Genomic DNA, 48,493 nt, shown 5'->3' with positions numbered 1-48,493 from the left:
GCCCGCCCCGGCGGCCAGTCCGGCCAGGCCCGCGATGGCGGAGGCGCCGAACAGTCGGCGGCGGCTCACGCCGCGGTCGGCGCCGGGGGACTTGACGATAGGCGCGTCGGGGTTGTCCGGCGTGGAATCGGGGTTGTGGGAATCCTCACGATCGGTCATGGGTGTCAGTCAACAACCAGTGGGTACGAGGGAGGTCACAGTGCGACGAACGCCAAATGAAAAGAACGGGTCGGTCGGTGAGAGCGCCCTCGGTCCGGCGTTCGGTGCGCTCCCGCCGTCCTCGCCCCTTAGGCTCTCGGGGATATCGAGGCGGCCACGAGCCACTCTCGGGCATATGACGGATGGATAGGGTGAAATTCATGACAGCTACTGGCGGCGGAACCGAGTCGTGCTTCCGCACCGCGGTGGTCCCCGCGGCCGGGCTCGGCACCAGGTTCCTGCCCGCGACCAAGACGGTTCCCAAGGAGTTGCTGCCGGTGGTCGACACCCCGGGCATCGAATTGGTCGCCGCCGAGGCCGCGGAGTCCGGCGCCAATCGGCTGGTGATCGTGACCTCGCCCGGAAAAGACGGCGTGGTCGCGCATTTCGTCGAGGACCTGGTACTGGAGAGCACCCTCGCCGAGCGCGGCAAGTTCCATCTGCTGGAGAAGGTGCGCAAGGCCCCCGCCCTGCTCGACGTCACCTCGGTGGTGCAGGAGGAGCCGCTGGGCCTGGGTCACGCGGTGGCGCAGGCGGAATCGGCGCTCGACGCCGACGAGACCGCCATCGCGGTGCTGCTGCCCGATGACCTCGTGCTGCCCGGCGGCGTGCTGGAGCTGATGGCGAACGTGCGCGACACCTACGGCGGTTCGGTGCTGTGCGCCATCGACGTGCCGAAGGAAGAGGTCAGCGCCTACGGCGTCTTCGACGTGGAGGAACTGCCCGGCGGCCCGTGCGACGTGCTCAAGGTCAACGGCATGGTGGAGAAGCCGGCGGTGCACGAGGCGCCGTCCACCTTCACCGCGGCCGGGCGATACCTGTTGGACCGCGCCATCTTCGACGCGCTGCGTCGCATCACCCCCGGCGCGGGCGGCGAACTGCAGCTGACCGACGCCATCGCGCTGCTGATCGCCGAGGGCCACCCGGTTCATGTCGTAGTGCATCGTGGGTCGCGGCACGATCTGGGCAACCCGGGCGGTTATCTTCGTGCTGCGGTCGATTTCGCTCTGGAACGCGAGGAATACGGTCCCGCCCTGCGCGAGTGGCTCGAGCAGCGGCTCGGTCCGGACTGGAATCCGCAGCTGACCGCATGCGAATGAGGCGAGGAGCAGGCGCGACAACGGAAGGGCGGCATGCGCTCGGTTGAGGATCAGCAGATCAAGGTGACCGCCGCGGCCGTGGCCCCACGGCCGGTCCGGGTCGCGATCAGCGAGGCACAGGGTTTGCTGTGCGCCGAGGATGTGGTCACCGAGCGCCCGCTGCCGGGCTTCGATCAGGCCGCCATCGACGGATACGCCGTGCGCAGTGTGGATGTGGCCGGCGCGGGCGCGAATATCCGTGACGAGGATGGCAATTCGGTGCTCCTGAGCCTGCCGGTGGTGGGTGAGGTGGCGGCGGGTTCGCGCCAGCCGATCCGCCTGCAGCCCCGCCAGACCGTGCGGGTGGACACCGGCGCGCCGCTGCCCACCCTCGCCGACGCCGTGCTGCCGCTGGAGAACACCGACGGCGGCCGCGCCCGGGTGAAGGTCTACGAGGCGGTCCGCTCCGGCGACTACGTGCGCCGCATCGGCGACGACGTGCAGCCCGGCGATCTGGCCGTGCGCGCGGGCACCATCATCGGCCCGGCCCAGGTGGGCCTGCTGGCCGCGGTCGGCAAGGACAAGGTGCTGGTGCATCCGCGGCCTCGACTGTCGGTGCTGTCGGTGGGCGGCGAGCTGGTCGACATCGACCGCACGCCCGGTCCCGGCCAGGTCTACGACGTGAACTCCTACGCCCTGGCCGCCGCCGCGCGCGACGCGGGCGCGGACGTGAACCGGGTGGGCATCGTGAGCGCCGATCCGAAGCGACTGCGGGACGTGGTGGAGGGCCAGCTGGTCCGCTCCGAGGTGGTGGTGATCGCGGGCGCGGTCGGCGGCTGGGCGTCGGAGCAGGTGCGCGAGGCGCTCGAGGGGCTCGGCGAGCTGGAGATCACCCGGGTCGGCATGCATCCCGGTTCGGTGCAGGGTTTCGGCCTGCTGGGCCGCGACGAGGTGCCGACCTTCCTGCTACCCGCGAATCCGGTTGGCGCGCTGGTGGTTTTCGAGGTCATGGTGCGGCCGCTGATCCGGATCGCGCTGGGCCGCCGCCACCCCATGCGGCGCATGGTGCGGGCGCGCACCATCCTGCCGATCGCCTCGATTCCGGGCCGCCGCGGCTATCTGCGCGCGCAGCTCATGCGCGACGAGCAGACCGGCGACTACCTGGTGCAGCCGCTGGGCGGCCCGAACGGGGCGTCCTCGCATCTGCTGGCCACCATGGCCGAGGCCAACAGTCTCATCGTGATCGACCCCGAGACCACCGAGGTACGTACCGGGGACGAGGTCCAGGTCGCGTTCCTGGCTCAGCGTGGGTGAGGCGTGGAGATGAACGTCTTTCGTTCGGTTCAGCATCCGGGCTGGCCGGCGCATCTGGGGCCGGTGCGGGTCGCGGCGGGCACGGTCACATTGCGGCCGATCCGCCTGCGGGACGCGTCCGCCTGGGGCCGGATCCGGGTCCGGGACAAGGACTATCTGGAGAAGTGGGAGCCCACCGGCCGCGGTCCGTGGGAGGCGCGTAACCATTCCAGCAATTGGCCCGCGCTGTGGTCGGCGTTGAAGGCCGAGGCGCGGCGCGGCGCGATGATTCCGTTCGTCATCGAGGTGGACGGCCAGTTCAGCGGTCAGCTCACGGTGGGCAATATCGTGCGCGGCGCGTTGCGTTCGGCGTGGATCGGCTACTGGGTGTCGAGCGAGCTGGCCGGGCAGGGCGTGGCCACCGCGGCGCTGGCGCTGGGCCTGGACCACTGCTTCGGGGAGGTGGGCCTGCACCGGGTGGAGGCCACGGTGCGGCCGGAAAACCTTGCCAGTCAGGCGGTTCTGCGCAATGTCGGTTTCCGCGAGGAGGGCATGCTGCAGCGCTATCTCGACGTGGACGGCGCGTGGCGGGATCACCTGCTGGTCGGTATGACGGTCGAGGAGGTCTCGGGGACCGTGGTGGACAGGCTGATTCGCGCGGGGCGCGCCAGCAAAGCCTGATAACTCGCTGAGCGCGGCGTGTGAGAGTTTTCGCGACCGAATTCGTGTGACTAGTGTTGCGTGTGTGGTCGGCGCGCCTGAGGGGAATACCCACGGTGTGGAATTAACCTACGCACGTCGGTGGTGCGTCTGTTTTCCGATCAGAAGGGACAGACAACAGGGCGGGACGGAGGTGTAAGGGCCAATGCCGAATTCGATCTTGTGGATCGGCTTGGTGGTGCTCTGGGTCTTCGTGCTCTTCCCGATGCTGGCCAATCGCCATCCCCGCATCCGGCAGCACACCGACGCCGCCCTCTCGACACGAGTGTTGCATCGCGGTGGTGCCAAGCGAAGCACCAGGAAAGGTCCGGCGACCGGACATGACACCGACCCGGACTACGTGCCGGTTCGCAGAAAGCTTCACCCGAGCGAGGATCCGGAGGATCGGATGACCAGATCGGACGACAGCCCCGCCGAACCGGAAGCCATCACCGCCGCGTCCGCGGCCGCGACGGCAGCAACCGTAGCCGACAAGGCCGAGGTCGTCACCGCGATGAGCGCCGAACTGCCGGAGCCCGAGACGGATTCGGCCGAGGCGGAGGACACCGACGACGCGGCCGCCGCCGAATCCGAGCCCACCGCGGCGGAATCGGAGACCGACCCCGAAACCGCCACGGATGAGACAGAATCCGAGACCGTGGATGCCGCGGCCGAGACCGACGACACTGAGCCGGAAGTCGACGCGACGGCGGCCGAACCCCGCAAGCGGGTCTCCCGCGCCCCCGCCCTGCGCGAACCCGAACCGGAGCCGGAACTCGAATCCGACGACGAGGACGAGGATTTCGTGCCGTCCCGGCGCGGTCGGGGCGGATTCGACCCCGAGGCCGACGCCGTCGCCCGCGCGGCCCGCTACACCTTCCGCCAGCGCGCGGTCCTGGGCCTGGTGCTCGCGGTCCTGCTGTTCGCCGCCTCCGGCCTGGCCATCTCCTCGATCCTGTGGTGGCTCGCGGCGCTGTCGGGCACCGTGCTGATCGCCTACCTGGCCTACCTACGCAAGCAGGTTCGCCTCGAGGAGGACATCCGCCGCCGCCGCGCCGCCCGCGCGGCCCGCAAGCCCACCGACGCCGAGGCCGAGGACCAGCGCCGCACCCGCGAACGTCCCCGCCCCGACCGCGACGAGACCCGCACCCAGCTGCGCCGTTCCGTCCTGGTCGAACCCGACGACGAGGACCCGTTCTTCGAACACCTCGACCTCTTCGACGCCGCCGAGGCCCGCGCCACCCGTCAGCGCGCCACCGGCGCCCGCGAACGCCGCGCGGTAGGCGAATAACCCGAACCGCACCGAGAAGGGCTCCCCGGCCAACGGGGAGCCCTTCTCGCATATCCGGGCCGTCATCGGAGTCGTCGCCAGCGATATTGAATAGGTTTTCGCTATTACAGTGAAAGGGCCCGGCTTTCGGCCGGGCCCTTTCGGCGGGTGCTGTCGCGAGCTATTCCGCGTCCGGCATTCGACCGGTCACCGGGATCTGGCGCTCGATGAGTTCGGCAAGCGTCCGGAGTTTGGCCGCGAATTCGCGGGCCGCCACCGGATGGTCACCGGAGCCCTTCACCACCTTCTGGGTGAGGGCGGTGAGCCGGGACTCGACCGCGCTGAACACGTCGGCGGTGGCCGGCTGCTCCTCGGTCAGGTCGCCGCGCAGCCACGCGCGCAGCCGCTGCACGACCGCGCCCTCGTCGTAGTCGTCGGGCAGTACCGCGACCGCTTCGCGGAGTTTGCCCGCGGTGACCTTCACGTCGGCGGCCAGCGTGGTGTACACGGTGACCGCCGCGTCCTCGCCGTAGGCCGCGGCCACCGGCAGCAGCTCGCGGATCTGGCCCTCGTTGAGGGCGGGCGCGACCGGGTGCAGGCGCGCGGCGAGCGGCCAGGCCCGGATCAGCTTGTGCGCGTAGGACCGTTGCATGTCCCACCGCTTCTCCACGTACTCGTCGAAGGTGGCGTGGTCGGCGCGGTAGAGCCGGCCGTCGCGCACGATCTGCAGGGCGCGCCCCGCGGTCCAGAAGGCCACCCGCAGCGCGTCGATGGAGGATTCGCACACCTCGAGCTGATCGGACTCGCTGCGGCTGAGCGGCCCCTCGCCGCCCGCGGTGGGCAGCGGCAGATCCAGCACGCTGGGCGCGGCCGCTGCCGGAGTGACCTCGCGGGACATCGGCTCCGGTGCGGCGGCCGGGACTTCCGGCGCCGTCAGGACTTTCGGCCCCGCTGGAACCTGTGGTGCGGCCGGGCTCTTCGGCGTGGGTGCGACCGGTCGAGCCGGCGCGGGCTCGGCCACCGTCTCGGGTGCCAGGATGGCGGTCGCCGCGGCGGCGGGTGTCACCGGTTCCGCCGAGGACGCCGCGGGCGCGGCCGGCGCCATGAGGACGGTGGTGGCGGCCGCCGAGAGTTTCGGTGTGCGCGGCCATTTGGCGTCACGCAGCGGGGACACCGGGGGAGTGTGCTCGGCCTCGTCGGAGAGCGGGTTGCGACCGAGGCCGCCGCCGATGGAGGTCTTTCTGCGCTGGGGCGGCATCAGGCCGACACCTCCGCCGGGACGCGGGCCTCGATGTAGTCGCGCACCAGTTCGTCGCCGACGGCCCGGTATTCGCCGAGATCCTCGATCGGGTTCTCGGCGCCGTCGCCGACTTCGCCGTCGGCGGCCTCCCGATACCACTTCCAGGCGCTGACGTAGGAGTCGAAGACGTCATAGCCCGCGTCCTCGAGATTGCCGCGCTGCGTGCGGTATTCGGTGGACACATTGACGCCGTTCTTCATGGTGACCGGAACCTTGGTCATGAGTACGCGCACGCGAATGGCCTTCTCGTATTCGGCGGCCGCTTCCTCGGCGGCGCGGTAGGTACTGGGCACGCGTTTGACCTCGGACGGGCTGACGCTGGTGACGAGGACGAGTTCGTCGCTGACGGGAACGGCGGCCTTGAAGATGTCGGCCGATTCACCGCCGGCGTCGACGATGATCACGTCGTAGTTCGCGGAATTGTCGGTGATGCAGTCATTCACGTGCCGCGACGGGAAGGCGAGCAATTCGAAGGGAATGTCGACCTCGGCCTTCTGTAGTCGCCGATACCAGGAGTATCCGGTCTGGCTCAGCGGGTCGGCGTCGATCACCAGCACTCGAAGTTCGTGTGCGGTAGCGAAATACGAGGCGAGGAAGAAAGCGGAGGTCGTCTTGCCCACGCCTCCTTTGAGATTCCCGAGCGTGACCACCAGTGGCTCGGGAAGGTTGCCTAGCGCAGGGGATTTGGTCATCGATCAACCTCCTGTTGATGGGGAGGGCAGCTTCCGTGGATCAGTTTCACACGCGCGCGCGACGCGCCCGCGCAGGCTCGCGTGGGGGAGTCGAATTGGTTGAAACCGGCTGTGTCCAATTGGACACAGCCGTCAATGGTTACCGTTTCGTAATGAATAACACGCATGTCATTCGTTGCCACCCCTGACCTTCCGGCGAAATATGCATTCTCGGATCTGCTGGCAAGACCGAAATTGCGCGTGATGGACGGAAACCGGATAGCTCTCACGGCTGATCGGAGGACGACCGCTCATGGAAAGCAACGGTGACAGACAGAAGGTTCGATTACTTCCGCGGCTGAGCCTGCGGACCCTGGTGACAGGAGTCCTCGGTGCGGCAGCCGTGGGAGTCGCCCTCTTCTTCGCGGCGGGCCAGGCGCAGGCGGCGCCGGTGACGATCCCCGGTATCGGGGCGATCGATATCCCGGATGAGATCGCCGCCCCGCTCGGCCGGGTGACCCCCGCGATCGGAATCCTGCCCCCCGCGGCCGGAACCGCTACCCCCGCGCCGGAATCGGCGAACGATGAGCCGGACGCGACCCGCATGACGGTGGCGCCCCAGCACATCATCATCGCCCCGGCCGACACGATGCCCGCCCCGGCGTCGGTGGAGTCACTGGTCCCGGAGCCGCTGCGCCCGGCGATCGTGGCCCCGGCCGTGGCGCCTCCGGCCGTCGCCACCCCGACCGCCGCCCAGACCCCCGCGCCGGAATCGCGCACGGTGTCGATCGCCGGCCTCGGTACTTTCGTGGTGCCCGCCGCCCTGCCCCCGCTGACCGGCATCCCCGGCGTGACCGATTCCGTCGTCACCCGCACCCCGGTGCCCGCGGCGATGCCGAAGACGGCGGGCGAGCGCGCGATCGAGGCGGCCCGCACCAAGCTCGGCGCGAACTACCGCATGGGCGGCAATGGCCCGGACTCCTTCGACTGCTCCGGTCTCGTGCAGTGGTCGTATCGGGAGGCGGGCGTGGAACTGCCGCGCACGAGCTATTCGCAGCTCGCCGCCGGAACCCCGGTCACGGTCGACGAATTGGAGCCGGGCGATCTGGTCTCTTACTACGGCGGCGGCCACTCGGCGATGTACCTCGGTGACGGAAAGATCATTCACGCCAGCGACTACGGTTCCGGTGTGAAGGTCTCGCCGCTGTCGAACATGCCGGTGACCGGAGCGCGGCGCTTCCAGTGAACCGCCCGAGACTACGAGGTGCCGGGTGGTTCGGATCCGGACGCCGGGACGCCGGCCTCCTGACCGCCGTGGTCCACCGGTTCGCTGAGTAGTCCGACGATCATGGCGATGATGCTGTTACGGACGTCGTCGCGCTCGACCTCGGTGGGCAGCACGTAGCGCTCGTAGTCGGCGAGCAGGGCGAACATGACCGTGGTCATGGCCTGCAATCGGTACCGGCGTTGCGCCGGAGTCAGTTCCGCCAGTGCGTGATACAGCCTGGCGACGAGCACTCTTGTTGTCTGCCAACGCTTTTCGTTGAGATTGGGTCCGGTGACCGCGGGATGGGCGCGGGCCTGCTCCAGGAACCGCGCGTAGTGCGTCGAGCCCTCGGCGTACGGCACGTCGAACATGGGCCGCACCAGAATGGCGACCAGCGCCGCGACGCTGTCCGGGGCTCCCGAGGCCTCGTGTTCGGCGAGCAGTTCGGTTCGCCGGGATTCCAATGCCGGCTGATGGCGTTCGATAATGGCGGCGATGAGTCCGTCCCGGGAACCGAAGTGATAGTGGACCGCGGAGTTGTTGCGTTGTCCCGCCGCCACCGCGATATCGCGCAGGGCCACGTCCGGCCCGCGTTCGGCGATGGTGCGCTCACCGGCGAGCAGCATGAGCTCGCGCGCGTCAGGACTGTTCACGGTGCTATCGTGCCCCTTCGTCTCGCACCGCGCGGTCCCGGGTGGACGGGCGGGCGGATCCGTGGGCATTCGGACGGCGGTGAGGATCGATGAACCCACGTGAGTTCGGGTCGCGCCGGACGACGGTGGACCTGGCCCTGGTCGTCCCGATGAGCGGTTCGGCCGGCATCTTCGGGCCCTCCTGTGAGGCGTGCGCGACGCTGGCGGTCGAGGACATCAACGCGATGGGCGGGATCCTGGGCCGCCCGGTCCGGTTGCATCCGGTGGACGCGGGCGCGCCGCCGCCGGTGCTGGCCGCGCGGATCGACCGGATGGTGAGCCGCGGCATGATCGATGGCGTGGTCGGCTGGCACCTGTCGAACGCGCGTAAGGCCATCACCCCGTACACCGCGGGCCGGGTGCCCTACATCTACACCACCTTCTACGAGGGCGGCGAGGACTCCGACGGCGTCTACATGGTCGGGGAGACCCCGGATCAGCAGTTGTTCCCCGCGCTGCGCTGGTTCCGGTCCGAACTGGGCGTGCGCCGCTGGTGCATCGTCGGCAACGACTATGTCTGGCCGCGTGAAACAGCCCGGGTCACGTGGGAATTCGCGAATTCGAGCGATATCGACGTGGTCGGGGAGGTCTTCCTGCCGCTGGGCGGCCGGGATTTCACCGCCGCCCTGGACCTGATCCGCACCTCGCCCGCCGAGGGCGTGCTGCTGTTCATGGTCGGCGCGGACTGCGCGGCCTTCAATCAGGCCTTCGCGGCGGCCGGACTGGACGAGAGTCGCCTGCGGCTGAGCATGATGATCGGCGAGGACGTGCTCTACGCGGGTGGTCCGGACAGCGCGCGCGGATTGTTCACCGCCAGTGGCTATTTCGAGAGCCTGGTGTCGCGGGCGGGGATGGCGTTCGGCAGCCGGTACACCGCCCGGTTCGGTCAGCTGGCTCCGGCGCTGAACAATATCGGCGAATCCTGTTACGAGGGCTTGTTGTTGTTCGCCTCGCTGGCGGAGGCGGCGCACAGTCTGGATGTGCGGCTGATCGAGCGCGGGGCGGCGACGGTGAGTTACGGCGGCCCGCGCGGTGAGGTGCGGGTGCGCGGGGCGCACACCACGCAGCCGGTGTTTCTGGCGGGCGCGGACATCATGGACTTCACGGTGCTGGCGGATCTGACCGGATGGTGAGGCGCGGGCTGTTCGACCGATGGCGAACGCTACGTTGCGTTCCCAATCGGGTTGACGACCGAATGCCGTATCGAATCGGATAACGCAAGTGTGCCAAGGGTTTTCGAAGGTCACGATGATCATGGGCGGCGCCCGCCCGGGCGGTTTTCGTGTTGCAATAGGGTGGTGCCGCGCCGCCTCGGCGGCCTCTGATGAAGGAGCCGCTCCGTGCCCGGAGGAAGACTCAGCCCCGATGACCGCCGCCTCATCGCCGCCGGTCTGGCCCGGGGCCTCGGTTACGCCGAGATCGCCCGCCGCCTGTCCCGGCCGACCTCCACCGTGAGCCGCGAGGTGACCCGCAACGGCGGTCCGGGCCGCTACCGCGCGGAACTGGCGCAGGCCGCCACCGCGGTGCGTTCGCGCCGCCGCACGCCGCGACCCAAACCCGCCGAGAAGCCCTCCGGCGTCGACGAATACGGCCGCGATCCCGTGCTGCTGGCCGAGCTGAGCGACCGTTTCGCGCTACTGTTCGCGCAATTCGGGATGCCGCGTATGGCCGCGGCGGTGCTGGCCCGGCTGTATGCCGCGGACTCGGGCAGTCTGACCGCGGCCGAGCTGGCGGCCCAGTTGCGGGTGAGCCCGGCCACGGTGTCCGCGGCGGTGGGCCGGCTCGAGGAGCGGGCGCTGATCCGCCGCGACCGGGATCCGGGGACCCGCCGCGACCGCTACGTGCTCGACGAATCCGCTTGGTACCGAACCACTCTCGCCGGTGCACAGGTCAACGAGCGGCTGGCGGCCCAGGCCCGGCACGGCGCGGACGCGCTCGGTAAGGCCACGCCCGCCGGGCTGCGGTTGCTGGGCATGGGCGACTATCTCGAACGGGTGGGCCTGGACATGGTCCGCTCCGCCGAACGCTGGCGGCCGCGCCTCGATCACTGAGGGACGGCGATGCCGGGAAATCTGCGGTGAATGCGATCGACATACTTGCGCACCGTGGAAAGTTCGGCCGAGATCGTTTGCCGGGCTTCCGCGGTGGGCGCGGTTTGTAATCGCCGCGTCAGTTTGACTACATGCCTTTCCAATTCGTCCAGGAAGATGCGGGCCTGAGCTAACTCGGGATCCTCGCCGACATCGGGATTGCCGAATCCCCTGTACTGCATATCGCCGAAGTATTCCACGCGGCCGGACGCCGCGCCGCGCAATTCGATTGGTTCCGGTAGCCTCGCCAGGCGAGCTGCCCCGGCGCCATCGGGGGGTTCGGATCCCCGCACCGCCGCCCGACAGGAATTCGAATGGCCATCAGCTACCTGGAATCGATCGTCGTCGGCGCGCTGCAAGGGGTGAGCGAGCTGTTCCCGGTCTCCAGTCTGGGCCACAGCATCCTGCTCCCGGCCTGGGTCGGCGGGCAGTGGGCCGAGGATCTGAGCATGTCCGCCAAGGATTCCCCGTACCTGGCGCTGCTGGTGGCCATGCACGTCGCCACCGCGCTGGCCCTGGTCATCTTCTTCTGGCGGGACTGGGTGCGCATCCTGCGCGGTCTCTGGGACGTGGCGCTGACCCGCGAGATCCGTACTCCCGAAGCGCGATTGGGCGTGCTGCTCATGGTCGCGACGGTCCCGGTGGGCCTCGCCGGCCTGCTGCTGGAGAAGATCGTGCGCCACTATCTCGGCACGCCCATACCCACCTCGATCTTCCTGGCGATCAACGGTTTCGTGCTGCTGTCCGCGGAGATCATGCGCAAGCGTGAGCCCGAAACCGATTTCGTGTTCTCCAGCCCCACCGGCCGCACCCGGGACCTGTCCATGGAGGACACCATCGTGCTGCCGACGACCGACCCGGACCGCGCCTCGGATGTGCGCCTGTCCCGTCTGACCCTGCGTGACGCCACCCTGATCGGATCGGCCCAGATCGCCGCGCTCTTCCCGGGCATCAGCCGCTCCGGCAGCACCATCGTGGCGGGCCTGTTCCGGGGCATGCGCCACGAGGACGCCGCCCGCTTCGCGTTCCTGCTGGCCACCCCGGTCATCCTGGCGGCCGGGGTGCTGAAGACGCCGGAGCTGTTCAAGCCCGAGAACCACGCCATCCTCGGTCCCGCCCTGGCGGGCAGCGTGGTCGCGGGCGTGCTGTCCTACATCTCGGTCAAGTTCCTGACCGCGTATTTCGAGACCAAGACCCTGACCCCGTTCGCCGTCTACTGCTTGATCGCCGGGCTGGGCAGCTTGGTGTGGTTCACCATTCGCTGACCCGCCTCCCCGGGCCTTCAGCGGGCGGCTGGGAGCCGTCGCTGGCCGCGCACCCGTGCCGACGGTGGGTGCCGAACCGATTGCGGACGTACCCGACGAGTTACCCCGACCGTTACGAAACCAGTGCGCGCCCTGGCATACGTAGATGCCAGGGCGCGCATGGGTTGTTCTCAGTTCGTGGGCGTGGTGGTCGGCGCCGCCGTGGTGGTGGTGACGACCGGGGTGGTGGCCGGAACCGTCGTGGTGGTGGTCACCGGGGGAGTGGTGGTGACCGGCGCGGTGGCGGTGTCCGGGGCGACCGTCGTGGTGGCCGGGGGTGTCGTGGTGGTGGCGGCCGGGGCCTGGGCGGTGGTCGTCGTGGTTCCGGTCGCGGGAGTGGTGGTGGGCTCGCCGGACTTGGGGGCGGCGGCCAGCGCGGCCGGGGCCTTCGACGTGGTGGTCGGGGCCGGGGTGGAGGTCAGCGTCTTCGGGTCGAGCTGGTGGGCCTGGGCCTGCTTGGCCAGTTCGGTGAGCCAGGCGGCGGCGTACTCGGCGGAGCTGACGGGCTTGCCGTTGTCCGGGTTGGAGTCGTGCCAGTAGTCGAAGTGGTGGCCGGTGCCGTTCGGGCCCAGGGTCAGGTTGTACGGGTCGTTCATGATCACCGGGATGGTGTTCTGGTTGGTGGTGATCAGCCCGATGACCTCGTTGAAGACCTTCTGCGGCAGGTACGCCAGCGGCGACATGTTCTCGGCGGCGATATTGTCCGCGGCCACCGGCGTCGCGTTCTGCTGGTTCGGCTTGTAGCCCGGCTGCGACACCTTGAGCAGCACGTCGAGGAAGGTCTCCTTGCTGGTCCACCAGCCCGGGTTGTGCGCGATGTCGCCGAAGGCGTCGCCCGCGATCTTGCCCAGCACGACCGCGACGTCGATGCCGGTGGTCGGGTTGAGGCCCTCGTTCTGCATCTGGTCGGCGTTGATCTGGCGGCCGACATTGATGGCGAGCTGCAGCAGGGAGATGTTCTTCGGCGCGGCGCAGGTGAGGTCGCCGTCGGAGCAGAAGGAGGCGATGCGGCCGTTCAGCGCGCCGAAGTCACCGGCCTGGTCGGGCAGCGCGCCCTGTCCGCCCGCGACCTGCTTGCCGGTCTGGTAGCTCTGGTCGAAGTTGTCCGGGCGGCTCGGGTCCTTCGCGCCCGGGAACGGTCCCTCCCCGGCGGTGCGGCCCGCGTCGGCGAGGATGACGACGCCCGCGACATTGCCGGGATCCACGATCCCGTACTTGCCGTCCGCACCGGCGGTCTGGTGGCCGATCTGCATGGCCACCCGCCGCACCACGTCCGCGCCCTCGGAATAGCCGACGATCGCGTACTTGGTGTTGGGGCAGGCCGCGGAGATATCCCGCATGACCTGCTCGGTATTGGCGACACCGGTATTGACGGCGTCCTCGTAGCTGTTCAGGTTCGCGGGATAGGAGATATAGACGGCCGAATACGAATTGGAGTCGACCGAGCCGCCGGGGGCGTTCACCACCGGGTCCACCCAGTGGCTCTGGTAATCGTCGGACAGGGCCGCGGGCAGTTCGTTGCCGTTCGCGTCGACCAGCATCTTGGTGGTGCCGGACTGCGGCGAATCGTTGCGCCCGGCCACCGAGATGGTCACCATGTCATGGCATTCGGTGACCGACGAGGTCAGCGCCGGATCGGCCTGCCTCGAATCCGGTGACGTCAGCGCATAAGTGGCCGCCACCGCGGCCGCCACACCCAATACCGCGGGCGCGGCGACCGCCGATGCGATCCTATGTCGTTTCACGAACCCGCGAATATCCATACCCGAATCCCCATTTCACCCCGACAAGTGAACCGTCAGGCCCAGCGACTGAGCGGGCCGTCTACAAACGGAGACGTCGTAACCGGAGATCCGAGTGTTACTTATGCGAATTTTTCGTTACCGCACCATGACCCGAATCGGCCGGTCAGGATCCGATGGGTTTGCCGAAGAATGAGGCGAAGGTCTCACCCAGCGTCTCGCCCAGGGTCTGCAGCTCGCCCGGGGTGCCGAGCATGGACGGCATATCGGTGGTGGAGCAGCCCGGTTGCGCGCCAATACCGTTCAAGCGATCGAACAGCCACAGCAGCGCGGCCGGTCCGCCGGAGACCTCGCCGATGACATGCTCGCCGGCCCAGTCCCGGGTGTAGGTGACCTGGGCTCCGGGTTGCGCGCAGTAGGTGTCGACCAGCTTGTCGGCCGCGGGCAACGGCAGGATCTCGTCCCACCGCGAGTGCCAGACGAACAGCGGCATATCCGGCAGGCTCTTGCCCAGGCGGGTGTCCTCGAGCATCGCCGCGACCGCGGGTTCAGCGAGCGGATCGGGGGAGTTGATCATGCCGGTGATGTTGAGGAACGGCAGCAGCGCGGTCTGGTACTGCACGCAGAACGGCGCTTTCACCGTGCGCAGCAGCTGGCCCAGCGGATTGAGCTTCTGGTCCAGCAGCGCGCTGAAGTCCGGGTACTCCCGGGACAGCCCGAGGACCGCTCCGAGCACCAGGCCCGCGGTGGCCTGATTGTTGGCCATCAGCAGCGCCGCGCCCAGATCCGCGCCCGTGCCGCCGGAGGCCGCGCCCACGATATTCAGTTCCGGCGCATAGGTTTTGCGCAGCTCGGCGGCGTGCATGGTGGGCATCGACCCGCCCGAGTAGCCGTACAGCGCGGTCGGCGCGCCCGCGCCCACGCCGAGCGGCGCGAAGGAGGTGGCGGCGCGAATGCCGTCGAGGGTGATCCGCCCGGCCAGCGGCCCGGCGGCGTACGCCGAATTCGGGCCCTCGTGATCGGGGATCACCACCGCGAACCCCTTCTGCAGCGCGGCCTGCGCGAAGAGGAATTCGGCGGGCGCGACGATCTGACCCAGGAACGGCGCGGCCGAAAGGTGTTGCAGCGCATAGGAGGGACTGCAGTAGCCCTGCGTGGAGTCCTCGGCGATCTGGACCGAGAGCAGCTTGCGCGGCGCGGGTGCGGTACCGCGCGGCTTGATCAGGGTGGCGACCGCTCCGATGGCCTCATCGCGACTGTTGTTGGAGCGGTAGGAGACCTGCCAGGCGTCCACGTTCAGCGGGATGAGCCCGAAGTTGCCGAGGTTGACCTGCCGGGCCGCGATGATCTCGCCGGGCGCGGCGGCGGCGATCACGTCGGCGGGCGGGTTGTAGAAGCCGGGATCGAGTTCCGGCGGCAGTGGCAGTACCCGCGCCGGCGCGATCGACGGCAGTGCCGGTGTTTCGGGATCGGCGTGTCCCGGCCCCACCGTGAATGCCGCCGCCACCAGCGTCGCGATGGACACCGTCCCGAAGCGTACGAACCGCCCGGTCAGTCGCCTGGTCTTCATCGACCCACTTCCTCACCCTGAATCCCCGAGTTGTGAGACTACTCAGTCTCAATATTGCCGGGATCACTCTGCCACAGCTGTGACCGGCCTCGCAATATCCGCGAACGACGGAATCGGGGATCGGGCGGATTCGGCCTATCGGGCCCGCTGAGGTGGCCGAACGCGCCGGATCGCCCGCGCCGCGGGCGAATTCGGCAAGACCCTTCCTGGTGGCGGGGATCACTGCTACCTTCTCACTTACTGAACGCTCAACAAATAAGTTGCGAGGTCGCGATGCGCGTTGCCGTCAACCCCAGGCTCTATGACCCGTTGCCGGACGATCCGGTGCTGCTCGGCTGCGAATGCGAGGTGTGCGGCCGGGTGTACTTCCCGCCGATCGGGCTCGGCTGTGAGACGTGCGGCGTGGGGGAGGGCCGGCTGCGGGCGCGAACCCTGCGCGCGGAAGGCGTGGTGTTCGCGGTCGCCGAGGTGGGGGTCGACCCGCTGGGCGCGGCGCCGTTCACCGTCGCGGAGATCGTGCTCGACGCGGGGCCGCTGATCCGCGCGCTGACCGACCCGGAATCGCCCGTGCCGCGGATCGGCGATCGGGTCGCCGCGCGCTGGCGGGTGGTGCGACGCGATGACGCCGAGCTGGTCGAGCCCGCCTTCGCCGCCGTCCCGGCCGGGAGCGAGGTGCGCGCATGAGCGCTGACCTGCGCCCGGTATGGGTCATCGGAGTCGGGCTGCATCCCTACCGGAAGCCCAGTCGCGCACCGTATCCGGAGCTCGGCGTCACCGCGGTCCGCGCGGCCCTCGCCGACGCGGGCCTGCGCTGGGACCAGGTGCAAACCGCCTATACCGGCACCGCCACCACCTCGATGGCGTTGTCGCGCTTGATGTATCGGCACCTGGGTGCGACCGGCATCCCGATGACGCAGGTGGAGAACGCGTCCGCCTCGGGCTCGAGCGCCTTCCGGCAGGCCTACCGTGAGGTCGCCGCCGGCCTGCACGACGTGGCCATCGCGGTCGGCGTCGACAAGCCGCTCAACCTCACCATGCCCGCCCGAGCGGCCGGGATCGAAGACCTGGTCGGTCATCGGTTGCCGCCGGTCTCGCACTTCGCGCTGCTGGCCTCGCGCTACATGTACGAGACGGGCGCGACGCCGGAACAGATCGCGCGGGTGGCGGTGAAGAACAGCCGCAACGCGGCGCTCAATCCGAACGCGCAGCGCACCACGGCCAGAACGCTCGAGGAGGTACTGGCCCCGCCGGCCCTCAGCGGCGCACTCACCCGCCTGCAGTGCTGCCCGATCGGGGAGGGCGCGGCCGCGGCCATCGTCGTCTCCGAACGGGCCATCGTGGACCTCGGCCTGGACCGGGATCGTGCGGTGCGGGTGCGATCCTCGGCACTGCGATCGGAAACCTATTACGGCACCGAGAATTTCGACGCCGCGCTGACTGCCGAGACCACGGCCGAGGCGTTGCGGGCGGCCGGCGTGAGCATCGACGACGTGGATCTGATCGAGCTGCACGACGCCTTCACGGTGGAGGAGCTCGTCTATCTCGAGGCGATGGGGGCGTGCGAGCCCGGCCGGGCCGCGGCCGCTCTGGCCCAGGGCGATTTCGATATCGGCGGCAAGATCGCGGTCAACACCTCCGGCGGGTTGCTGTCCATGGGGCATCCGATCGGGCCGACCGGTGTCGGGCAGATCGCGGAACTGACCGTCCAGCTGCGCGGCGAGGCCGGGGCGCGGCAACACCCCGGCGCCCGAATCGGCTTGGCGCACATGGTCGGAGTCGGCGCCGTCTGCGCCGTGCACGTGCTCGCCCGCGAGGAGGAATGGTGAATCAGCCCGACCAGGGATCCCCCGAGTTCTGGGCCGTCCATCGACCGGACGCGCCCGCGGTGGTCAGCGGCGGCGCCGTGCTGACCTATCGGGAATGGAACGACGCGGCCGACCGGGTCGCGGAAGGCCTGGCCCGGCGCGGGCTGACCGGCGGTGATCGGATCGGCACCCGGTTCCGGCTCGCGCCGGAGTACTTCGTCATCCAGCGTGCCCTGCAGAAGCTCGGCATTGCCCAGGTGGCCGTGAACTGGCGGCTGACCCCCGCGGAGGCGCTGTACATTCTGAGCGACAGCGGCGCGAAAGGGCTGGCGTGCAATGACATCGACGCCACCGGATGGGATCCGGATGCGCTCGGTGTGCTGATCACTGTCGGCCAAACCCCCGACGCGCCCGGGGTGCGCTACGAGGACCTGCTCGAAACCGCCGCCGCCCCTGCGCGTTTCGGCGCGGCGCGACCCGAGCTGGTGCTGTACACCTCCGGAACCACCGGCCGCCCACGCGGGGTCCCGCCGACCGATCCCGCCACCATCACCGACCGGGAGCGCCTGCAGCGGTATCTGCACTCGGTGGCGTCCGTCCCGCCATTGCCCGACGCGGTGCGCTCCCTGCTGACGATGCCGATCCATCACGGTGCCGGACCGGCGGTCGCGATGCGGGCCTGCGGCGGTGGCGGAACCGTGGTGACGCTGGACCCGTTCGACGCGGAGGCGGCGCTGCGACTCATCGACGAGCATCGCATCCAGTCCTGGATCGCGGTTCCCACCATGCTGCTGCGCATCCAGAAGCTGCCCGCCGACGTGCTCGACCGCTACGACCTGTCCTCGGTGCGGCACATCGGAACCGGTGCCGCGCCGGTCCCGCAGTCGCTGAAGGAATGGGTGGTCGAGCGTTTCGGCGACGACGTGCTGTGGGAGAGCTACGGCGCCAGCGAACCCGGCATGATCAGCTACACCGCGCCGGAACATCAGCTGGCCAGGCCGGGCACCAGCGGCCTGCCGTTCGACGGGGTCGAGATCGCCATCGTCGACGCGGACTGGAATCGGCTGTCCGCCGGGGAACCCGGGGAGATCGCGGTCAATACGCCGATCGTGCTGCGCAACTATCTCGGCGGTCCGCCGCTGGGCGAGGACGTGGTCAAGGACGGCTTCTACCGCACCGGCGATGTCGGCTACCTCGACGCCGAGGGCTTCCTGTTCATCACCGACCGGATCAAGGACATGATCGTCGCGGGCGGGGTCAACATCTATCCGGCCGAGATCGAGAAGGCTCTGGTCACACACCCGCGGGTGCTCGATGCCGCCGTGATCGGCATCCCCGACGCCGATTTCGGTGAGAAGCCGCTGGCCTACATCGTCGCGACGCCGGATTCCGCGCCGACCGAGGCCGAACTGCTGGCCCATCTGGAAGGACGGCTGGCCGGGTACAAACGGCCCCGCCGCTTCGACTTCGTCACCGACCTGCCCCGCAACCCGGTGGGCAAGGTCATGAAAAACGAACTGCGCCAACCATATTGGGAAGGACGTGAACGCAATGTCTGACCGGCCCGATCTCATCGGGACCGAGGTGATCGACGAGCGGATCCTGCTCATCCGGATCAACCGGCCCGAACGCCGCAATGCCTTCGACGGCGCGGCCGCCCGCGCTTTGGAAGCGGTCATCGACCGGTACGAAGCCGACGACGCGCTGCGCTGCGCGGTGCTCACCGGTTCCGATTCGGTGTTCTCCGCCGGACAGGATCTGATCGCCGCCGCCACCGGCGATATGGGTGTCACCGAACGCCGCGGCGGTTTCGGCATCATGGCCCGGCCGCCGGTCAAACCCATCATCGCCGCGGTGGAGGGGCACGCGCTCGCGGGTGGCCTGGAACTGTGCCTGGCCTGCGATCTGATCGTGTCCTCGCGTACCGCCACCCTGGGCCTGCCGGAGGCCGCGCGGTCCCTGGTGGCCATGGGCGGCGGATGTTTCCGGCTCCCCAAGCGGATTCCCTATCACCTGGCCATGGAGTTGATCCTGACCGGAAAGCCCTGGCACGCCACGCTGTTCGCCGAACTCGGACTGATCAACCGGCTCACCGAGCCCGGTGGGGCGGTCGACGGCGCACTGGACCTGGCCCGCGACATCTGCGCCGCCGGGCCGCTGGCCGTGCGGGCGAGCAAGCGGATCGTCGTCGACTCCCAGAACTGGACCGACGACGAAGCCTGGACGAAGCAACTGATCTACCTGACCGAGTTGCACCAATCCGAGGACCTGCGCGAAGGCCTGCGCGCCTTCGCCGAGAAGCGGCCGCCGGTCTGGAAGGGACGCTGACCATGATCAAGCCGAGTTTCGCGAGCGGCCTGCTGGCCGGGCAGGTCGCGATCGTCACCGGTGGTTCGCGCGGAATCGGCGGCGCCACGTCGACATTGCTGGCCGCCAATGGCGCCAAGGTCGTCGTCGCCGATGTCGACCGGGACAAGGCGGACGAGGCGGTGGCCGCCATCAACGACGCCTATGGTCCGGGCACCGCCGCAGCCTTCGTCGCCGACCTGGTGGCGCCCGGCGCGTGCGACGACCTCGTCGCCTACACGACAGCCGAGTACGGTGGCCTCGACATCGTGGTCAACAACGCGGGTTACGCGTGGGACTCGCGTGTCCACGCCATGACCGACGACCAGTTCCAGGCCATGCTCGACATCCACCTGGTGGTGCCGTTCCGCCTGGCCCGGGCCTGCGCACCGGTGTTCCGCGCGGCCGACCGGGCCGACGCCGCCGAGGGGATCACGCGGCACCGCAAGACGGTGATGGTCTCCTCCATGGCCGGTCTGCTCGGGCTCGACGGCGCGGCCAACTACGCCTCGGCCAAGGCGGGCGTACTCGGGCTGGCGCGCACCCTGGCCCAGGAGTGGGGTCCGATGCACGTGAACGTCAACGCGGTCGCGTTCGGGATCATCCAAACCCGTTTCGGGCAGCCACAATCCGATCGCGAGGTGATCCGCACCGGCGGCCGCGAGATCCGGGTCGGGATGCCCGCCAAGCAGGCTCAGCGGTTGGGCATCACGGTGGACCCGGAGGTCCCGCCCACCGAGGCCGAGATCTACGCGGCGCGGCCGATGCCGTTCGTCTCGCTGGGGCGCACCGGCACCATCGGCGAGGCGGCCGACGTCATCTTCTGGCTGTGCTCACCGCTGTCGAACTATGTGACCGGGCAAGTGGTGCCCGTCAACGGCGGTACCCGACTGGGCTAGTTAGGGTGGCGCCATGGCGGGTCGCACGGAGAGGTCACTGGCGCAGGCCACCGGGAAACCGGTGGCGCGGATGGCGCAGGGGGGCGACGCGGCCCCGCCCCCGCGCCGCACCCAGCGCGAACGCGCGGCCCAGGCCGGTCAGGCGCTGCTGGACGCGGCCGAGTCGCTGTTCGCCGAACGTGGCGTCGACCAGACCTCACTGGCCGATGTGGGGCAACTCGCGGGTTACAGCCGCGGATTGGCCAACCACCATTTCGGCACCAAGGCGGCGCTGGTCGATCAACTCGCCCAGCGCATCCAGGCGCAGTTCGTCGGCGACTCGGGCGCCGCCGAACCGGCAGCGCCCGGACTCGACCTCATCGCGGTGCTGTCGCGGCTGGCGGAGGACTATCTGATGGCCATGATCGGACATCCCCGGACCAGCCGCGCCTTCTTCGTGATGTGGGGCGCGGCAATGCCTTCCGAGGCAGCGCTGCGTCCGGTCTTCGCCACCGACGACGAGCGCTTCCGCCGCGGCGTCGCGCAGATCCTGCGGGCCGGGCAGGCCAACGGGACGGTGGCCGCCGACCTCGATCCGGTGGCCGACGCGGTCGTGCTGACCGGCATGATGCGCGGTATCGCGGCCCAGTATCAGATCGCGCCCGAGGCCGTGGACCTGCCCGCGGCCGTCCGATCCTGCCAGCGATTCCTTGAGCGTGGTCTTGCCCCCGGATAGCTAGAGTGGGCCGGATGACAGGTAAAGAGATGACGAAGAAGATCGCGACTCTTGCCGTGGCCCTCGCGGCGGTCGGTGCGCTCGGAGCGTGCAGCAGCAACGACAATTCCAGCTCCAGCACCACCTCCGCCCAGCCGACCACCTCCGCGGCCGCCACCATGGCCGTCCCGCCCGGTTCCCCCGCCGCCGTGCTGGCCGCGACCGCCTGGGAGACCACCTCCGCCACCGACGCCCACGGCAACCAGGTGCCGCTGACCGACGACAATGTCAAGAACTACGTCGGCTTCGCCTACTTCAAGCCCGACGGCACCTTCACCATGTACAACCTCGACGACACCCCGAAGATGCACGGTGACTGGTCGGTCCCCGCCGACGGCAAGACCCGCACCATCGTCGCGAAAGACGATGCGGGACAGGAGAAGTTCCGTCGCGTCACCGACATCATCACCTTGAACGACAAGGAATTCACCTACCGCGTCTACCCGGACGCCAACGACAAGACCGTGTACTTCGACATCATCCACACCCCCACCACCCACCCGGAACCGAAGTAGCCGTGCGTGGCCACCGCCCGCGTCATCTCCGGATGGCGCGGGCGCTGTCGTCCGGGGCCGTGGCCCACCTCACAGGATCGATGCTGTCACGCGCGCGCGGTTTCCGGCGTCTTGTGGTCGTCCAATGCACAACCGCACGTGAGGATCACATGATGGAACCCCGAATCGACCTGAACACCAACGCGGTCGGCGCCAAGCTCAACAAGCGGTTCGCCGGTGTCGGTCTGGCGATCACCCAGTCGGGCCTGCCGAAGTCACTGATGGAGCTGATGGAACTGCGGGCCAGCCAGATCAACGGCTGCGGCTTCTGCGTCGACGCCCACACCAAGGAGCTCGACGCCGCCGGCGAATCGGCCACCCGGATCAACCTGGTCGCCGTCTGGCGCGAAACCACCGTATTCACCGAGCCCGAGCAGGCCGCCCTCGCCCTCACCGAGGAGGGCACCCGGCTCGCCGACGCGAATCACGGTGTCTCCGACGAGACGTGGGCCCTGGTCCGCAAACACTACGACGAGGACCAGGCCGCCGCGCTCGTGTACGTCATCGCCCTGATCAACGCCGCCAACCGGCTCGCGGTGATCACCCGGACCAAGGGCGGCTCCTACCAGGCGGGCGCCTTCGAGGCGATCGCCGCCGACTGACGCCCGGACCGAGCCGTCAGCGCTCGCCCGGCTCCACCCACCGGCGCAGTGCGTCGATGGTGGTCTCCGGTGACGTGTTGAAACAGAACCGAATTCCGGGCACCTCGTCGGCCAGCGTATTGATCAGCCGCTCGAACAGCAGCGTGTGCTCGCCCGCCATGCGGACCCCCGCACCGATCATCGCCGCCCGGAAGCTCCGCCCCGCAACGTGTTCGCGCAGCGCCGCTTCCGCCGCATCGGGATCCGCGGGCAGCTGACACGACACCAGATCGAACCCGGCCGCGCGCAACGCCGCCTCGCCGGCCGCGATACGCGCGGTCAGAATTTCCTCGGTCAACTGCGGATACCTGCTGTAATCCACAGCGCTGGGATGCAATCCGACCGACAGTACGGTCGAGCCATTCGAGTTCTGCTGGTTCACATGGTCCTCCGACCCGGTTGCCGTCATGGACGATACAAGCGCGCAGCACCGCCTCGATCTTCCCGAAGCGGCGAACTGGATCCGGGCCGGCTGATGTCGAGCCGCCGATCAGCGAACCGCCCGCGACCTCGTTCGAGGCCGCGGGCGGGCCGGCCCACGGTACGTGTCGTGATCAATCGCGAAAACCATTGCGCTCGAACTGATTGCATCACCCGTTGCCGGAACAGTCGTTCGCGCGGCGGGGTTGCCCATGGCATGACTCTCGGAATAGCGCTCGCCGCGACGAACGCGGACAACTACGTCGACGCCGTGGTGGCCCAGGCCCGGTCGGCCCACGAGCTGGGTATCGGGTCGGTGTGGTTCGGCCAGCGAATGGACTACGACTCGCCCACGCTGGCCGCGATCGTGGGCCGTGAGCTGCCCGGCTTGCAGGTCGGCACCTCCGCCATCCCCGTGGTCGGCCGCCACCCGCTCCTCGTCTCCGCGCAGGCGCAAACCGCCCAGGCCGCGACCCACGGCCGCTACCACCTGGGATTGGCCGTCGGCTCGACGCTCGCCGCCGGCGCCTTCGGCGTCCCGTTCGACCGCCCCATCGCTCGTCTCCGCGAATTCCTCACCGCGATAAACCAATTGCTCGACACCGGCACCGCCGACTTCCACGGCGAACTACTGACCGCCACCCCATCCCTGCCGACCGCCGTCCCGGGCGCCCACCCGCGAATCCCCGTTCTGGTGGCCGCGATGGGTCCCCAGGCCCTCCGCGTCACCGGCGAACTGGCCGACGGCACCCTGCCCTACCTGGCGGGCCCGAAAACCCTGAGCTCCCACATCGTCCCGGCCATCACCCGCGCATCCTCCACCACGCCGCGGATCATCGCCTTCGTCCCCGCCGTCGTCACCGCCGACGTCGAATCCACCCGAGCCCGAGCGATCGACAAACTGTCCTTCTACGAACACATCCCGTCCTACCGCCGAGTCATCGACCAGGAGGGCGCCTCCCGCGCGGCCGACCTGGCCCTCATCGGCGACGAGGAAGCCGTAGCCGCCGGCATCCACCGCTACTACGAAGCCGGCGCCACCGAAGTGGTCCTCACCAGCACCGACCTCTCCACCCCAGCCGACGAACGCCGCACCTGGGCCCTGGCCGGTCAACTCGGCCCCGCTCCGGCATCCACCCAGCCCCACGGCTGACGGAGTGGCGAGGACTCAGGCGGCGACGGTGCGCGATTCGTCCGCGGCCCGCTTGCGGCTGTCGATCTTGGCGATCATGCGGTGGCCGAGGTTGTGGCACGGCTTCTCGATGCAGCGGTAGGTCACCGCCGCGATCGCGATCGCCGCGCCCACCCAGGTCACCAGCGTCAGCCAGGTCGCGGGAATGCCGAGGACCGGCTTCGTCCAGCGCGGCCCGTCGAGGATGAGCGCGTGCGCCAGATAGAGCGAGTAGCTGATCCGGCCCAGGAACAGCAGCGGCCGCGGGAACGCGTACTTCCGCAGCATCAGCGCGGCTACGAAGAACAGGTAGGCGGTGATGATGGTGGTCGGCTGCTTCACCCAGGTGACCCACGCGCCGCTGCCCGGATCCAGCGCGGGCCGCGCGAAGGTGCTGATGCCGAGGATCACCGCGATCGCGAGCCCGAACACCGCCCACCCGCGCGTGGCGCTGATCTCACCCGAGGTGATCCGGTAGAGCACGGTCCCGACGAACATGGTCGCGAAATACCCGAACGTCAGCACCGACACCCCGGGCTGATTGAGAACCAGTGGCACGGTGATGAATACGAGCCCGACCGCGGTGACGGCCGCCCGCCGGTCGGTCGCCATGCAGGCGAACACCACCGCCACCACGACGGTCGCGACCGCGGCTGCGACCCGCGTCAGACTCGTCGCACCCGGCCCGTTGATCAGGAAGGGCGGCAGCAGCGCACCCGGGACGACCAGCACGATCGCCAGCACCGCCAGCGGCACCGATCGCCGGTTCAGTCCCGCGGTCAGCAGCAGGGACAGGAACAGATAGAACGCCAGCTCGTACGACAGCGACCAGGACGCTGTGACGATCTGAATGGCCGGTCCGCCGATGAAGTAGTGCACCATCGTCAGGTTCATGACGAAGTTGGTCACCGGGTGTTCCAGAAATGCCGGCGGCAGCTTGTATTGCTGGATCGAGTACAACAGCACCGCCGCGGTCAGACAGGCCCAGTACAGCGGATACAGCCGGAAGAACCGCCCCACCCAGAACGCGCCGAGTGACCGCCCCCGCTCCATGGACGCCGGAATGATGAACCCGCTGACCAAGAAGAAGACGAAAACCCCGAACTCCCCGAGCCCGAAATGCGCTGCCGAGAACCGGAAATACGCCGGCCAGATTCGCTCCGACACGTGCTGCACCACGACCGCCAGCGCCGCCAGCCCGCGCAGCGCGTCGAGAAACTCGTACCGCCCGCCCCGCCCCCGCACCACTCGGTCCACCGGCGCAACCGGAGTCGCCACTACATCATCAACAGTCACGACAGGTTACCGCCAAAGTACTCGAACGCTTTCGATCATCGGCCCTCGAGCCGCGCCTGAGATTAACAGCAGATCGCCCCGGCCCCAGCGATACCCGCGCAATGAAAGAGGCTGGTCCCGATAGGAAACCAGCCCCTTCGTCAGACGACTGCTCAGCAGTCCGGCCCGTACCGCCTACGGGTTGTAGATCTCCACATAGGCATTCGTCGCCACCGCGAAGACGCCCGGTCCCATCCCCGTACAGCCCGCCGAGACGGTCTGCCCGCCCGGCGTGAAGGGATAACTGAGCACCTTGTACGGCCCGATCGCGTACATCGGGAACGGCCCACTGGCATAGAGTCCGACACAATCGAGATGCAGCACATAGTTGGTCCCGCCGTCATTCCCACACACGGCGGACGCGTCGAACACCCCCTTCGTGACACTGCAATCCTGCGGCGCCGCCTGCGCGGTCCCCGCGCCCGCGAATCCCAATCCCGAAACACCCACTGCCGCAACCGCAGCGGCGATACCCCATGCCCTACTCATGAATCCCCTAAACTCGCGTCGCGTGATCAAGATCTTCCGATCGGAAGTATCGCCCACACGCCCACTCCCGTTTCAACCCCGAGCTCAGGCGGGTCGAGGAAAAAGAAAAAGGCCCGGTCTGTATCGACCGGGCCTTTGCTGTGGAGCTAAGGGGAATCGAACCCCTGACCTTCTCGATGCGAACGAGACGCGCTACCAACTGCGCTATAGCCCCGCGCCGGATCTTCCGATCCGCGCTCGGAGAACATTAGCAGGTGCGGTGGGGAGACGGCGAATCGGCTGGTTAGGTGGGGTTTCTCGAGGCCGGTTCGCTGTAGGAGTCGAGGACCCGCAGGAACAGGTCTACCCGGTACTCGCGGATCGCGGGGTTGTCGGGCTCCAGCAGGCACTGGGCCAGGGTGCCGTCGTGCACGGCGACCAGCGCCCGGCCCAGCGCGGCCGGATCGGGCACCCGCCGCCCATTGCGCCGCATAAGCGCCACCACCACCGGGGTGAGCGCCGCCGCGATCGCCTCCTCCCGCGCCACCATCACCTGCCGCAGGCCGGGATTGCGCAGCGCGTGCGCGGTGAACTCGGAGGTGATCCGAAACCACTTGTCGTCCACCGGAACCGCGGTGAGCACCTGCTCCACCGCGCGCCGCGGATCGTTCGCCACCGAGCCGGGCGCGTCCAGCACGGCCGCCGCTTCGGCCAGCAGCAGCGCCGACCGCTGCTCCCACATGGCGAGGAACAACTCCTCCAGCGAGGTGAAATTCGAGTAGAAGGCGCCCCGCGTGAACCCGGCCCGCTCACACACCTGCTCGACCGAGCACCGCCCGAACCCCTCCTCCGCGAACGCCTCGAACGCCGCGTCCAGCAGCCGCTGCCGGGTCTCGGCCCGCCGCGGCCGGACGCCGTTCCCACCACCCCGGACACCGCCACCGCCCACCCCGGATTCATCATCGCCCCTGCTCACGCCCGTATCCTAGCCGGTCCGCCCACCCCGCCCCGTTCGCCGAGTGGCACCTCCTGGAGGCGATTCCGGACAAAACCCCTCCAGGGTGTGCCGGTCGGCGGTCAAGGGAGGCCGGCGGCTCGGGCGGCGTCGTGGAGGACTTGCTCGAGCATGGCGGGGGTTAGGCGGCCGGTGAAGGTGTTTTGCTGGGAGGGGTGGTAGGTGCCGAACAGGTGGATCGGGGAGCGGCCGGGGGTGGCGGCCTCCAGGGTGATGTGTGCGCCGTGGGCGAATCGGGGCTTGGGTTTGGGTATGGCCCAGCCGGATTCGGATAGGGCGGGGAGGAGGGCTTGCCAGCCCCAGGCGCCGAGCACGACGATCGCGCGCAAGGTGGGTGCGAGCAGTGTCAGTTCGGTGGTGAGCCAGTGGCGGCAGGTGTCGCGTTCCAGCGGGGCGGGCTTGTTGTCGGGTGGTGCGCAGTGCACCGGCGCGGTCACGCGAGTTCCCAGCAAACGCAGGCCGTCGTCCGCGGAGACGCTGGTCGGCTGATTGGTCAGGCCGACCGCGTGCATGGCCGCGATGAGCACGTCGCCGCTGCGGTCGCCGGTGAACATGCGGCCGGTGCGATTGCCGCCGTGCGCCGCGGGTGCCAGGCCGACGAGCAGCAGCCGGGCATCGGCCGGACCGAACCCGGGAACCGGCTTGCCCCAGTAATTCTCGTCACTGAACGCGGCCCGTTTCTCGTGTGCGACCTGTTCGCGCCACGCCACCAGTCGCGGGCAGGCGCGACAGGCGGTCAGTTCCGCGTCGAGCTGGGCAATTGTGCGGCACACCAGGTGACTCAACCACATTCCGGCCCGCACCGTGCGGCTGCGCGTCGGCATGGCGGACCGGGCATACTGGGCGCCGTTAGCCGGGAGTTAGCGACCCAGGAAGGGAACCGGGCGTGCAATGAGTGATCTCGTCGAACTCGGCACCGCTGCCGATGCGGCGCAGAGCGCGGGAAACCTGATGGGAGTGTTCGCATTCGGAGTGTCGGGCGCGCTGCTCGCGGTGCGCCGCCGCTTCGATGTGGTCGGCATCGCGGCCCTGTCGGTGGCGACCGCCACCGGCGGCGGTGTGATCCGCGATCTGGTGATCGGCCGCACCCCGCCGCGCGCCTTCGTCGACCTCTCCTACGCGGCGACGGCGCTGCTGGCGGCGGTGCTCATCTTCTTCTGGCACCCGCCGGTCCGCCTGACGCGCACCCCGCTCAATATCGCGGACGCCATCGGCCTCGGCATCTTCTGTGTGACCGGCACGGTCACCGCGTTCCAGTACGGCATGTCGGCCACCTCGGCCGCCGCGCTCGGCTTGGTGACCGCGGTCGGCGGCGGTGTGATCCGCGACGTGCTGGCCGGTGTCACACCGAGCGTGCTCAGTGACGGAGAGCTCTACGCCGTCCCCGCGCTGCTCGGATCCGCGGTGACGGCGACCCTGCTGCACTACGGCCAATACACCTACTGGACAGGCGCTTTGGCCGGTGCCGGGGCCGTCGCCCTGCGCCTGATCGCCCTGTTCCGGCACTGGCACGCGCCCATGGCCCGCCCGCACCGCCGCCGCGAGGACGACCCCGCCGGCCGGTGAGACGAGCGCCTCTGTCGTGTCGCCCGGCCCGGTCCCCGGCGATTGATAGCATGGCGAAGGCTTGGCCGACCAGCTGTGAAATCACACCTCGAGAGAGTTCCTTCCATGCAGTTCGAGATCGTCGAGCGGGACGAGACCTGGGTTGCCGGTTTACCGGTGCGCAGTCCCAAACGCGCCCTCGGTGAACTGCGCGATCACGACCTCGAAGTGGCCTGGGCCGCGGTCCTGCACCAGGACCTGGGCGGGCCGCTGGCCTCCGCCTACACCGACTACGCGGCCGAGCTGGGCACCTACAACACCCAGATCGTCGGCTACCAGTGCAACTCGCTCGACGAGGTGACCCGCGGCCATCTGGTGGCCCGCCTCCCGCGCGGCACCTACGCCCGCTTCTCCTCGATCGGCAATTTCCCGCAGGTGATGACCGACCTGTGGACGCAGATCGCCTACGCCGAGGAGCACAACCAGATCAAGCGCATCCACACCGGCGACTTCGAGACCTACCCGCACGCCTACAAGATCGACCTGTACCTGGCGGTCGAGTCGTGACCTATTCGATCGTGGTCCGCCCCGGCGGCGTCTACGGCGGCCTGGTGGTCCCGCGGGTGCGCCCCAGCTTCAAGGTCTCCAACAGCGAGCTCATCGAGTTCCTGCGGGACCGCCTGCGCGACCGCGAGGGCACCCGGCGCCCCCTGGCCACGGTCTACGTCCCCGACCCCGCCGGGAACTACAACGTGCTGGTCTCCTACGAATACCCCGGCCCCGACGACGCCCCCTTCGGCGACGTCCTCATCCGCGTCCCCAAGGGCGTCTACGCCCGCTTCAGCCCCAACGGCGACTACCACGACCCCGCCGAGGACGTCTGGGCCCAGGTCGACGACGCCACCGCCTCCGCCGAGATCACCCGGGCCTACCGCGAGGAGATCGAGATCTGGCACGGCCCGGCCGAACTGGAGCTTTTCATCTCCATCCTGGTCTGATAGCTAACTGTTAACTGATTGAGAACCAACCGGTCTTGTCGCCAGTTTTCATGACTGATAGCAATGGTTTGACCAGCAGTGATTTCTGGAGGAACGTTTGGATTTCGGGGGATTAGCCGGATGCCTGGACAATTTCAGTCGGCTGGCGGATACTCCCCTAGGTGCCTCAGCCGGGCACGGCTGAAGCACGACCGTATCCGGTGGGATACGCAAGAGGGTTGCGCGAAGTAAGTGCATTAGTGGAGCGGAACTATATGGCTGTCGAACCGATCGCGCTTGCCCCGGCAGAAAGCCCTGGTAGCGGGATGCTCCGAAGCGCGGACGCACAATCCGGTTGTACGATCTTGATCGGTCCGCCGCACGCGGATCCGCGGTTGTGGCGCGAGTATCTGGCCGGTGCGCTCGAGGTCTACCGGCACTATGGAGCCGAGGAGGCGGTCGAGTACGACGCCTGGCTCGACGGCTCCGGTACCTCGTTGTTCTGCGTCGCGCTGAACGCCGAGGGGCGAGTGGTCGCCGGAGTGCGCGCCGAGGGCCCGCATCAGCATGTCGATCAGGTGCACGCGGTCCGGAGCTGGGCGGGACGGGCCGGTGACGCGGCGTTCCGCAAGCTGGTCGCCGATCAGATTCCCGACGGCGTCATCGAATCCAAGACCGGGTGGGTGGCCCCCGATGCCGAACACCGGCACGAGCTCGCCGACTGGGTCGCGCGGGCCATCGTGCAGAGCACCCTGTTGCTCGGCGCCCGGTATTCGACCGGGATCGCGCCGTCGCACGTGATCGACCGCTACCGCACGACCGGAATGACCGTCGTGTGGTGGATCCCGTCGTCGGGTTATCCGAACGACCGCTATATCACCCACCCGGTGTGGTGGGACATGGAGAACTACCAGACGCTCGGCACTCCCCGGCAGGTCGCCCTGGTGGAGTCCGAACTCGCCGAGATGCGCGCCGGCGGCCCGGTCGACTGGACGGGCGGCGAGAGACTGGCGCAGGCATGAACAACGAAAACCCGGCGGTCGGTGAATATCGGCCGCTCTTGCTCGATGAATTGAATTCGAATGACGCGGAACAGCTCGCGCGATTGCGCGCGGATCCGCGAATAGAATTTTCCGATTTGCGTGATTTGCTGCGTTCGGAATTCTCTGGCCTGCTCGATCCGCCGGAATTGTCGGAAGGGCCGGAATTCGATCGGTGGATTTATTATCCGTGGCGGCGCACCGTAATTGCTATGCCGGGTCCGCAGGTGATGCGCGCGCTGCGCCTGGACCGGAATCGCAATCACCTCACCCGCGCCGAGCAAGCGAAACTGGCCGGGCTGTCCATCGGGGTGGTCGGGCAGAGCGTGGGCCACGCGGTCGCCCTGGCCCTGGCGCTGGAAGGTATCTGCGGCCTGCTCAGGCTCGCCGACTTCGACACCATCGAGCTGTCCAATCTCAATCGAATCCCCGGATCGGTCTTCGATATCGGCCGCAACAAGGCCGTGGTCACCGCCCGCCGGATCGCCGAACTCGACCCGTATCTGCCGGTGGAGGTTTTCCACGCCGGCGTCACCGAGGGCAACATCGACGAGTTCCTGTCCGGCCTGTCGATCGTGGTCGAGGAGTGCGACTCGCTCGACATCAAGCTGGCCGTGCGGGAAGCCGCCCGCCGGCACCGCATGCCGCTGATCATGCAGTCCAACGATCGCGGGCTGGTCGATGTGGAGCGGTTCGACCTGGATCCCGAGCGGCTGCCCTTCCACGGCATGCTGGGCGGTACCCGCGCCGCTGAACTGCGCGGCCTGTCCACCCGCGACAAGGCGCCGCACGTGATCCGGATCCTGGACGGCAAAAGGCTGTCCGACAAGCTCGCCGCCAGCATGGTGGAGGTCGGCGAAACCCTCAACAGCTGGCCGCAACTGGGCTCGGAGGTGCTGCTGGGCGGTGCCAGCGTCGCGACCGCGGTGCGCCGGATCGGGCTCGGGCAGAAGCTGGAGTCGGGCCGGACCCGGGTGGATGTCGACCGGTCGCTGGACGAGATCGCCGAACCGCCGCCGGTCGAGGATCTGGTGTGGCCCGAGGAGGCCGCCGAGGAGTCGTTGCCCGAATCGGGTGTGGCCGCCATTCTGGCCTGTGCCCAGCGCGCGCCCTCGGGCGGCAACGCGCAGCCCTGGACCCTGCGCGCCGACGCCGGGTCGGTGACGATAACCCTTGCGCCCGAACGCTCTTCGCTGATGGACATCGGTTACCGCGGCAGTGCGCTGGCGGTCGGCGCGGCGCTCTACAACGCGCGCGCGGCGGCTGCCGCCCAGGGCCTGCTGGGCGACAGCGAGCTGCGCGCCGAGGGTGCGGGCGAGCTCTCCGCCGTCCTGCGGCTGGGGGCCGGCGCGGATCCGGAACTGGCCGGCGATCACCCCGCGCTGCTCAGCCGCCACACCAATCGCCGCGACGGTACGGGAGTGCCCGTGCCGTCCGCGGTGCTGGCCGAGCTGGCCCGCACCGCCCGGCGCGCGGGTGGTGAACTGCGCTGGGTCGATGACGCGAGCCGGGTCGCGGAGGCCGCGGATTTGCTCGCCGCGGCCGAGCGCACCCGATACCTGACCCCGGCGATGCATACCGAGATGATGGCCGAGCTGCGCTGGCCCGGTGACGATCTGCGCACCGGCATGGACCTGCGCACCCTGGACCTCGCGCCGGACGAGCTGGCCAAGCTGGAGATCGCCCGCCGGGGCGACGTCATGACCCTGCTGCGCTCCTGGGCTGGCGGTGTCGCCCTGGTCGAGGGGACCAGGGACAAGGTGCGGTCGAGCTCGGCGGTGGCGGTGCTGACCTTCCCCGAGCCGGCCCCCGGCGATCCGGCCGAGCTGGCCGCCTACGCCCGCGCCGGCGAGGCCCTGCAACGGGTCTGGATCGACGCCGAACGCCACGGTCTGGCGGTCCAGCCCGTCTCCCCGCTGTTCCTGTTCGCGCGACGCCCCGAGGAACTGAGAGCGGTTTCCCCGGAGTTCGCCGATACACTAGCGTCACTTCAGGGCCGTTTCGTGGACCTGATGGGAGTACCGAGGCAGGAAACGATGGCATCGATTCTGCGCCTCGGCTACGCGGCAGAGCCAACGGTTCGAAGCAGACGGCTTCCCATACCCGATGCGACGCCCGCGGCGAGTGAGATCGGAGACTAAGGTGCCCCGGCGAACGCTCGACTCATTGGTGACCCAGGTCGCCTCCGAGTTGATGGCGGTCGATGCCACCACCATGACGGCGGCCAGCGAACAGGTGCTGTCATGGCTGGTGGAGCACTTCGACGTCGATTTCAGCTTCCTTCGATTCACCGATTCGGTCAATCGGGTTTCGGTGCTGGTGGCCGAATGGCCGCGCCGGGCCACCCCCGAGGAAGACGACCTGCTGCAGGTCGCGCATATCGACGATCCGCAATCGGCGCTGGCCCAGCTGTCCCACACCACCGAACCGATCATCATTCGGCCGATTCCCGAATTCGCCGACTATCAGAGCCTGATTCAAGAAGCCACCGGCATCGACTCGGTGTCGGTCGCGGCCGTGCCGCTGGTGTCGCGGGGTGAGCCCACGGGCATTCTCGGTTTCATCAAGGCGGGCGACCGCGAGTGGAGCACGCGCGAACTCAACGTCCTCAAGGCGATCGCCGCGCTGTTCGCGCAGTTGCAGGCGCGGGTGGTGGCCGAGGACCGGTTGCGGTTCATCGCCATGCACGACGACCTCACCGGGCTGGCCAACCGGCGTTCCTTGCTGGAGCACATGGAGGAGCGGCTCCGGGCGGGCCGGCCGGGGCCGGTGGCGGCGTTCTTCCTGGACCTGGATCGGCTCAAGGCGCTCAACGATTTCCTCGGCCACACCGCCGGCGACAACTTCATTCGCACGCTCGCCGGCCGGTTGCGCGAGAACCTGGATCCCGCCGACATGATCGCCCGCCTCGGCGGCGACGAGTTCGTGATCGTGCCCGCCAAGCCGATGGACGCGGAGGCGGCGGGGTTCGAGGCGACGCGGATTCAGCAGTTGATCGGGCGGCGGGTGACGGTGGGGGAGGAGACCGTCAGTCGCGGGGCGAGTGTGGGTGTGGCGCTGGGGATTCCGGGGGAGACGACGGTCGCGGACGTGCTGCGGCGGGCCGATCACGCCCTGTTGTCGGCCAAGTCCAGCGGCGGTAATGGCGTGGCGGTGTTCACCGACGCGATGCGGGCGCAGTTCGAGTTGCAGGACGATGTCGAGTTGAACCTGCGCAGCGCCGTGTCGGACGGGTCGCTGGTGCTGCACTATCAGCCCGAGGTGGATCTGCGGACCGGTCGGGTCGTCGCGCTGGAGGCGCTGGTGCGGTGGCAGCATCCGACGCGCGGGTTGTTGCCGCCGGGGGCCTTCGTGGGGGTGGCGGAGGCCACGAATCTGGCCGGTGAGCTGGGGCGGTGGGTGATTCGCACGGCCAGTGAGCAGTTCGCGCTGTGGCGGCGTCGGGGGCTGGCGTCGAATGTGGTGATCCGGATCAATGTGTCTCCGGTGCAGCTGGTTTCGCTGGACTTCGTGGAGACCATGGAGGGGATTCTGCGGCGGTACGGGATCGACGGGTCCTCGGTATGCCTGGAGATCACCGAACACGTTGTGGTGCAGGATCTCGCGCGCACACAGGTGACGTTGCGCGGGCTCAAGCGGATGGGCGTGCAGATCGCGATCGACGACTTCGGGACGGGGTATTCGTCGCTGTCGCATCTGAAGGCGCTGCCGGTGGACGCGGTGAAGATCGACCGCGGATTCGTGCAGCGGCTGGGCGCCAGCGCGGATGATCTGGCGATCGTGAAATCGATTGTGGGGCTCGCGGGTTCGTTCGGCCTCGGGGTGGTCGGCGAAGGTGTGGAGACCACGGTGGCGGCGCGCACGCTGGTGGCGCTGGGCTGCTACCGGGCGCAGGGCTTCCTGATCGCGCGGCCGATGCCCGCCGAGGAGGTCGAGGAGCATCTGGCGGCGGGCCGGATCGCGCTGGATCTGGATCTGCCCGGTACCACCCGGTCGGTCCTGCCCGGACCGTCCTGACCTGCCCGGCAATAATTCGAACCCCCGGGAAATCGGGGCGAAACCGGTACTCGTCCGACTCGCGAACACTATTGTTCGTGATGTAGCGTGCGGTTCTGACAGGGCTGTCGAGGTAAGGATGGATCGGCGTGCGTGATCGTGGCCTGAGTGGCAAGAAGACTTTGATTACCGGCGCGGCGAGCGGCATCGGCCGGGCCACGGCACTGGCGGCGGCCCGCAAGGGCGCCCGCCTGGTGCTCACCGACGTGAATGTCGAGGGGCTGGACGCCACTGTCGAATCCATCCGTTCCGGGGGCGGCATCGTCGAGGTGGCCGCCGCCCTCGACATCAGCGACTACGAGGCCGTGACCGCCTTCGCCGAGAAGGTGCACGATCAGCTCGGCTCGCTCGACGTGGTGATGAACATCGCGGGCGTCTCCACCTGGGGCACGGTCGAGAATCTGGAGCACAAGCACTGGAAGCGCATGGTGGATGTGAACCTCATGGGTCCCATTCACGTGATCGAGAACTTCGTGCCCCCGATGGTCGAGGCCGGACGCGGCGGGGCGCTGGTCAATGTGTCCTCCGCCGCCGGCCTGCTCGCGCTGCCCTGGCATGCCGCGTACAGCGCCAGCAAGTTCGGGCTGCGCGGCGTCTCGGAGGTGCTGCGCTTCGATCTGGCCCGCCACGACATCGATGTCCACCTGGTGGTGCCGGGCGCGGTCGACACCCCGCTGGTGCAGACCGTGGACATCGTCGGCGTCGACCGTGACGACCCGCGAATCCAGGCCTGGATCAAGCGCTTCCGTCGCCACGCCAAATCGCCGGACGAGGTGGCCCAGACGATCCTGCGCGGCGTGGAGAAGGGCACCTACCTGATCCACACCCAGTTCGACATCCGCTTCGGCTACTGGTGGGCCCGCAAGTTCGCCTGGCCGTACGAATTCGTCATGCGCCGCGCCAACGACCTGTTCACCACGTTCCTGCCCCGGCCGGAGCCGAAGTCCGGCCGACCGGGCGAAGTGACGGGTGTGAGTACGGCGGATTGACCGGCGGCGTCCGGCCGGCCGGTTCAGTTCTGCTCGGCGGTCGGCTCGCAGACGCCGGGCTTGGCGCAGTTCTCGGCCGCGTGCGTGTCCAGCACCCGCGCGCCCGGTCCCTCGTCGCCCAGGTGGTCGTGGGCGTTGAAGATCTTGCACACGCCCAGCGACAGGCACCCGCAGCCGATGCATCCGGTGAGGTTGTCGCGCAGCCGCACCAGCTGTTCGATCCGGTCGTCGAGGTCGGCGCGCCAGGCGGTGGACAGGGTCTCCCAGTCGCGGCGGCTGGGGTTGCGGCCGTCGGGGAGGTTGTCGAGGGCGCGGCGGATCTCGGCGAGCGGAATGCCCACCCGCTGGGAGATGCGGATGAAGGCGACCCGGCGCAGTGTTTCGCGGGAGTAGCGGCGTTGATTGCCGCTGGTCCGGCGGGCGCTGATCAGCCCTTCTCGTTCGTAGAAGTGCAAGGCGGACACCGAGACTCCGGCTCGCTGGGCGAGCTGACCGGGGGTCAGCTCCTTCGCCTGCCACGACGCGGTCTGCATTCCTGAACATTACTCCAGGTTTCCGGCGGCGGCGACCCGGCGACCGGAGGATTCACCGGGGCGACTCGAGGTTTTCCCAGGGTCGAATTGCATGCCATCCGTGCCGCGGGCAACTACCGTCGTGTCATGGGAACAAAGGCCGCACCCACGGCGCGACCGTTTTCCGTGACCTCGGAGGTCGGCGCACTGCGCACGGTGCTGTTGCACCGCCCGGGCGACGAGCTGCGCAGGCTCACCCCGCGCAACAACGATCAGCTGTTGTTCGACGCCATTCCCTGGGTGGAGCGCGCCCAGCAGGAGCACGACATCTTCGCCGACGTGCTGCGCGGCCGCGGCGTCGAGGTGCTGCTGCTGGCCGATGTGCTCACCGAGACCATCCAGGGCAGCGGCGCCGCCCGCATCCAGGGTATCTCCGGAGCCGTGGACGCCCGCCGGCTCGGCCATGTGCTGGCCGACGAGCTGGCCGCCCACCTGCGCCGGGTGCCCGCGCCGGAGCTGGCGCAGATCCTCATGTCCGGCATGACATTCGACGAGCTGCCGTTCGGTCAGGACGCCACGTCGCTGGTGCGGCGCATGCATCACGGCCACGATTTCGTCATCGACCCGCTGCCGAACCTGCTGTTCACCCGGGACTCGTCGTTCTGGGTCGGCCCCCGGGTGGCGATCACGTCGCTGGCCTTGCCCGCCCGGGCCCGCGAAACCTCGCTCACCGACCTCATTTACGCCTTCCACCCCCGTTTCCTGGGGGTGCGCCGGGCCTACGAATCGCACACCGCCCCCATCGAGGGCGGCGACGTGCTGTTGCTGTCCCCGGGCGTGGTGGCGGTCGGGGTGGGCGAACGTACCACCGCCGCGGGCGCGGAAGCGTTGGCGCGCAGTCTCTTCGAGGATGATCTGGCCCACACCGTGCTCGTGGTGCCGATCGCCCAGACCCGTGCGACGATGCATCTCGACACGGTCTGCACCATGGTCGACGTCGACGCGGTGGTCATGTATCCGGCGATCCAGGATGAGTTGTGCGCCTTCACCATTCGCAAGGAGGAGGGTGGCGTGAGCATCTCCGGCCCCGACCCCTTCCTGCGGGTGGCGGCCGAGGCCATGGGCATCGGCAAGCTGCGGGTGGTCGACACCGGCCTGGACGGCGTCACCGCCGAACGGGAGCAGTGGGACGACGGCAACAACACCCTCGCGTTGGCCCCCGGGGTGGTGGTGGCCTACGAACGCAACGAGAACACCAACGCGCGGCTCGAAGACGCCGGAATCGAAGTGCTGCGCATCCCCGGCTCCGAGCTGGGTTCCGGCCGTGGCGGTCCGCGCTGCCTGTCCTGCCCGTTGTCGCGTGACGAGGTGTGATGAAGCCATGCTGGACATCCCGGTCGACCACCACTCGACGGTCCCGCCGTATGAGCAGCTGCGCCAGGGCATCATCGCCCGGGTGCGCTCCGGTGAGCTCGCCGCCGGCACCAAGATCCCCACGGTGCGGGCGCTGGCGGCGACCCTGAAGCTGGCCCCCAACACGGTGGCGCGCGCCTACCGCGAGCTGGAGCAGGACGGCATGCTCGAAACCCGCGGGCGGCTCGGCTCTTTCATCGCGTCCTCGGGCGACCCGACCCGCGACCTGGCGGGCCGCGCCGCCACCGAGTACGTGGCGGTGATCAGGCGACTGGGCCTGGACGACGACGCCGCGGAACGCTACCTGCACGCCGCCCTCGGCGAAACCGACACCGCGCCTTAGCGCTATCGCCAGCTGGGCAGCCAGAGGTGGTCGTGCCAGCTGCCGGGGGTGATCGGCATGCCCGTCAGGATCGGCCACAGCCAGATGAAATTGGCGATGACCAGCGCCAGGTACAGGCACACCAGCAGCAGCCCCAGCCCTTGCCGTTCGCTGGGCGGGAGGAACATCTGCCAGCCCGGCGCGCCCGAGAGCCGCCGTCCGCTGGGCGGCGCGTGCCCGAGGATGTCGCCGAGCGCCAGCGCCACGCCCATGGCCAGGAACGGGGCCAGCGGCACCGCGTAGAAGAAGTACATCTGCCGGTCCAGGTCCAGGAACCAGGGCAGGATGCCCGCGCCGTACCCGACCAGGACGGCGGCGTAGCGCCAGTCGCGCCGCACGATGCTGCGCCACAGCGCCCAGCCCAGCATGGGGAAGGCCACCCACCACAGCGCGGGCGTGCCGATCGCCATGACGGCCTTGACGCAGGCGGCCTGCCCGCAGCCGCTCACATTGGTGTCGGCGTAGTAGTAGAGCATCGGCCGCAGTCCCATGGGCCAGGTCCACGGCTTGGATTCCCACGGATGGTGATTGCCGGCGGAGTTGGTGAGCTCCTTGTGGAAGTTGAGCACCTCGCCGCCGTAGTACCAGAGTCCGCGCAGTGCGCTGGGCACCCACGAGAAGTCGCCGCCGCGACCGACCTTGGACCCGACCGCGTACCGGTCGTAGCTGGTCTCGCTGGCGAACCAGCCCCAGAAGGACATGAGGTACACGAACACCGGCACGACCGCGAGCGCGTACACGGTGGGTCCGAGGTCGCGCCGGGCGACGCCCTCCCACGGCTTCTTGACGCGGTACCCGCGCCGCGCGGCCAGGTCGAACGCCAGTGACAGCGCCGCGAATCCGACGATCCAGTACGCGCCGGACCATTTGGTGCCGCAGGCCAGTCCGAGCATGAGGCCCGCGCCGAACCGCCACCAGCGCACGCCGAAGCGCGGCCCGTATTCGGTGTCGTCGATGCGGCCTTGGGCGGAGACCAGCGCGATGCGGGTGCGGATGTCGTCGCGGTCCACCACCAGGCAGCCGAAGGCCGCGGTGACGAACAGCGCCTGGAAGATGTCGAGCATGCCGATGCGGGAGGACACGAAGGTGAGTCCGTCGCAGATCAGCAGGATGCCGGCGAACGCGCCGATCAGGGTGGAGCGGGTCATCCGCCGCACGATGCGGATCACCAGCAGGACCAGCAGGGTTCCGGAGACCGCGGCCATGAACCGCCAGCCCCACGGCCCGTAGCCGAAGATGGCCTCGCCGAGCGCGATCATCTGTTTGCCGACCGGCGGGTGCACCACCAGCCCGTAGCCCGGGTTGTCCTCGACGCCGCCGTTGGTGAGCACCTGCCAGCCTTGCGGGGCGTAGTGCTTCTCGTCGAAGACCGGCGTGTGCAGGTCGGTCGGATAGTTCAGCAGCAGGAACCGGGTGATGCCGGCGATCGCGGTGAGGAACAGCGTGACCACCCAGCCTCGCGCCCAGTCCGTGGGCCCGAAATCGGGTGAGGGCACCAGCGGGGCGGGACTCGACAGCGCCGCCGTCTCCGCCTGAACCGCTGACGGTCGCACGTCGGTTACCTGGGTCACGCCGTCGATCGTAAGCGGTCGGGCCGTCCGAGTCGCCCTCCGGTGAGCCGTGGCCGATTCGGCCGTGCCCCCGGCACTCGGTCGTGCCCCCGCGCCGGTAGGTTCGGTTCGGCACGTTCCGGATCGAGTGGGCTCGAAGCGACGGTCCGCGTGCAGACCGCGAACGGCACTCAGCCGTGCGCTGCGGGCGCGGAGAGGCGGAATGGAAATGAGCGGCGAGCCCGGTGTGCCCGGTCGGCTGGTCTTGGCGGCGACACCGATGGGGGATATCGGTGACGCGTCACAGCGGTTGCGGGACGGGCTGTCCTCGGCGGACATCGTGGCCGCGGAGGACACGCGGCGGACGCGATCGCTGGCCAAGGCCCTGGATGTCGAGATCTCCGGCCGGGTGGTGAGCTTCTACGACCATGTCGAGACCGCGCGCATCCCGATGCTGCTCGAGGAGATCGAGTCGGGCAAGACCGTGCTGCTGGTCACCGACGCCGGCATGCCGTCGGTGAGCGATCCCGGTTATCGGATGGTGGCGGCGTGTGTGGAGCACGGGCTGCCGATCACCTGCCTGCCCGGTCCGTCCGCGGTGACCACCGCGCTGGCCTTGTCCGGCCTGCCCGTCGAACGCTTCTGTTTCGACGGTTTCCCGCCCCGCAAGTCCGGGCAGCGCAAGGAGTGGCTGCGCACGCTGACCGCCGAGTCCCGGGCCGTGGTGTTCTTCGAGGCCCCGCATCGGCTCGCCGACTGCCTGGCCGACGCGGTCGAGGTGCTCGGCCCGGCCCGGCGTGCCGCGGTCTGCCGGGAACTCACCAAGACCTACGAGGAGGTCGTGCGCGGCACGCTGGCCGAGCTGGCCGCCTGGGCGGTGGAGGGCGCGCGCGGGGAGATCACCGTGGTTCTCGAAGGCGCGCAGCCGGTTTCGGCCGAGCCCGCCGATCTGGTCGGCCAGGTCGAAGCCCTGATCGAGTCGGGGCTGCGGTTGAAGGACGCGTGCGCGGAGGTGTCCGCCGCCACGGGGGCGTCCCGTCGCGAGCTGTACGACGCCGTGCTCGCGGCCCGTTCCGCCGAATAGCGCTGCGCTATGGCCGGATTGTCTGGCCAGTGTGCCTACTGACAGGGGTCTGCTGATGCCGCGCCCGGTCAGCGTCGCCGCTGTTACAGTCCCCGATCATGGTGCATGAGACCGCCGCTCCGGCAAGTGAATCGGCGCTGGAACCGTTCGAGTTGGGCGACGATTTCTATCAGCGGCCGCACGTCGCCTACGACCTGTTGCGGGCGCGCGGCGCGGCGCATTTCGTGCGCTTCCCGGACGGCGGAACCGGTTGGCTGGTTACCGATTACGAGGCGGCGAAGGCGGTCTTCCTGGATCCCGCCGTCAGCAAGGCCCTCACAGCGCCGGGCGCGCAGGCCGCGCTCGGCGGTGACGCCGGGGGCGCGGCCATGTTCGGCGACATGATGCTGTTCTACGACCCGCCGGAGCACACCCGGCTGCGCACGCTGGTGAATCGCGCGTTCAGTGGCCGCGCGGTGCGCGAACTGGCCCCGCGCATCACCGAATTGGCCGACGGCCTGCTGGCCGGGCTGGCCGAGGACGCCGCGACCGAGCAGGATCTGCTGGACCGCTACGCGTTCCCGCTGCCCATGCTGGTGATCTGCGAGCTGCTGGGTGTGCCGAACGAGGACCGGGACAGCTTCCGCGCCTGGTCCACGACCCTGGTGTCCAATGACGAGACCCCCGAGGCGCGTGGCGCCGCCGTCGGCCAATTCCTCGGCTACATCGACGGATTGATCCGCGCCAAGCAGCAAGCGCCCGCCGATGACCTGCTCTCCGAACTGATCTCGGCCAGTGCGGACGGCGACCGGCTCTCCCATCGCGAGCTGATCAGCATGGTGTTCCTGCTGCTGATCGCGGGTTTCGAGACAACCGTGAACCTGATCTCCAACGCTGTGGCGATCCTGTTGACCGACAACGCGATCCGGGACGTGCTCACCGCCGACCCCGGCCGGATGGCGGATTTCGTGGAGGAAGTCCTGCGCTTCGAATCCCCGGCCAGCGAGGGCACGTTCCGCTACACCACGGCCCCCGTCGCGGTTGGCGGCGTCGAAATCCCTGCGGGCCAGCGGGTTCTGGTGTCGATGGCCGCGGCTGACCGCGATCCCTCGCGCTTCGACGACCCGCACCGGGTGGACCTGGACCGAGCCGACAAGAACCACCTGGCCTTCGGCTACGGCATCCACCGGTGCGTCGGCGCTCCGCTGGCGCGCATGGAGGGCGGTGTCGCGCTGACCCGCCTGCTCGCGGCCTACCCGGATCTGGTGCTGGCCACCGACGCCGAATTGTCCTGGCGCAAATCGCTGATCGTGCGCGGACTCACCGCGTTGCCGGTCCGCCTGCGCCCCTGACCCGGGGTCCACCAGTTGGCCGGCCCCATCAGCTTCACCAGCGCCGGGACCAGCAGCATGCGGACCAGGGTGGCGTCGATGATCAGTGCGATCACCATGCCGAGGCCGAGGAACCGCATGGGCGTGAGCGGCGACAGCGTGAACGCGCCGGTGATGAGCACGAGCAGCGTCGCGGCGGCGGTGATCACGCGCGCGGTCCGCACGGTTCCGACCCGCACGGCGGTCTCGGTGTCCGCGCCCGCGTCGTGCGCTTCCACCATGCGTGACAGCAGGAACACCTCGTAGTCGGTGGAGAGCCCGAACACGACAGCGATGATGAGGACCATCATCCCCGCCGACAGCGGGCCGACACTGACGTGCAGCGCACCCGCCAGATGCCCCTGATCGAAGATCCAGGTCAGCACGCCGAAGGTGGCGGCCAGGCTGAGGAAGGCCATGAGGACGGCCTTGAGCGGCAAGACGATCGAGCGGAACGCCAGCGCCAGCATGAGCAGGGTGACGGCCACCATGACCGCGATCATGAGCGGGAGCCGGTCGAGGACCGCCGCGATGCTGTCCACCGTGGTGGCGCTCTCGCCGCCGACTCGCAGGTCGAGGCCGTCCGGACGCAGGGCTCGCAGGTCGCGCACGATGTCCTGGGCGCGGGGTGAGCGGTCCGGGGCGGCCAGCGCGGCGTGAACGATGACGGTGTCGTCGCGGGTGTCGAGGGCCAGGGCCTGCCGGACCCCGGGCACGCCGCCGATCTCCCGCAGCGCGCGGCTGACGGCGGCCTGATTCGGTGTGCCGCCACCGGTTTCGCGGACCAGGATGGTGGCCCCGCTGTTCGCGGCGGGGAAGTGCGCCGTCAAGTCCTCCACCGCGACCCGGGTCTCATTGCCCGCGGGCAGCGCGGTGTGGTCGATATCGCCGAGCCGCACGCCGGTCAGCGGCGCGGCCAGCACCAGCAGGATCGCGCCGACCGCGAGGGCGATCACGCCCGGGCGTTTCATGACCGCGGTGACGACGCCGCCCCAGAACCGTTGCGCCCGCGCCTCGGAGCGGTCGAAGGCGTCCGCGCGCCAGCTCCACTTGCCGATCCTCGGGCCCAGCAGCGCCAGCAGGGCGGGCAGTGCGGTCACCGACAGCGCGGCGGCCAGCCCGACCGCCGCGATGGCCCCGATCCCGAGCGACCGCAGTACGGCCAGCGGGAAGACGAACGTTCCCGCGAACGCGCAGATGAGCAGCAGCGCCGAGAACAGCACCGTGCGCCCGGCCGTGCCGAGGGTGCGGGTCACCGCCGCGTCCACCGTGGCTCCCCGCGCGAGTTCCTCGCGGAACCGTCCGACGATGAAAAGCCCGTAGTCGATGGCCAATCCGAGCCCCAGCAGCGACACCACGTTGGTGGCGAACACGCTGACCTCGGTGAGCCGCGCGATCAGCCCGACCGCGCCCAGCGCGCCGACCACCGCCAGGGTGCCGATCGCCACCGGCAGCGCGGCGGCCACCACACCGCCGAACACCAGCACCAGCACCAAGGCGGTGACAGGGATCGAAATGGATTCGGCCAGTACCAGATCGTCCCGTGATTGCGTGCTGATCGTGTCGGCGAGCGCGCTGTAGCCGGTCAGCTTCGTGTCGAGCCCGTCGACCCGCAGCGCGGCGGCGATTCTCGGATACTCCGCCACCCGCTGGTTGTCGTCGCCCGCCGAGAACACCACGGCGACGGCCTGCCGCCCGTCGGCGGACCGCAGATACTGCGATCGCGGACTGCTCCAATAACTTTCGACCGGTCGCCGCAACAGACCCGGGTCGATCGACGCGATGGCCGCCGTCACCCGCGGCCCGATATCGGCCAGTGACTGCCCCTCGGGCGCGGTGTACACGGCGATGACATCCGGATTCTGCGGCCCCAGCCGCTCGGTCACCCAGGCGTCCACCTCCGTGGATTCACTGCGCGGCACCACGAATCCCGCCGAACTCACCCGCTGCTGCAGCCCGGCGGCGAAGATTCCGCACGCCAGCGCGAACAACACCGCTACCGCCAGCACCGTCCTCGGACGCCGCACGACCACCCGCGCCCACACCGCCACGACCCCGCCGGCCGCGACTTCGCCGGCCGCCGCACTGTCATCCGATGCCGCGTCGCCGAGCGAATCGCCATCGATCACAGCGGAGTTGGCGGCGGCCGAGCGATCGGTCACCTCGGCTGGACCACGGGACGCACTGGGCGCGCCGCCCTCGGTCCCCGCCCCGTTGGACTCGGTTGAACTGCCGGTGGTGGTCATGGGCGCTCCGATCCTGTTGTGCACGAGCGGGTGAGGGCGTCTGGGTGCTCGGGCCTGGCGCGCGGCGCGTCACCGCCGGTGGCCGAGACGGTCGCTGTCATCGCCGGTTGCGAGAGACCAGATCGACTACGGCCGGTGCTTCCGTTCGTCCTGTGCTCAGTTGTGAGCGGTCGACGGTTGCTCGGCGAGTTCGGTTTCCAGCGTCCGGACGATGCGGTCCAAAAGCGCGTCCAGTCGCTCGGGCACGCCGCGCCCGCTGCGCGCGGAGACGGTGAGCTCGGTGCGGCCGCCGCATTCGGTCATGCCGATGAGCAGCGGCATGGCGACGCTGTGCTGGGGCATCACCTTGATCGCGGTGGGAGTGAACCCCGGTACGGCGAGGGCGTCGAGGTCGTAGCGGCCCATGTGGGAGACGGTGGCGGAGGCCAGGTTCAGGCCCGTCCGTGAGCCCAGGGCGTTCAGGACGCGCAGCAGTCCGCGTCCGGCGGCCTGCGGCAGGTACTTCAGCCCGCCGTTGTCCATCTGATTCAGTTCGCGGTTCTCCGCGAGGCCCGCTCGCTTGATCTCGTTGAGCTGCCGCCAGTCCATGCCCGGCTTCACGTCCAGGAACAGCGGCAGCGCGAGATTCGCGGTGGACCGCAGTTCCGGGTCGTGGCGCCGGATGTCGACGGGGATCATGATGCGCGAGACCGGCCCGCCCGCATCGGCCAGCATGGCCGCCACCCGCATCAGCGTGCCCGGCCCGGTGGCGTGAATGGTTCTGGTGCGCAACAGGTGCCGGTGCTCGCCCCGCTCCTGGCGGCCGTGCCCGGTCGCGGACCGGAAGCGCGGCAGCATCAGGGTGGGCCGCCCCGGCGCGCCGATCCGCTTCACCAGTTCGGCGTCGGCGATCGGGTCGGCCGCGCCCACCGGCTCCTCGCCGCGCAGCGCCCGCAGGACGTCGGTGGTCCACATGACCATGCCCATGCCGTCCATGACGCCGTGGAACACCCGGAAGACCAGCGCGGTGGTCGTGCCGGTGAGCAGCAGCACTTCGACGGTGGCGTCCGGGGTCGGCCCGATCGGGCTGGTCAGCACCGGATCCGCTTCCAGCGCCGGGTATCGCAGCGTGTGCTCGACGACGCGCACACCGGGTGCGCGTCCGCTGTCCACCCAGTGCCGGCCGTCGCGCACCAGGCGCGCGCCCGGGTTCGCGGCGGCGGCGGCGGCGACCGCGCGGCGCAGCGTCTCCGGGTCGAGGCTGCCCGTGCCCTCCACCACCAGCTGCATCAGGAACGGCGGAGCCAGATCCCGCATGGGGAAGTAGATGAGTTCGGTGGGGGAGATGGGACGGCGGAACATGGTCTACCTGCCTGTCAGATCCGAGCGTTCAATGCCACCGCGCCGCCCTGGGTTTCGAGCCAGGTCAGGAAACCGGCCAGGCCGGTGTCGCGGTCCACGATCGGGCGGTAGCCCAGATCGCGGGCGGCGGCGGAGGTGTCGTAGGTCGCGGTGCGGGTCATCAGCGCGACCACGTACCGCGACAGTGGCGGCGACCACCGGGTGGCGACGAACGGTATGCGCCACACGGTTTCGATGGCGGCCACGATCGCGGCGAGGACCTTCGGATTCGGCTGCCGGGTCGGCTTCGGATAGCCGAGTCCGGCGGCCACCTCGCCGAGGAAGCCCCACACGTCGGTGCGTTCGGCGTCGGCGATGAAATACGCCTTGCCGCCGGCGTTCTCGCTACCCGCGGCCAGCACGCAGGCCTCGGCGATATTGTCGACGTGACACAGCGAGGCGTACACCTGCTTGCCGTAGGACAGGTCCGGCAGCGCGCCCTCGCCCGCCCGGCCCAGCAGCCGCACGATCGGCCCGGACCGGTCGCCCGCGCCCCAGATGGCGCGCGGCCGCAGCGCGCACGTGCTGAACCCGTCCGTATTCGAGGCCAGGACCAGGCGTTCGGCCGCGGCCTTGGTCTCGGAGTAGTGGTTCAGGTAGCGGCTCGGGTACGGCACCGATTCGTCGATGTCGACCTGATCGCCGCCGTCGCGGTCCATGAGCGCGCTCGGGCTGGACACGAACACGAACTTCGCGGCGCCATGGCGTCGGGCCGCCCGCAGCAGATTCTCTGTGGCCGTGACGTTCTCGGCGACGAACTGGTCGCGGGTGCCGCGATCGTCCACCCGCGCGGCGCTGTGGAAGACCACGTCCACGCCCTTGGTGGCGCGGTCGAGGGACCCCGGATCGGTGAGGTCGCCGGTGACGACCTCGACCTGGTCGAGCACCTCCGACAGATCACGCAGATCGCTGGTCGGCCGGGCCAGGATGGCCACCTCGTAGTCGCCGTCGCGGATCAGGCGGCGCACCAGCGCCCCGCCCAGGAATCCGGAAGCGCCTGTCACCAGTGCCTTCACGTGGCCTCCTGCGTCTTCCACCAGGTGATCCCGAAGATCTGGGTCATGGCCGCCGTCTTCACCGGCGAGTGTCCGCTGTCCGCGGTGGCGCGCAGGGCGGCCGGGATCTGGGCCGCGTGCACCACGACGCTGAGGAACGCGTCGATCCAGAACACGGCGCGCAGCAGCCGGTTCGCCGGGGCGCGATCACCCGCCGCGAGCAGCAGGCCCAGCGCGAGATACAGCCAGCCGAGCACCGGAATCGCCCGTAGTACCAGCACCTTCATCGTCGATCGTCCTTTCCGAGCCGCTCCGCCGCCCACACCGCGAGCTGCTCGCGGCCGATCTTGGCATTGTGTCGGATATCGACCGGGAACCTCGGGTGGAACAGGAACGTGGAAACCGCCGCGGTGACCGTGAATTCGGCCGCCCGTGCGTGCAGCCCGGCCGTGACCGCGGCGGGGTCCGCGCCGGGTTCCGTCTCGACGCACAGCACCGGCCGCTGCGCGCCCCACTCGCCCACCCCGACCAGCGCGGTCCGGGCTACCCCCGGCACCGCGTTGAAGACCTGCTCCACCTGCACCGAGAACATGGGGCCGGCCGCGGTCTGCAGCCGCTGACTCTTGCGCCCGCAGAACCAGATCCGGCCCTCGCCGTCGATGCGGGCCAGGTCGCCGGTGCGATGCCACACCGTCTCGCCGTCGTGGATCTTGCCCGCCGCGTTCGCCGATTCCGGCCAGTAGTAGCGGGTGCTCACATTCGGCCCGGCCACCACCAGTTCGCCGATGCCGCGGGTGGCGGCCAGTTCGGTCTCGCGGGCCCGCGCGTGCGCCCAGGTCGGGATCGGGTCATCGGTGATGGCGACCAGCCGCGCGCGCACCCCTTCGGCGGGACGGCCCACACAGGTGCCCTCGCCGAGGCGGGCGCGATCGGCCAGACCGGCCAGCAGCTCCCGGGATTCGATGGTGGACATCGGCAGCGCCTCGGTGGAGCCGTACCCGGCGTACACCTCCGCGTCCTCGGCCAGCACCCGGCGCAGCCCGGCGACGCAGGTGTCCGGGACGGGCGCGCCGCCGGAGAAGACGCTGCGCAGCGTCGGCACCGGCGTGCGATGCGTCTCCAGGTGCCGCAGCAGCGGGACCAGCACGGCGGGGGAGGCGAACATGGTCTTCACCCCGAACCGGTTGATCGCGTCCACCACGTGCGCCGGATCGGTGGAGCCCACCTTGCTGGGCACCAATGGCGGCAGGACACACCGGGATCCGAGCAGCATGTCCAGAATGCCGACCAGCGGCAGCGTGATCAGCGAGGTGCCCGGCTCCACCCGGCCGCGGGCGGCGTGCACCTGCTCGACCATGGCGCTCAGATTGCCGTGCGTCATCTCCACGGCCTTGGCGGGGCCGGTCGAGCCGGTGGTGTAGGCGATCAGCAGTACCTCGTCGGCGGGCGCGGGCACCCGCTCACGCAGGGTGAAGGCGTCGAACGGGGCACGGTGCTCACCCGACGGCCGCCGCGAATCGGCGACCGAGGCCAGCAGTTCCGCCAGGCGCGCCGCCACTTTCGCGCCGACCGGACCGGCGGCGTCGGCACGGAAACGGGTGCCGAAGCGGCTCGCCGTCGCCGGTGCGTCCCAGCCGCGCAGGGTCGGGCCGCCCCAGAACCAGCGCGGGCCCACGGTCAGCGTCACCCGCACCTTGCGGAAGTACTTGGCGAACAGCACCCGCGCCGCATGCGCCTGCGGGATGCCGATGAACGCCTCCGCGTCGGCGGCCCGCAGGCAGTTGAGCATCTTGCGCACGCCCATGCCCGGATCGATCACGACCGGGATCGCGCCGATCTTCAACAGCCCCAGCATGATCGCGTACAGCTCCGGGCTGGGCAGCACCAGCACGATGGTGCGGGTGCCGCGGCCCACCCCGGCGGCGGTCAGGTGCAGGCCGATGGTGTCGGACCACTCGTCGAGCTCGCGGTAGGTGAGATGGCGGTAGTCCGGCAGGCCGGAGGCGGTCTTCCCCGCGGGGTAGATCACCGCCTCACGGTCCGGATCGGCGGCCACCACCGCGCGGAAGCGGTCGATGGCCTGCCAATAGGTCGCGGTGGTCACGCCGCGGCCCCGACCACGGCCGGCAGGCGGTAGACGACGGCGGCGGCCGACGGGCCCGCGCCCGCGGCCACGAACAGCACATCGCGGTATCCGGTGAGCGATTCCGCCTGGGCAGCAGCGTGATACGCCAGTGACAGCGAGGCGGTGTGCGGGTCGCCCTGGGACAGGTCCGGGAGGAACACCGCGTCCGGGGCGATGCCGAGCTCCTCGGCCAGGCGGGCCGGGAAGCCGGCGCTCGGGGTGGCGGCGATCAGGGCGGTGGTGGTCTCCGCCGCGTCGCTGCCCGCC

The 48,493-nt window shown here is 69.4% G+C and carries 46 protein-coding genes, 1 tRNA gene and 1 pseudogene; 28 read left to right on the top strand and 20 right to left on the bottom strand.

The features are described from left to right. The first annotated feature begins 359 nt into the window (after positions 1–359). The 4 genes from ACWELJ_RS13440 to sepX all read left to right on the top strand — a co-directional run bounded on the left by ACWELJ_RS13440 (position 360) and on the right by sepX (position 4,560). The gene (locus ACWELJ_RS13440; protein ID WP_452366434.1) at positions 360–1,298 is read left to right on the top strand and encodes a UTP--glucose-1-phosphate uridylyltransferase; all 939 of its coding nucleotides are present in this window, start codon (positions 360–362) and stop codon (positions 1,296–1,298) included. A 33-nt stretch (positions 1,299–1,331) separates the two neighbouring features. Then, complete coding sequence (gene glp, locus ACWELJ_RS13435) at positions 1,332–2,591, top strand: molybdotransferase-like divisome protein Glp (RefSeq protein WP_357280640.1); 1,260 nt, start codon at positions 1,332–1,334, stop codon at positions 2,589–2,591. 9 nt (positions 2,592–2,600) lie between these two features. Next, positions 2,601–3,251, top strand: coding sequence for a GNAT family N-acetyltransferase (locus tag ACWELJ_RS13430; RefSeq protein ID WP_452366433.1), 651 nt, complete (start codon positions 2,601–2,603; stop codon positions 3,249–3,251). A gap of 184 nt (positions 3,252–3,435) precedes the next feature. Continuing rightward, the gene (gene sepX / locus ACWELJ_RS13425) at positions 3,436–4,560 is read left to right on the top strand and encodes a divisome protein SepX/GlpR (protein WP_452366432.1); all 1,125 of its coding nucleotides are present in this window, start codon (positions 3,436–3,438) and stop codon (positions 4,558–4,560) included. Positions 4,561–4,720: 160 nt separating this feature from the next. Here sepX and ACWELJ_RS13420 read toward each other — a convergent pair whose 3' ends face one another. Together ACWELJ_RS13420 and ACWELJ_RS13415 are read right to left on the bottom strand one after the other, a co-directional pair. Further along, the gene (locus ACWELJ_RS13420) at positions 4,721–5,797 is read right to left on the bottom strand and encodes a hypothetical protein (RefSeq protein ID WP_452366431.1); all 1,077 of its coding nucleotides are present in this window, start codon (positions 5,795–5,797) and stop codon (positions 4,721–4,723) included. Continuing rightward, positions 5,797–6,531: a ParA family protein gene (locus ACWELJ_RS13415; protein ID WP_452366430.1), complete on the bottom strand. Its 735-nt coding sequence runs from the start codon at positions 6,529–6,531 to the stop codon at positions 5,797–5,799. The genes ACWELJ_RS13420 and ACWELJ_RS13415 overlap by 1 nt, the downstream gene beginning before the upstream one ends. 292 nt (positions 6,532–6,823) lie before the next feature. On the opposite strand from ACWELJ_RS13415, the gene ACWELJ_RS13410 reads away from it, so the two are divergent. Beyond that, the gene (locus tag ACWELJ_RS13410) at positions 6,824–7,756 is read left to right on the top strand and encodes a C40 family peptidase (protein ID WP_452366429.1); all 933 of its coding nucleotides are present in this window, start codon (positions 6,824–6,826) and stop codon (positions 7,754–7,756) included. 11 nt (positions 7,757–7,767) lie between these two features. On the opposite strand, the gene ACWELJ_RS13405 is transcribed toward ACWELJ_RS13410, so the two are convergent. Then, on the bottom strand, positions 7,768–8,430 hold the full coding sequence (locus tag ACWELJ_RS13405) for a TetR family transcriptional regulator (RefSeq protein ID WP_452366428.1): 663 nt from the start codon (positions 8,428–8,430) through the stop codon (positions 7,768–7,770). Positions 8,431–8,519: 89 nt separating this feature from the next. Between ACWELJ_RS13405 and ACWELJ_RS13400 the strand changes: the two genes are divergently transcribed. Both ACWELJ_RS13400 and ACWELJ_RS13395 read left to right on the top strand, forming a co-directional pair. After that, a complete protein-coding gene (locus ACWELJ_RS13400; RefSeq protein ID WP_452366427.1) occupies positions 8,520–9,602 on the top strand; it encodes a substrate-binding domain-containing protein in 1,083 nt (360 codons plus the stop codon). Positions 9,603–9,809: 207 nt separating this feature from the next. Then, on the top strand, positions 9,810–10,520 hold the full coding sequence (locus ACWELJ_RS13395; RefSeq protein WP_452366426.1) for a helix-turn-helix domain-containing protein: 711 nt from the start codon (positions 9,810–9,812) through the stop codon (positions 10,518–10,520). Here ACWELJ_RS13395 and ACWELJ_RS13390 read toward each other — a convergent pair. Then, positions 10,514–10,741 carry a hypothetical protein gene (locus tag ACWELJ_RS13390; RefSeq protein WP_452366425.1) on the bottom strand — a complete coding sequence of 76 codons (228 nt, stop codon included), beginning with the start codon at positions 10,739–10,741 and terminating at the stop codon, positions 10,514–10,516. The two genes, ACWELJ_RS13395 and ACWELJ_RS13390, sit on opposite strands and share 7 nt — an antisense overlap. A gap of 126 nt (positions 10,742–10,867) precedes the next feature. On the opposite strand from ACWELJ_RS13390, the gene ACWELJ_RS13385 reads away from it, so the two are divergent. Beyond that, the gene (locus ACWELJ_RS13385; protein WP_452366439.1) at positions 10,868–11,824 is read left to right on the top strand and encodes an undecaprenyl-diphosphate phosphatase; all 957 of its coding nucleotides are present in this window, start codon (positions 10,868–10,870) and stop codon (positions 11,822–11,824) included. 170 nt (positions 11,825–11,994) lie between these two features. On the opposite strand, the gene ACWELJ_RS13380 is transcribed toward ACWELJ_RS13385, so the two are convergent. Both ACWELJ_RS13380 and ACWELJ_RS13375 read right to left on the bottom strand, forming a co-directional pair. Next, complete coding sequence (locus ACWELJ_RS13380) at positions 11,995–13,626, bottom strand: cutinase family protein (RefSeq protein ID WP_452366424.1); 1,632 nt, start codon at positions 13,624–13,626, stop codon at positions 11,995–11,997. A gap of 145 nt (positions 13,627–13,771) precedes the next feature. Beyond that, positions 13,772–15,175: a lipase family protein gene (locus tag ACWELJ_RS13375; protein WP_452366423.1), complete on the bottom strand. Its 1,404-nt coding sequence runs from the start codon at positions 15,173–15,175 to the stop codon at positions 13,772–13,774. A 273-nt stretch (positions 15,176–15,448) separates the two neighbouring features. Here ACWELJ_RS13375 and ACWELJ_RS13370 point away from each other — a divergent pair, with 273 nt between their 5' ends. The 8 genes from ACWELJ_RS13370 (at position 15,449) to ACWELJ_RS13335 (ending at position 22,135) form a co-directional block, all read left to right on the top strand. Beyond that, positions 15,449–15,859: a Zn-ribbon domain-containing OB-fold protein gene (locus ACWELJ_RS13370; RefSeq protein WP_452366422.1), complete on the top strand. Its 411-nt coding sequence runs from the start codon at positions 15,449–15,451 to the stop codon at positions 15,857–15,859. Beyond that, positions 15,856–17,001, top strand: coding sequence for a thiolase family protein (locus ACWELJ_RS13365; RefSeq protein ID WP_452366421.1), 1,146 nt, complete (start codon positions 15,856–15,858; stop codon positions 16,999–17,001). The genes ACWELJ_RS13370 and ACWELJ_RS13365 overlap by 4 nt, the downstream gene beginning before the upstream one ends. Beyond that, positions 16,995–18,539: a class I adenylate-forming enzyme family protein gene (locus ACWELJ_RS13360; protein WP_452366420.1), complete on the top strand. Its 1,545-nt coding sequence runs from the start codon at positions 16,995–16,997 to the stop codon at positions 18,537–18,539. Before ACWELJ_RS13365 ends, ACWELJ_RS13360 begins: the two co-directional genes overlap by 7 nt. Then, positions 18,532–19,308 (top strand): crotonase/enoyl-CoA hydratase family protein, encoded by a 777-nt coding sequence (locus tag ACWELJ_RS13355; RefSeq protein ID WP_452366419.1) that lies wholly within the window; start codon positions 18,532–18,534, stop codon positions 19,306–19,308. The genes ACWELJ_RS13360 and ACWELJ_RS13355 overlap by 8 nt, the downstream gene beginning before the upstream one ends. 2 nt (positions 19,309–19,310) lie before the next feature. Continuing rightward, positions 19,311–20,225, top strand: a complete 915-nt coding sequence (locus tag ACWELJ_RS13350) for an SDR family NAD(P)-dependent oxidoreductase (protein WP_452366418.1) — start codon at positions 19,311–19,313, stop codon at positions 20,223–20,225. A 13-nt stretch (positions 20,226–20,238) separates the two neighbouring features. After that, entirely contained in the window at positions 20,239–20,940 is a 702-nt protein-coding gene (locus ACWELJ_RS13345; protein WP_452366417.1) for a TetR/AcrR family transcriptional regulator, read from the top strand. A 14-nt stretch (positions 20,941–20,954) separates the two neighbouring features. After that, positions 20,955–21,494, top strand: a complete 540-nt coding sequence (locus ACWELJ_RS13340) for a DUF4822 domain-containing protein (RefSeq protein ID WP_452366416.1) — start codon at positions 20,955–20,957, stop codon at positions 21,492–21,494. A 152-nt stretch (positions 21,495–21,646) separates the two neighbouring features. Beyond that, positions 21,647–22,135: a carboxymuconolactone decarboxylase family protein gene (locus tag ACWELJ_RS13335; protein ID WP_452366415.1), complete on the top strand. Its 489-nt coding sequence runs from the start codon at positions 21,647–21,649 to the stop codon at positions 22,133–22,135. A 16-nt stretch (positions 22,136–22,151) separates the two neighbouring features. On the opposite strand, the gene ACWELJ_RS13330 is transcribed toward ACWELJ_RS13335, so the two are convergent. Next, positions 22,152–22,472 carry a hypothetical protein gene (locus ACWELJ_RS13330; protein ID WP_452366414.1) on the bottom strand — a complete coding sequence of 107 codons (321 nt, stop codon included), beginning with the start codon at positions 22,470–22,472 and terminating at the stop codon, positions 22,152–22,154. A gap of 339 nt (positions 22,473–22,811) precedes the next feature. On the opposite strand from ACWELJ_RS13330, the gene ACWELJ_RS13325 reads away from it, so the two are divergent. Beyond that, the gene (locus ACWELJ_RS13325; protein ID WP_452366413.1) at positions 22,812–23,747 is read left to right on the top strand and encodes a TIGR03564 family F420-dependent LLM class oxidoreductase; all 936 of its coding nucleotides are present in this window, start codon (positions 22,812–22,814) and stop codon (positions 23,745–23,747) included. Positions 23,748–23,762: 15 nt separating this feature from the next. Here the strand turns inward: ACWELJ_RS13325 and ACWELJ_RS13320 are convergent, their stop codons facing one another. The 5 genes from ACWELJ_RS13320 to ACWELJ_RS13300 form a co-directional block, all read right to left on the bottom strand. After that, complete coding sequence (locus ACWELJ_RS13320) at positions 23,763–25,043, bottom strand: acyltransferase family protein (protein ID WP_452366412.1); 1,281 nt, start codon at positions 25,041–25,043, stop codon at positions 23,763–23,765. Between the two features lie 192 nt (positions 25,044–25,235). After that, a complete protein-coding gene (locus ACWELJ_RS13315; protein WP_452366411.1) occupies positions 25,236–25,646 on the bottom strand; it encodes a hypothetical protein in 411 nt (136 codons plus the stop codon). A gap of 84 nt (positions 25,647–25,730) precedes the next feature. Further along, positions 25,731–25,803, bottom strand: a tRNA-Ala gene (locus tag ACWELJ_RS13310). Between the two features lie 69 nt (positions 25,804–25,872). Further along, complete coding sequence (locus tag ACWELJ_RS13305) at positions 25,873–26,517, bottom strand: TetR/AcrR family transcriptional regulator (RefSeq protein ID WP_452366438.1); 645 nt, start codon at positions 26,515–26,517, stop codon at positions 25,873–25,875. Between the two features lie 128 nt (positions 26,518–26,645). Continuing rightward, positions 26,646–27,374, bottom strand: a complete 729-nt coding sequence (locus ACWELJ_RS13300) for a uracil-DNA glycosylase (RefSeq protein ID WP_452366437.1) — start codon at positions 27,372–27,374, stop codon at positions 26,646–26,648. Between the two features lie 100 nt (positions 27,375–27,474). Between ACWELJ_RS13300 and ACWELJ_RS13295 the strand changes: the two genes are divergently transcribed. The 7 genes from ACWELJ_RS13295 to ACWELJ_RS13265 all read left to right on the top strand — a co-directional run bounded on the left by ACWELJ_RS13295 (position 27,475) and on the right by ACWELJ_RS13265 (position 35,190). Further along, positions 27,475–28,149, top strand: a complete 675-nt coding sequence (locus ACWELJ_RS13295; protein WP_452366410.1) for a trimeric intracellular cation channel family protein — start codon at positions 27,475–27,477, stop codon at positions 28,147–28,149. Positions 28,150–28,254: 105 nt separating this feature from the next. Next, positions 28,255–28,695: a GyrI-like domain-containing protein gene (locus tag ACWELJ_RS13290; RefSeq protein WP_452366409.1), complete on the top strand. Its 441-nt coding sequence runs from the start codon at positions 28,255–28,257 to the stop codon at positions 28,693–28,695. Then, positions 28,692–29,126, top strand: a complete 435-nt coding sequence (locus tag ACWELJ_RS13285) for a GyrI-like domain-containing protein (RefSeq protein WP_452366408.1) — start codon at positions 28,692–28,694, stop codon at positions 29,124–29,126. The genes ACWELJ_RS13290 and ACWELJ_RS13285 overlap by 4 nt, the downstream gene beginning before the upstream one ends. A 344-nt stretch (positions 29,127–29,470) precedes the next feature. After that, on the top strand, positions 29,471–30,127 hold the full coding sequence (locus tag ACWELJ_RS13280) for a hypothetical protein (protein ID WP_452366407.1): 657 nt from the start codon (positions 29,471–29,473) through the stop codon (positions 30,125–30,127). Then, the gene (locus tag ACWELJ_RS13275; protein ID WP_452366406.1) at positions 30,124–32,286 is read left to right on the top strand and encodes an Rv1355c family protein; all 2,163 of its coding nucleotides are present in this window, start codon (positions 30,124–30,126) and stop codon (positions 32,284–32,286) included. Before ACWELJ_RS13280 ends, ACWELJ_RS13275 begins: the two co-directional genes overlap by 4 nt. 52 nt (positions 32,287–32,338) lie before the next feature. Continuing rightward, entirely contained in the window at positions 32,339–34,162 is a 1,824-nt protein-coding gene (locus tag ACWELJ_RS13270; RefSeq protein ID WP_452366436.1) for a putative bifunctional diguanylate cyclase/phosphodiesterase, read from the top strand. Between the two features lie 128 nt (positions 34,163–34,290). After that, the gene (locus ACWELJ_RS13265) at positions 34,291–35,190 is read left to right on the top strand and encodes an SDR family oxidoreductase (RefSeq protein WP_452366405.1); all 900 of its coding nucleotides are present in this window, start codon (positions 34,291–34,293) and stop codon (positions 35,188–35,190) included. Positions 35,191–35,213: 23 nt separating this feature from the next. Here the strand turns inward: ACWELJ_RS13265 and soxR are convergent, their stop codons facing one another. Next, entirely contained in the window at positions 35,214–35,723 is a 510-nt protein-coding gene (soxR, locus tag ACWELJ_RS13260; RefSeq protein WP_452366404.1) for a redox-sensitive transcriptional activator SoxR, read from the bottom strand. A 126-nt stretch (positions 35,724–35,849) separates the two neighbouring features. On the opposite strand from soxR, the gene arcA reads away from it, so the two are divergent. Together arcA and ACWELJ_RS13250 are read left to right on the top strand one after the other, a co-directional pair. Further along, positions 35,850–37,076 (top strand): arginine deiminase, encoded by a 1,227-nt coding sequence (arcA, locus tag ACWELJ_RS13255; RefSeq protein ID WP_433591832.1) that lies wholly within the window; start codon positions 35,850–35,852, stop codon positions 37,074–37,076. A gap of 7 nt (positions 37,077–37,083) precedes the next feature. Beyond that, entirely contained in the window at positions 37,084–37,458 is a 375-nt protein-coding gene (locus tag ACWELJ_RS13250) for a GntR family transcriptional regulator (RefSeq protein ID WP_452366403.1), read from the top strand. Positions 37,459–37,460: 2 nt separating this feature from the next. Here the strand turns inward: ACWELJ_RS13250 and ACWELJ_RS13245 are convergent, their stop codons facing one another. Then, positions 37,461–39,068, bottom strand: coding sequence for a dolichyl-phosphate-mannose--protein mannosyltransferase (locus ACWELJ_RS13245; RefSeq protein WP_452366402.1), 1,608 nt, complete (start codon positions 39,066–39,068; stop codon positions 37,461–37,463). 208 nt (positions 39,069–39,276) lie between these two features. On the opposite strand from ACWELJ_RS13245, the gene rsmI reads away from it, so the two are divergent. Together rsmI and ACWELJ_RS13235 are read left to right on the top strand one after the other, a co-directional pair. Beyond that, positions 39,277–40,131: a 16S rRNA (cytidine(1402)-2'-O)-methyltransferase gene (rsmI, locus tag ACWELJ_RS13240; RefSeq protein ID WP_452366401.1), complete on the top strand. Its 855-nt coding sequence runs from the start codon at positions 39,277–39,279 to the stop codon at positions 40,129–40,131. A 98-nt stretch (positions 40,132–40,229) separates the two neighbouring features. Then, positions 40,230–41,462 (top strand): cytochrome P450 family protein, encoded by a 1,233-nt coding sequence (locus tag ACWELJ_RS13235; protein ID WP_452366400.1) that lies wholly within the window; start codon positions 40,230–40,232, stop codon positions 41,460–41,462. On the opposite strand, the gene ACWELJ_RS13230 is transcribed toward ACWELJ_RS13235, so the two are convergent. The 6 genes and pseudogenes from ACWELJ_RS13230 to ACWELJ_RS13205 all read right to left on the bottom strand — a co-directional run. Further along, positions 41,363–43,531, bottom strand: coding sequence for an MMPL family transporter (locus ACWELJ_RS13230; protein ID WP_452366435.1), 2,169 nt, complete (start codon positions 43,529–43,531; stop codon positions 41,363–41,365). The genes ACWELJ_RS13235 and ACWELJ_RS13230 overlap by 100 nt on opposite strands. Positions 43,532–43,882: 351 nt before the next feature. Next, positions 43,883–45,067: a peptide synthetase gene (locus ACWELJ_RS13225; protein WP_452366399.1), complete on the bottom strand. Its 1,185-nt coding sequence runs from the start codon at positions 45,065–45,067 to the stop codon at positions 43,883–43,885. A 14-nt stretch (positions 45,068–45,081) separates the two neighbouring features. Next, a complete protein-coding gene (locus tag ACWELJ_RS13220; RefSeq protein ID WP_452366398.1) occupies positions 45,082–46,122 on the bottom strand; it encodes an NAD-dependent epimerase/dehydratase family protein in 1,041 nt (346 codons plus the stop codon). Next, complete coding sequence (locus ACWELJ_RS13215; RefSeq protein WP_452366397.1) at positions 46,119–46,388, bottom strand: hypothetical protein; 270 nt, start codon at positions 46,386–46,388, stop codon at positions 46,119–46,121. Before ACWELJ_RS13215 ends, ACWELJ_RS13220 begins: the two co-directional genes overlap by 4 nt. Then, positions 46,385–48,205: a fatty acid CoA ligase family protein gene (locus ACWELJ_RS13210; protein WP_452366396.1), complete on the bottom strand. Its 1,821-nt coding sequence runs from the start codon at positions 48,203–48,205 to the stop codon at positions 46,385–46,387. The genes ACWELJ_RS13215 and ACWELJ_RS13210 overlap by 4 nt, the downstream gene beginning before the upstream one ends. Continuing rightward, positions 48,202–48,493 (bottom strand): annotated as a pseudogene (locus tag ACWELJ_RS13205) (hypothetical protein); the annotation flags it as partial. The gene ACWELJ_RS13210 and the pseudogene ACWELJ_RS13205, both read right to left, overlap by 4 nt.

Source organism: Nocardia sp. NPDC004582 (assembly GCF_053602115.1).
The sequence above is the reverse complement of the archived record's forward strand: the minus strand, read 5'-3'. Positions and strand labels throughout refer to the sequence as shown.

What these genes read in the sequence shown, in the direction of transcription:
- ACWELJ_RS13370 (WP_452366422.1), top strand. Translation starts at nt 15,449, where the DNA reads ATGCGCGTTGCCGTCAACCCCAGGCTCTATGACCCGTTGCCGGACGAT.
- ACWELJ_RS13430 (WP_452366433.1), top strand. Translation starts at nt 2,601, where the DNA reads ATGAACGTCTTTCGTTCGGTTCAGCATCCGGGCTGGCCGGCGCATCTG.
- ACWELJ_RS13415 (WP_452366430.1), bottom strand. Translation starts at nt 6,531, where the DNA reads ATGACCAAATCCCCTGCGCTAGGCAACCTTCCCGAGCCACTGGTGGTC.
- ACWELJ_RS13215 (WP_452366397.1), bottom strand. Translation starts at nt 46,388, where the DNA reads ATGAAGGTGCTGGTACTACGGGCGATTCCGGTGCTCGGCTGGCTGTAT.
- ACWELJ_RS13350 (WP_452366418.1), top strand. Translation starts at nt 19,311, where the DNA reads ATGATCAAGCCGAGTTTCGCGAGCGGCCTGCTGGCCGGGCAGGTCGCG.
- ACWELJ_RS13365 (WP_452366421.1), top strand. Translation starts at nt 15,856, where the DNA reads ATGAGCGCTGACCTGCGCCCGGTATGGGTCATCGGAGTCGGGCTGCAT.
- arcA (WP_433591832.1), top strand. Translation starts at nt 35,850, where the DNA reads ATGGGAACAAAGGCCGCACCCACGGCGCGACCGTTTTCCGTGACCTCG.
- ACWELJ_RS13375 (WP_452366423.1), bottom strand. Translation starts at nt 15,175, where the DNA reads ATGAAGACCAGGCGACTGACCGGGCGGTTCGTACGCTTCGGGACGGTG.
- ACWELJ_RS13270 (WP_452366436.1), top strand. Translation starts at nt 32,339, where the DNA reads ATGGCGGTCGATGCCACCACCATGACGGCGGCCAGCGAACAGGTGCTG.
- ACWELJ_RS13345 (WP_452366417.1), top strand. Translation starts at nt 20,239, where the DNA reads ATGGCGGGTCGCACGGAGAGGTCACTGGCGCAGGCCACCGGGAAACCG.
- ACWELJ_RS13335 (WP_452366415.1), top strand. Translation starts at nt 21,647, where the DNA reads ATGGAACCCCGAATCGACCTGAACACCAACGCGGTCGGCGCCAAGCTC.
- rsmI (WP_452366401.1), top strand. Translation starts at nt 39,277, where the DNA reads ATGAGCGGCGAGCCCGGTGTGCCCGGTCGGCTGGTCTTGGCGGCGACA.
- ACWELJ_RS13275 (WP_452366406.1), top strand. Translation starts at nt 30,124, where the DNA reads ATGAACAACGAAAACCCGGCGGTCGGTGAATATCGGCCGCTCTTGCTC.
- ACWELJ_RS13355 (WP_452366419.1), top strand. Translation starts at nt 18,532, where the DNA reads ATGTCTGACCGGCCCGATCTCATCGGGACCGAGGTGATCGACGAGCGG.
- ACWELJ_RS13325 (WP_452366413.1), top strand. Translation starts at nt 22,812, where the DNA reads ATGACTCTCGGAATAGCGCTCGCCGCGACGAACGCGGACAACTACGTC.
- ACWELJ_RS13390 (WP_452366425.1), bottom strand. Translation starts at nt 10,741, where the DNA reads ATGCAGTACAGGGGATTCGGCAATCCCGATGTCGGCGAGGATCCCGAG.
- ACWELJ_RS13250 (WP_452366403.1), top strand. Translation starts at nt 37,084, where the DNA reads ATGCTGGACATCCCGGTCGACCACCACTCGACGGTCCCGCCGTATGAG.
- glp (WP_357280640.1), top strand. Translation starts at nt 1,332, where the DNA reads ATGCGCTCGGTTGAGGATCAGCAGATCAAGGTGACCGCCGCGGCCGTG.
- ACWELJ_RS13235 (WP_452366400.1), top strand. Translation starts at nt 40,230, where the DNA reads ATGGTGCATGAGACCGCCGCTCCGGCAAGTGAATCGGCGCTGGAACCG.
- ACWELJ_RS13380 (WP_452366424.1), bottom strand. Translation starts at nt 13,626, where the DNA reads ATGGATATTCGCGGGTTCGTGAAACGACATAGGATCGCATCGGCGGTC.
- ACWELJ_RS13420 (WP_452366431.1), bottom strand. Translation starts at nt 5,797, where the DNA reads ATGCCGCCCCAGCGCAGAAAGACCTCCATCGGCGGCGGCCTCGGTCGC.
- soxR (WP_452366404.1), bottom strand. Translation starts at nt 35,723, where the DNA reads ATGCAGACCGCGTCGTGGCAGGCGAAGGAGCTGACCCCCGGTCAGCTC.
- ACWELJ_RS13400 (WP_452366427.1), top strand. Translation starts at nt 8,520, where the DNA reads ATGAACCCACGTGAGTTCGGGTCGCGCCGGACGACGGTGGACCTGGCC.
- ACWELJ_RS13340 (WP_452366416.1), top strand. Translation starts at nt 20,955, where the DNA reads ATGACAGGTAAAGAGATGACGAAGAAGATCGCGACTCTTGCCGTGGCC.
- ACWELJ_RS13440 (WP_452366434.1), top strand. Translation starts at nt 360, where the DNA reads ATGACAGCTACTGGCGGCGGAACCGAGTCGTGCTTCCGCACCGCGGTG.
- ACWELJ_RS13360 (WP_452366420.1), top strand. Translation starts at nt 16,995, where the DNA reads ATGGTGAATCAGCCCGACCAGGGATCCCCCGAGTTCTGGGCCGTCCAT.
- ACWELJ_RS13225 (WP_452366399.1), bottom strand. Translation starts at nt 45,067, where the DNA reads ATGTTCCGCCGTCCCATCTCCCCCACCGAACTCATCTACTTCCCCATG.
- ACWELJ_RS13290 (WP_452366409.1), top strand. Translation starts at nt 28,255, where the DNA reads ATGCAGTTCGAGATCGTCGAGCGGGACGAGACCTGGGTTGCCGGTTTA.
- ACWELJ_RS13410 (WP_452366429.1), top strand. Translation starts at nt 6,824, where the DNA reads ATGGAAAGCAACGGTGACAGACAGAAGGTTCGATTACTTCCGCGGCTG.
- ACWELJ_RS13295 (WP_452366410.1), top strand. Translation starts at nt 27,475, where the DNA reads ATGAGTGATCTCGTCGAACTCGGCACCGCTGCCGATGCGGCGCAGAGC.
- sepX (WP_452366432.1), top strand. Translation starts at nt 3,436, where the DNA reads ATGCCGAATTCGATCTTGTGGATCGGCTTGGTGGTGCTCTGGGTCTTC.
- ACWELJ_RS13300 (WP_452366437.1), bottom strand. Translation starts at nt 27,374, where the DNA reads ATGTGGTTGAGTCACCTGGTGTGCCGCACAATTGCCCAGCTCGACGCG.